Here is a 55,930-nt window from a genome sequence, read left to right as displayed (position 1 = left end):
AACGCGGGACACTAGCAGCCTGTCGGACTGGGAGAGGCGAAGCGAAAAAATAGCTGGGCGAGGCCAGATTTTGACGATTTCGCAGTGCCAATCGCGAGCTATTGGCCGAGAAAGCGGCGAAATATGGGCCGTCCCAGGTATTTTTGCAGCCGACGATCCCAAGTCCGACAGGCTGCTAGATCCGCCGGCTTATCGGCCACGCGCCGCGTCAATCGCTCAGTGAGCGTACAATAAAGCCTGACCCAACCTGTTGCCGATCCGAGCCTTGCCTGCGTATGCTGAATGTAGATCTTCATTGTCACTCGACCGTGTCCGACGGTGTCCTGGCGCCCGCCGCCGTCGCCGCCTACGCGCATAAAGCGGGCGTGAACGCGTGGGCCCTGACCGACCACGACGAAGTCGGCGGCGTTGCCGCTGCGCGCGCGGCGGCCGCTGCGCTGGGCATGCGCTTCGTGTCCGGCGTGGAAATTTCGATCACCTGGGCCAACCATACCGTCCACATCGTCGGCCTGCAGATCGACGAGAACAATCCCGGCCTGGTGCAGGGCCTGGCCGCCACCCGCAGCGGGCGCGATGCGCGCGGGCGCGAGATGGCCGCGCAACTGGCCCGCGCCGGCATTGCCGGGGCCTACGAGGGCGCGCTCAAGTTCGTCGACAATCCCGACCTGATCTCGCGCACCCACTTCGCGCGCTTCCTGGTCGAGTCGGGCGTGTGCGCGAACATTCCGGAAGTGTTCCGTAAATACCTGGTCGAAGGCAAACCCGGCTTCGTGCCGCACCGCTGGGCCACCCTGGCACAGGCGGTCGGCTGGATCCAGGGCGCCGGCGGCGTTGCCGTGATCGCCCATCCGGGCCGTTACAAGCTCGGCCTGGTCGGGCAGGGCGCGCTGTTCGATGAATTCAAGCAGCTTGGCGGCACGGCGATCGAGGTGGTCACCGGCAGCCATACGCCGGACCAGTATCCCTTGTACGCCGAAGAAGCGCGGCGGTATGGTTTCCTGGCTTCGCGCGGCACCGATTTCCATGCGCCGGGCGAGTCGCGCGTCGATTTCGCGGCCTTGCCGCCGTTGCCGCGCAGCGTCACGCCGGTCTGGCACGACTGGTTCTAGTGTCCCGGCTTAAGCGGTTCTGAAGAGCGCCGTTCTTGCCGTGGCAGCGGCGGCGCGGCTCTTGTATTTGCCACCGTCAGCCTTACTTTATTCTCCTGTTCACCAATGTCGACGCCGGGAGGCTTGCCATGAAGCGTATTTTGCTGTTCCTTGCCACTAACCTTGCCGTGATCCTGGTCCTGACCATCGTGCTCAACGTGTTGGGCATCGGGCGCGGGGTCAGTGCGTCCGGCATCAATATCGGCCAGTTGCTGGTGTTTTCGGCCGTGGTCGGCTTTACCGGCTCCATCATCTCCTTGTTGATGAGTAAAACGATGGCCAAATGGTCGACCGGCGCGCGCGTGATACAGAACCCGTCCGGCGAAGGTGAGCTGTGGCTGGTCAATACCGTGCGCAAGCTGGCCGAGCGGGCCGGCATCGGCATGCCCGAGGTCGCCGTCTACGATGGCGCGCCGAACGCCTTCGCTACCGGAGCCTTCAAGAATTCCGCGCTGGTGGCCGTGTCCACCGGCCTGCTCGAAAGCATGGACCGCGACGAAGTCGAAGCCGTGCTGGGCCACGAAATCGCCCACGTCGCCAACGGCGACATGGTCACCCTCACCCTGATCCAGGGCGTGGTCAATACCTTCGTGGTGTTCCTGGCGCGCGTGGTCGGCTTTTTTGTGGACAAGGTCGTGCTGCGCGGTAACAGCGACCGTGGTCCCGGCATCGGCTACATGGCCACCGTGTTCGTGTGCGAACTGGTGTTCGGCCTGGTGGCCTCGATGATCGTCGCCTGGTTCTCGCGCCAGCGCGAATTTCGCGCCGACGCCGGCTCGGCCAGGCTGCTGGGCAGCCCGCGTCCGATGCAGCAAGCGCTGGCCCGCCTTGGCGGCCTGGCGCCCGGCGCCTTGCCCTCGCAAATGTCGGCCTTCGGCATTTCCGCCAGCGGCAAGGGCTGGGGCGCGCTGTTTTCAACCCACCCGCCGATGGAAGAACGCATCGCCGCCCTCAACAACCTGCCCGCCGCATGAGCCAATTTTTCACCATCCATCCCGATAATCCGCAGGCGCGCCTGATCAAGCAGGCCGCCCAGATCATCCATGCCGGCGGCATCGTCGCGCTGCCGACCGACTCGTGCTACGCGCTGGTCTGCCACCTCGACGACAAGGGCGCCGTGGACAAGCTGCGCCGCATCCGCGGCATCGACGAAAAGCACCACCTGACCTTGCTGTGCCGCGACCTGTCCGAAATCGCGGTCTACGCGCGCGTCGACAACCGCCAGTTCCGCCTGCTCAAGGCGGCCACGCCGGGGCCGTACACGGTGATCCTGGAAGCGACCCGCGTGGTGCCGCGCCGCCTGTCGCACCCGTCGCGCAAGACCATCGGCCTGCGCGTGCCCGAAAACGCCATCGCCCAAGCCCTGTTGGAAGAACTGGGCCAGCCGCTGCTGGGCACCACCCTGATCCTGCCCGACCCGGACGGCGAGGGCGATGAACTGCTGACCGACGCCGACACCATCCGCGAGCGCATCGACAAGCAGGTCGACCTGATCATCGACGGCGGCGCCTGCTCGCTGGAGCCGACCACCGTGATCGACCTGACCGGCGACGATGTGGTGCTGGTGCGCCAGGGCCGCGGCGACGCCGCCGCGTTCGGACTCTGACTGTGGCTGCCGGCGCCGCCGCGCCCGGTCCGCGCGCCCGCCCTGCCGGAAGCGGGCGATGAGCAGCTCTTACCACACGCTGCTGGCGCTGCTCGTGCTCGCGATTCCGGTGCTGTTCGCCATTTCCCTGCATGAAGTGGGACATGGCTTTGTGGCCAACTACTTCGGCGACACCACCGCCGCCGACGAAGGTCGCCTGAGCATCAATCCGCTGCGCCACATCGATCCCTTCGGCACCGTGCTGTTGCCGCTGATGTTGTACTGGCTGATCCAGTTGCCGTTCGGCTACGCCAAGCCGGTTCCGGTCGAGTACGACCGCCTGCGCAATCCCAAGAAACACATGGCCTTCGTGGCGCTGGCCGGCCCGGCCGCCAATTTCGCCATGGGCGTGGCCTGGAGCATCATCGGCGTGCTGCTGGTCGCTGGCGGCGTCACCGAGCGCTTCTTTTACGACATGGTGCGCGCCGGCGTGGCGGTCAATGCCGTGATGATGGTCTTTAACCTGCTGCCGATCCCGCCGCTCGACGGCAGCCACGTGTTGGCCAGCATCTTGCCCGAGCGCGTCTTGCGCATGCTGCCGACGGTGCCGCCGGACGGCGGGCGCAGGGTGGCGAGCCTGTTGCCGCCCGGCCTGCTGGCGGCCCTGCCCAAGCGCGCGCTGCGCCTGGTTAATGACGTGGCCGTGCTCGACGTGCTCATCTTCACCGCCTTCATCCTGCTGATGCGCCTGCATGTGCTCGACAGCTTCCTGTTCAAGGCCATGACGGTGGCCAGCGCCGCCTTCGCCAAGGTCGCCGCGCCCCTTGCCTGGCTCCTCTCAATGGCACGCGGATAGCCGCCTGCTCTTGCCTGTTACTCTATAAAGGAATTTCCCATGACTGACGCACTGACTAACGCCGACGCTTCCGCGTGGATCGCCCGCTTCGCCCCGCTGGCGCGGCGCGGCGAGGCGCTTGACCTGGCCTGCGGCACGGGCCGCCATGCGCGCCTGCTGGCCGCGCTCGGCCACCCGGTCGTGGCGCTCGACCGCGATCCGGAGGCGCTGGCCGCCGCCGCCGGCCCCGGCATCACCACCCTCGAATTCGACCTGGAAGACGGCACCGTGCCCTGGCCTTTCGAGGACGGGCGCTTTGCCGTCATCGTCGTCACCAATTACCTGCACCGGCCCTTGATTCCGGCGCTGGTGCGCAGCCTGGCGCCGGGCGGCCTGCTGATTTATGAGACCTTTGCGGGCGGAAACGAAGCCTTCGGCCGTCCGAGCAAGCCGGCGTTCTTGCTGCACGAAGGCGAGCTGCTGCGCCAGGCGGCGGCCCATCACCTGCGCGTGCTGGCGTTCGAAGATGGTTTTACCAGCGTGCCGAAGGCGGCCATGGTGCAGCGCCTGTGCGCTTGCGGGGCCGATTTTGCCCGCGAAGACGCGCGTCTTGACGGGGGCGCGGCGGCGACCGAGGCGCGATTCTAGTCAACAATGAACCATTCGGGCGGGCGATCCGCTACAATCAGGACTTTATTTACCAGCATAGTTACCTACATATGATCAAGGGCAGCATAGTAGCAATCGTCACCCCGATGCATGCAGACGGCAGTCTGGACCATCCGGGCCTGCGCAAGCTGATCGACTGGCACATCGCCGAGGGCACCGATGGCATCGTCATCGTCGGCACCACGGGCGAATCGGCCACCGTCAGCGTCGAGGAACACTGCGAACTGGTCAAACTGGCCGTCGAGCACACCCGTGGCCGCATTCCGATCATTGCCGGCACCGGTGGCAATTCGACCTCGGAAGCGATCATGCTGACCGACTATGCCAAGAAAGTCGGGGCCGATGCCGCGCTGGTGGTCGTTCCCTACTACAACCGTCCGACCCAGGAAGGCATGGTTCGCCACTTCAAGGCCATCGCCGAAGCGGTCGACCTGCCGATCATCCTCTACAACGTGCCGGGCCGTACCGTGGCCGACATGAGCAACGACACCGTGGTGCGCTTGTCAAGCATCCCGAATATCGTCGGCCTGAAAGATGCCACCGGCAATATCGGGCGTGGCCTGGAACTGCTGCGCAATGTCGATAAATCGTTCGCCGTGTACTCGGGCGACGATCCGACCGCGATCGCGCTGATGTTGTGCGGCGGCGCCGGCAATATTTCGGTCACGGCCAACGTGGCCCCGCGCGCCATGCACGAGCTGTGCGCGGCCGCGATGGGCGGCGACATCGCCCGCGCCGTCGAGATCAACAACACGGTCATGCCGTTGCACCAGAAACTGTTTATCGAGCCAAATCCGGTCCCGGTCAAATGGGCCCTGGCGGAAATGGGCCTGATGCCTGCCGGCATACGCCTGCCCCTGGCGCCGCTCGGGCAAGACTGCCACGACGCGGTCCGCGGCGCGCTGCGCGACGCCGGCGTCCTACCACAGCCCTGACCCGCAAGGGTCGGATCATCCCAGACACCAGCTGCCTTTCAGCTTCTCATTCAGTAACGACATGACTATTCGCAATACATTAACAATGGCCAAGGCCCCGGCATTTTCTCCTGCAGCGACGCGTGGCCTGGTGCTGTCGGCGCTGATGGTCAGCCTGTCCGGCTGCGGCATGATCAGTTCCGTGATTCAACAGGACAAGCTCGATTACCGTGGCGCCAAGAAGGCGGCGTCGCTGGACGTGCCGCCCGACCTGACCCAGCTCGAGCGCGACAACCGCTACGCCATTCCCGAAACGCGCGGCGTGGCGTCGGCCTCGACCTACCAGCAGCCGAAGGGGGCGACGGCGGCGCCGGTGGCCGGCGGCCAGCCGATCGGTGCGAACGGCACCGACGCCGTGCGTGTCGAGCGCAGCGGCAACCAGCGCTGGCTGGTGGTCAACCAGACCCCGGAGCAACTGTGGCCGCAGCTCAAGCAGTTCTGGGCCGATTCGGGCTTTACCGTCATCAATGAGTCGGCCGTCACCGGCACCATGGAAACCGACTGGGCCGAGAACCGCTCGAAGATTCCGCAAGACTTCATCCGCCAGTCGATCGGCAAGGTCTTCGATTCGCTGTACTCGACCGGCGAGCGCGACAAGTTCCGCACCCGCCTCGAGCGCACCGCGAACGGCACCGAAATCTACATCAGCCATCGCGGCGCGGAAGAAGTGCTGGTCGGCACCCAAAAGGAGTCGACCACCTGGACCGTGCGTCCCAACGATCCGGGCCTGGAAGCGCAATTCCTGAGCCGTTTGCTGGCCAAGCTGACCGGCGTGGCCGATGTCAAGCCGGCCGAAGCGGCCGTGGCGGCGGCGACGCAAGCGCCGCAAAACGCCAAGCTGCTGGGCGATTCGGTTGAAGTGGCCGAAGGATTCGACCGCGCCTGGCGCCGGGTCGGCCTGGCGCTGGACCGGGTCGGCTTTACGGTGGAAGACCGCGACCGGGTGCAGGGCGTGTATTTCGTGCGCTATGTCGATCCGGACCTGGCCGAAAAAGATGGTTTCCTGAGCAAGCTGTTCAGCTTTGGCTCCTCGTCCGACAAGGCCAAGGAAGCGCAGCGTTTCCGCGTGGCGGTCAAGACAGAAGCGGGCGCGACGGTGAGCAAGGTGACGGTGCAGAGCAACGATGGCAAGCCGGAAACGTCGCCAACCGGCGCCAAGATCTTGAAACTGCTGAGCGACGAGTTGAAGTAATCGTGTACGCAGGAATGAAAAAGCCGGCTGAGGCCGGTTTTTTTACGTCGATGGCGCTGGTCTGCAAGGCGGATCGGAGGCGAATCGCCGCACGTCACGAATCGCCAGACGAAAAAAAACCGGCCCGCAGGCCGGTCTTTTTCAAATCGTGCTGATTAGTGCGCAGCCGATGCAGCAGCCGAAGCTGCGGTCGATGCGGCAGCCGAAGCAGCAACAGCAGCGTCAGCAGCTACCGAAGCGGCCGAAGCGGCAACTGCAGCAGCAGTAGCAGCGTCAGCAGCTGGGGTTGCTGGAGCTTCAACTACTGGTGGTGGGGTAACGGTAGCAGGCGCTTCAACAGCTGGGGTCACTGGAGTAACTGGGGTTTCTTCTTTTTTGGTGCAAGCAGCCAGGGCTACAGCCAGCAGGGAGACGATCAGCAAAGATTTTTTCATGGGTTTTCCTTAGTTAATGCACTAAATGATGACAACGTATATTGCGATGAATAATTACCGGTAATTATCGCTCGTTAGGGAATTCTCGTTAGCTTTCGTACCTGTAATGGTGCTTGACAGACAACGGAAACTTCCTAACCCGATATTATAGCTAAATTTGGTGCTTCGCAATAGCACCATGATGCTTTTATGGAAGCTTTTTGCGAAGTGGCAACATTCATATTGTGATAAAAGTCATCTTTATGATCATTTCATCGGTCAATTTGCTGCATCTCCAATTTATATTCCGATCGGCCCGTTGTGGGCCTTACAAACCCTTACAAACCAGTCGTGGTCGGATGTAACGTTGAAACGGCCTCGATCCAGATTGCCCCGAATCTTTCTTGGCTGAGCTCGGTAGCCGCCGGCGCATCGAAAGCCGCTTCCCCGCGCATGTGGACGCTGTGAAAGCGGCGCACGATGTGCATGCCGTCGGCGATGCAGAAGGAATCGGTCAAGTGATGCAGCGAGCGCGGCGTCGCCCTTACCTCGATCTTGTGGTTGAACTCGCGCAGCAGGCGCACGAAGCGCGGACAGTTGCGCTCGATATGGGCGCTGTCATGCATGGCCAGCTGCATGGCGCCGCCGCCGGCGAGAAAACGGCGCAGGGCGGCGTCGGTCTCGCTGCTTCCAAGAGGAAACACCGAAAAATCCGGATCGAACATTTTCAGCGTCAGCTGCGCGCGCCCCAGGCAGTCGCGCAGCTGCGCCTCGAATTCGGCGTGCGAGTTGAACTTATGAACGGTGGCGTCGGTCATGGCAGTGTCCTTGAGAGCGTATGCGTCAACATCAAGCGAGTTCGATCCATCCATCCTGGTACCAGGTGTACAGCGCTTCCATCACATCGTCGGAGGCGCCGTCCAGGGCCGCGCCGCCGATGGTCCGTTCGTTGGCCAGCACGTCGAGCACGGCCTTGTCGGCGCGGCCGACGGCAAACGATTCGCCGTTGATGAACACGTGCTTGCCACGATACAGCATCTGCGACTTGAGCGAGAGCGCCACGCCGCGCTTGGCGACGGCCTCGGCGAAGCGTCCCATGGTGAGCGGCTTGGCCGGTCCCGTGAAGAACACATTGTGCTTCGGCTCGGACATGTGCTCGCCGACGAAAATGGTCACGTCTTCCTCGGTGAAGCGCACCTTGTTCATTTCTTCGGTGATGGCGGCGAGCATGTTGCGCGGGATTTCGGCCGGATTTTTTGCCACTTCCAGGTCGGGATCGGCGTAGCGGCCCGGCAGGTCGATCGAGTCGGCCATGAACTGGAGAAACGCTTCACCCAGTTCCTGGTAGGACGGCGAACGGAAACCGATCGAGTACGTCATACACTCGCCCTCGGCCACGCCGTCGTGCGCGTAGTGGGGCGGCAGGTACAGCATGTCGCCCGGTTCGAGCAGGAATTCTTCCTGCGGCTTGAAGTTTTTCAGGATTTTCAGCGGCTTGCCCTCGACCAGCGACAAGTCCTTCTGCGCGCCGATGCGCCAGCGGCGCTTGCCGTGCGCTTGCAGCAGGAATACATCGTAGGAATCGAAATGCGGACCGACCCCGCCGCCATCGGTGGCGTAGCTGATCATCAGGTCGTCCAGGCGCGCGTCCGGGATGAAACGGAACTGGCGCAGCAGCGCGTCGCAGCCCTTGTCGGCCAGGTTGGCGCCCTGCACCAGCATGGTCCATTCGCGCTGCGTGCGCGGCGGCAATTCGGTCAGCGGACCGTGCTGCATGCTCCAGTCGCCGTCGACCTGGGTGATCAGGCGCGATTCGACATGGTTCAGTTTGGCAAGCGCGGCCAGCGCGTCCAGCTTGAGCAGGGGCTTGAAGCCGGGAATTGCCTGGCGGATCAAGAGCGGTTTCTTGTGCCAGTAATCGCGTAAAAACTGGGCGGGCGTGATATCGCCCAAGAGCGTTAATTTTTTCATGCGACATTATAACCAAGTCCGAAACAGGGCAAGGCGGCGGGGAGGTATAATCCGCCAGTACACACTGAAAGGAAGCACTATGAAGATTGCCAAAAACACGGTCGTAACGGTCAAGTATAAATTGTCCGACGCGCAGAACAATCTGATCGAAGACGGCAGCCAGCCGATGGTCTATCTTCACGGCGGCTATGAAAATACGCTGCCGAAAATCGAAGAAGAACTCGATGGCAAGGAAACCGGCTACGCTTGCGTCCTGCAGATCGAACCGGACGACGCGTTCGGCGATTACGACTCGGCCCTGGTCAAGGTTGAAGCGCGCGAGCGCCTGCCGGAGCCGCTCGAAGTCGGCATGCAGTTCGAAGGCATGCCCGATGGCCCGGACAGCGATGAAGAAACCATGATCTTCACCGTCACCGACATCGCCGACGACAAGGTTGTCCTCGACGGCAATCACCCGCTGGCCGGCATCGCGCTGCGCTTCGAGCTGGAAGTAACCGACGTGCGCGAAGCGCTCGACGTCGAAATCGCGCACGGCCACGTGCATGGCGCGCATGGTCATCACGACCATGACGACGAGGATGACGGCGAAGAGGGCGACCACTTCCGCAGCCACCCGGTGCATTAATTCCCCGCATGCCGGGGTGGGCTCGCGCCTGCCCCGCATGCGATTCATGCGGCGCCCGAGGTCTTCTCCGGCGCCGCATGTGTGTTTACGGCTGTGTTTTTTACGTCTGTGTTTACGGCTTCTGCAGCAGGAACATCTTCTCGCTCCCCGGCGCCACGCGCATACGCAGCACACCCGAGCCCACGCTCACATGGCCCAGGTTGGCGCGCCATGCAATGGCCGGCGCCGGTCCCACCGGTAGGGCGGTATCGACCAGCAGCACCTTGCCCGCGAATTTTTGGGCCGACGCCAGCACCTGGTGGCGCACCGCCGCATAGCCATCCTTGCGGTTCTCGCCCGGTCCCAGCATGGACAGCAAGCCTGGCTTTTCGCTGTGGATCTTCATGTCGCCTTCGGTAAACAACACCACCGCATCGAGCTTCTTGCGCTGGGCCGTGCCGAACAGGCGCTTGAGCCAGAACCGGTTGGCTACCGCGCGGTCTTCGAACTCGCTGTTGCGGCCCGCCTCGGGACGATAGTGATTGTTATCCGACGACAGGTTCATGGTCGCGTACAGCACGTTCCCGACAATCCAGTGCGCGTTCTCGGCGTAGCTGCGGAACTGCGAACTGGTCGACAGGCGCAGCAAGGGCAGCTTGCGCTTGCCGAGGGAATCGGCGTCCGGATAAAACAATTCGCGCATGCGGTTCAGGCGATCGACCGCCACCTGGCTGCCGGCGCCGTTGGTGCAGCCGCTCCAGTCGCTGGCGGCGGGCGCCACTATCATTGGCCGGCGCGCCTCGGCGAACAGGTCGCGCCGCTGCGTGTACAACTCGTCACTGCACGGCTCGCGCTCGGCCTTGACGCCGGTGGCGACGATAAAGGCCACCGCGCCATCGTCGCTGGCGGCGATGGCTTGTTCCAGTTGCGGCTCGCCGCCGCCATCGGCAAAGCGGTGGCCGATGATGGCGAACTGGTAGGGCGCCGGTCCTTTGGCGGCAGCCGTTTTGCCTTGCGCGGCGGTGGCGGCCGGCGGCGCCGCCAGCCATGCCGCGCACAGGAACGCGGCCAGTGGCGCGGCGCGCATCATGGCGTGGCGAGGCGCTTGAGCTGGTACAACTGCTCGAGCGCTTCGCGCGGGGTCAAGGCATCGGGATCGATGGCGGCCAGCGCGTCGAGCAGGGCATCGTGCAGGTCTTCCTGCGCTGCGTCGTGCGCGTGCGGCGCCTGGGCCGGCTCTTCCGGTTCCACGCACGGCAGCGCAAACAGGTCGAGCTGCGGCGTGGTGTCGAGCGCCTGCGATTCGAGCCGCGCCAGGTGCTTGCGCGCCGCCTTGATCACCGCCTGCGGCACGCCGGCCAGCTGCGCCACCTGCAAGCCGTAGCTTTGCGACGCCGGACCTGGCTGCACCGCGTGCAGGAACACGATGCTGTCCTTGTGCTCGACCGCCGACAAGTGCACGTTGGCCGCGCTCGGGTGGCTTTCGGGCAGTTGCGTCAGTTCGAAATAGTGGGTCGCGAACAGGGTGAAGCTGCGGCTCGCGTCGATCAGGTGGCGCGCGATGGCCCAGGCCAGCGCCAGGCCGTCGAAGGTCGAGGTGCCACGGCCGACTTCATCCATCAGCACCAGCGACTGCGCGGTGGCGCCGTTGAGGATCGCTGCCGATTCGGTCATCTCCACCATGAAGGTCGAGCGTCCGCCGGCCAGGTCGTCGGTGGCGCCGATGCGCGTGAAGATGCGGTCGATCGGGCCGATGGTCGCGCTGGTGGCCGGCACGTAGCTGCCGATGTAGGCCAGCAAAGTGATCAGGGCCACCTGGCGCATGAAGGTCGATTTACCGCCCATGTTCGGACCCGTGATCAAGAGCAGGCGGCGTTCGTCGTTGAATTTGCAGTCGTTGGCGATGAAGCGCTCGATCTGGTTTTCCACCACCGGGTGGCGGCCCTCGCAGATCACCAGGCATGGTTCGGCGACCAGTTGCGGCGCGCACCAGTTGTGCTTGAGCGCGTGGGTGGTGAGCGCGGTGAGCGTGTCGAGCTGCGCCAGGGCCTGCGAGATGGTTTGCAGGGTGCCGATATGCGGCGCCAGGTCGGCCAGCAACTGGTCGTACAGGAGCTTTTCGCGCACCAGCGCCTTGTCTTGCGCCGACAAGGCCTTGTCTTCGAAGACTTTGAGTTCGGGCGTGATGTAACGCTCGGCGTTTTTCAGGGTCTGGCGACGGCGGTAATCGTCCGGCACCTTGTCGGTCTGGCCGTGCGTGACTTCGATGTAGAAGCCATGCACCTTGTTGTACTCGACGCGCAGGTTGGCGATGCCGGTGCGGGCGCGCTCGCGCGTCTCCAGGTCGACCAGGAACTGGCCGGCGTTTTCGGACAGGCCGCGCAGTTCATCGAGTTCGGCGTCGAAGCCGCGCGCGAACACGCCGCCGTCGCGCACCATGGCCGCCGGTTCCGGGGCCACAGCGCGCTCCAGCAGGTCGAGGCAGATGGCGGGCGTGGCCAGCGCGGCGTGGATGGTGGCCAGCAGGCTTTCTTCGCCGGCGATAAAGGCTTGCTGCACCGAGCGGCGCAGGGTTGGCAACTGGCGCAGGCCGTCGCGCAGGCTGGCCAGGTCGCGCGGACGGGCCGAGAGCAGGGCGATGCGGGTGGTGATGCGTTCGATGTCGGGCACCTCGGCCAGGGTGGCCGAGAGGGCGCCGGCGGCGTCGCTTTGCGCCAGCGCGGCAATGGCCGCATGGCGCGCGCGCGCCACGTTCTGCTCGCGCCGCGCATGGTGCAGCCAGTGGCGCAGCAGGCGCGAACCCATCGCCGTGCGGCAGTGGTCGAGCAAGGAAAACAGGGTAGGGGACTCCTGGCCGCGGATGGTTTCGGTCAGCTCCAGGTTGCGCCGGGTGGCCGCATCGAGGCCGATGAATTCGTTCTCGGTTTCGGTCGACAGGCTGCGCACGTGCTGCAAGCCGCGACCCTGGGTCGACTGGGCGTAGCGCAGCAGCGCGCCGGCCGCGCCGAATGCCGCGCCCAGGCCATCGGCGCCAAAGCCGGTGAGGGTGGCCACGTTCAGTTGGTCGAGCAGGGCCTTGTGGCCGCCGACGACGTCGAAGTGCCAGTCCGGCACGCGCTGGGTGTGGGCGCTGCCGTCGTCGTCGAACAGTTCGGCGCCATCGCCGCGCAGGATTTCGGCGGGGGCGATGCGTTCGAGTTCCTGTTGCAGGCGCAGGCCCACGGTGCGGCTGTCGCCGGAAAACTCCATCAATTTGAGGCCGCCGCTGGCCAGCGACAACCACGCCAGGCCCGTGGTGACGACCTTGCGCTGGCTGATCATGCACACGGCCAGCAGGGGGCGTTCGGCTTTTTCGGGCAGCAGGTCGGCGTCGGTCAGGGTGCCGGGGGTGACCACGCGCATGACCTTGCGCTCGACCGGGCCTTTGCTGGTGGCCGGGTCGCCAATCTGTTCGCAGATGGCGCACGACTCGCCCAGTTTGACCAGCTTGGCCAGGTACGGGTCGAGCGAGTGGAAGGGGATGCCGCACATCTTGATCGGGTTGCCGTTGGAGGCGCCGCGCGCGGTCAGGGTGATGCCGAGGATGCGCGCGGCCTTTTCGGCGTCGTCGTGGAACAGCTCATAGAAGTCGCCCATGCGGTAGAAAACCAGCATGGTCGGGTATTCGGCCTTGATGCGTAAATACTGCTGCATCATGGGCGTGTGCTTTTCGGTCGCGCCGTTCTTGATGGCGGCGGCGTTGATTTCGGTCGGGGGTGTGGTCATGTGGTTTTTTGTCGTTGAGGCCCGGCAGGTCTGGTAAATAGTCGGCCAGGGTGCGACGCGGCGCTGCGTTGTCGTTAAGGGCGCCATTTTACCGCTTTCGTCGGGGGGGGGGGCAGGAGCAATGCGTGCCGATTCGGGACGAATGATAGCCCTAAGACTATGACTGGCGGCTTCGCGCACGGAAACTCGTCACAAGGAGCCCTCTCCGGCGTCATCAAAAGTTGGTCTTTGAAAAGGCAAGGCGCTGACCAATGTCGCAAGCGGCTTTAGTAGCTGAAATGCATGAAACTACACGTGGATGTCTGGGCGTCCGCTCCGCCGCCCAGCGCCACGTCAAACTTGTTCAGTTACATTCCTATTTTTTCTCGCCTTGTACACGAGTGACGCCAAGACCATCGATATATAAGCTAGCGAAGCCAAACTGATACGGTTTCTTATTCTTTTTCACCAGCAAACCGGAGGCCTCGAGATGTGCAACGAATGCATCGAATTTCGGAAACTCCGACATAGAAGTCCTCGTCCATACGGTTTGCAGTTCGTCTAGGGGGAACTGCGATCGTAGCGATTGATTGACTTGAATATCCTCCAAGAAAGTCTTGAGATTGGGGTACTCATTCTTCAGCGCTTCTACGCGCTCGATGGACGCCGCTTCCAATCCTGCAAGCATTGCTCGCGGGCTTAGTAGACGGTTACTTGGAACAGATCTCGAGCTATTTTTGGCTTCTAGTTCAGAGGTTCGAGCCGCTTTGAGCAATACTGTGAGTGAGCGAGGAAAAGTGTTGTCGCGAGAATCCGTCATTCGGTTGTAGACCCATCTAGCAGCAAACGCGTTCTTGGCTTTTTCCTGATTTAGCCCCCAAAGCGGTGCTAAAGCGCGCCGAAGCTGCTCCTCGCTAGCATTATCAATTTCAGATTCGGCTAACGGATAATGCTGCCGGGAGAGTACTGTAAATTGAGGGGATCCCTTGGTAGTCAAACGATAAGCCAGGCGTAGGAAGTCATCGATCTTCCATTGTAGAAGAAGGGTACGAGGCTCACCAAAATGGCTCTTATTGGTGAAAACAAGCTTGGTCCATATGTCTTCACGTAGGAATACCTTTAGTCGAATATTGTGTAAATCTTGATTGTTTGAGTCATATGCTAAACGTAGCAATCCACCAAGAGCATCGCCTTGCCACAGGCTTCCTTCTTGAATATCTTGATCAAGGTCGTCATATAGCAGCCATAACTTCTGACCGCGTGCCTCGAGCTCTGAATTGAGGTCTGCGAGCAAGTCACGGCACAAACCATTGTATGGATCTTTTACCAAATCCAACAGCGCCGTTGTGTGCTCAGACCGCCATCGAGTAGAGTTCGTCAGGGTAAACTTGCTCGAAAGGTGTACCTTTAGATCTTTGAAAGATGGATTTCGAAGCACCTTGCTTGCAAGTGAGCTGGTGACGTCAGACGTGAAGACCCGAACTATGGCGTAGGCGCGCCAAAGAGAAATCCAGTCCATATCTGTGCTGGCTAAGTTTCGTTGAATAGTGCCAAATTCGTCTGTTGTTGGTCGGAATGCAGCGCCAGAGACAGGGCCATGTCCAGGCACGATAAGAACATTCTGCAGTTTTCCTTGGGCACGTTTTTCGGCATGGTCTCGGTGTTCTACGAAAAGGTGGAACAAAGTAGATTTCCCTGTACCTTTACGGCCCCGCACGACCCATCGCGCATCATCTAAGAATTTGTCGAAGTCCGTAGTTTTCTGGAAGAAGTGGTCAAAATCTTCCGCGTCAATTGTCTTTGCGTCACGATCAGGGAAAGTGAGCGATTCAACAATTCCCCAACGATTAGATTTGCTAATTGTGACTTCAAGAATTTCTTCGGCTTCAGTTTCTTGAATAAGCCCCGCCAATCGCGAATAATTTTGCATTGCGGCTTCGACTGGGTAGGTAGAAGCCGATGCAATAGCAGGATTATAGCTAATCTCTACAGCTTGCTCGTCTACCTCTAATTCAAGTTGTGGTAACGTTCGTGCGACCACTGCCTTACCAATCTCACCTTCGGGAACTGGAGATAGAACAATGTGTGAGTTTATTCCGCTTACTTCGCGCAAGGTCTTGCGAACAAACCGGATGCCCTCGGTATTTTGCTCACTTGGATACAAGACTAAAAAGGCCTCGTCAGCTAAACGAAGTAACGATAATCCTCCCCAATCTCCAAGACCTGTTCTCGCATCAATCAAAAGCACGTCCGGTGCGAGTTGCTCCATTAGTTCACGCTCAAATAACGACCACGCATCATCTGGACGGGTTGCAACGTCTCTATATGACAAGGTGTTTAGTCGACGGACGTAATTTTCCCCAGCTTTCCCTGCCGGAATTACACTAATTTGAGCGCGAGAAATTGGATCTTCTACCAAGTAAGAAATGGCCTTCTGTTGTCCAGCATGCACATTTACCAAGCAAGTCTCTAAGCCCTCTCCAGTTTCGGGATCAAAAGGTCGAACTTGTCTTTCCCATAAGTAGTCTACTAAACCACATTCGATAGGCTCTCCATCAGGGCGGGGTAGCAGTGCATGTAAACCAGGAGCCTCAACATCCATGTCCGCAATCGCGACTCGAACACCATTTCTCGCTAGTTGAAACGCTGTGTGTACCAGTGCAGTTGTCCTACCTACGCCACCTTTGTACGAATAGAAAACTACCCGACGTGGACGGCTCTCGTCCCGCCCGCTATGAAGAACGGCGTGTCCTGATGCTGCTATTGAAATTGCATCATCCCAGGACGCGGGGGAGATTGGGGGATCAATTCCGACGGCAAGACCCATTTCGCTGGCCTCTAATGGCGTGTATAAATCCGCGATAGCTACGTCCAGTTGATAGCCATCAAAGAACTGTTCGATTATTTGAAGGCGCTCATCATGATCCTTTCCTTCAAAAGTACTGTCAATGGCTAACAGTATGGCAGTTTTATCTGCACCCACATCAAGTTCAAAGCCAGAAGGAAATCGTTCACGTAGCTTCCGGCGCAGTTCCTCAATTTTTTTCATAATAAACCTTCGTTCTTCTGAAGCCAGCCAACGACATATTTGAAACTCGTTTGCCACTCATTTAGTGTCTTTGCGCTAAGGGCGTTCGATGTATAGCGTAATGCAATAAAATCGATGGCGCTTGCACCTGTGGGATAGGTCAAATTGCCCAAGTGCTTCAAAAATAGCTTATCTGCAAGCGCTTTTTTATACAGGTTGTCCACAATTTTTAGAGCTGGAGCTAGTGCGTGGCTCGTGCGTAAAATCGGCTGACCTGTCCTTGGATCGCTTGGTCGCTGGCTTAGGCCACCCCAGGCGGTGATTTGATGGTAGGAAATTATAAGAGCCTTAATTCGGCATTCAATCGCCACACCGCCTAGGTGGACAGCCGCGACCCCTCGCGGTGGAGTCGCGCCCAACAATGCGGAAATGTCATCAATCCTGCATTTGAACGCTGCGTCGTAATTTTCCATTTTGCAGCAAGAGAAATTTTATAGATAGAGGATGATATTATCAAGAATCCGTCGGTTTCGGGTGTCTTTTGATTCGCTGCTGCATCATTGGCGTACACTCTTCGGCCGCGCTGTTCTTGATGGTAGCGCCGATTCCTGTCGGGGGGTGTGGTCATGTGGTCTTTGCCGTTAAGGCCTAGCAGGTTTTGTAAATACTCCGTCAAGGTGCGATGCGGCGCTGCGTTGTGGTGAAGGGGCCAATTTTACCGCTTTCGGGCTGAGGTGCAGGGGCAATGGGCGTCGATTCGCCACGAATGACGTCCGTAAAGCGACGATTGGCTTGTGAGAGGCGCCAAGGACAATCACTTCGGCGATAGTTTGTGCAGCAAGCTAGCCTTACCTAGCCGCTCTGGACATGGAAATGAATGATAGAGTTAGACCCGTCCGCAGACGTGTCGCAGAAATCGAAATTGACGGCGTCGGCAACCTGGCTCCAGAGTCGGTATGGTATGTAGCGCCTGTAGACGCGCCGATACAGTTCGATGTCGTCGGACCTGAATTTGTTCAGCTTGCGCGAAAAATTTTCGCCAGTAATATCAACCTTGACCGTTGCGGGATACGGCATCAAGCGGCATCTTTGGCTTCATCCAAGGAGGCGATCAAAATCGTCTTTCGACATCGGACGCGGCGGCATCGCGCGTGCCCGCTGAGCATTCTCTTCGAACGCGCGCAGGGTCTGGTCGCTGAACCAGGCCGACGCGAGCGGGGCAGGTGGTGCATCATTGAGCGCCAGTGTACCGGATTGCTTAACCGAATTGATGCGGTGTTGAAGTTTACGGGCCACGGCAGCCTCTACGTTTCAGTGTCATATTGTCGTTCCAACGCGTCGCCAGAGTCACCGGCCAAGGACGCTCCTACTTCGGCAGCAAGCAGTCGTCCCATTCTACGCGCTTCTCTGCGGGCGAACCTCAGACGGTGATCTGGAGCTAGCGATAAGCACGAGGGTGTCGCAGGTTGTGAAATTCCTAACTTTCGCCCGCTCTTCCGACCCCCCAACAAAATTCCCAATGACCCTCATTAATACAAACAATGAGGTGCTCCGGCTATCTTGTCGTATCATAGAAACCAATGAGAGCTTCTCATTCGATAGTTTTTCTTAACCCACAAAACCACGCACGAGGATATCTATGTCGCTGATCAATACGCAAGTTCCAGAGTTCAAAACCCAAGCCTTCCACAACGGCAAATTCGTCGAAGTCTCGAACGAGTCGATGAAGGGCAAGTGGTCGGTCGTGATTTTCATGCCTGCCGCGTTCACCTTCAACTGCCCGACCGAAGTCGAAGATGCGGCGCAGAACTACGCTGAATTCCAGAAAGCCAACGCCGAAGTGTATATCGTCACTACCGACACCCATTTCTCGCACAAAGTCTGGCACGAGACCTCGCCAGCCGTCGGCCAGGCCAAGTTCCCGCTGGTGGGCGATCCAACCCACAAGCTGACCCGCGCGTTCGGCGTGCACATCGAAGAAGAAGGCTTGGCGCTGCGCGGCACCTTCATCATCAATCCGGAAGGCGTCATTAAGACCCTGGAAATCCATGACAACGCCATCGCCCGCGACGTCAAGGAAACCCTGCGCAAGCTGAAAGCTGCCCAGTTCGTCGCCGCCAATCCAGGCCAGGTGTGCCCGGCCAAGTGGAATGAAGGCGCAAAAACCCTGACCCCATCGCTGGACCTGGTCGGCAAGATCTAAATAGCAATGTCATAGCACTACCCCGGGGAAGGCGCGGCGCCTTGCGCTGCCTTCCCCGCGCCGGGAACCAGCCCGACGGTTCCCGGATTTAATTCAAGGCACTTTCTTACGGATATCAACATGCTTGACGCCACCTTAAAAACTCAGCTGCAAGGCTATTTGCAAAACCTGCGCGCGCCGATTCGCCTGATCGCCACGCTCGACGACAGCGACAAAAGTGCCGAACTGCGTGAACTGCTGGCCGAGATCAGCAGCCTGTCCGATAAAGTCAGTGTCGACGAGTCGGGCGCCGACAGCCGCATCCCCTCGTTTGTGATCGCCCGCGAAGGCGAGACCCACGGCGTGCGCTTCGCCGCGATTCCGCTCGGCCATGAATTCACCTCGCTGGTGCTGGCCTTGCTGTGGACCGGCGGCCATCCGCCCAAAGTGGAACCCCACGTCATCGACGCCATCAAGGCGCTCGACGAATCGATGGATTTCGACGTCTATATGTCCCTGTCCTGCCACAATTGCCCCGACGTGGTGCAGGCGGCGACCCTGATGGCGGTGTTCAATCCGAAGATCCGCACCGTGATCATCGATGGCGGCATGTACCCCGCCGAAGTCGAGGCGCGCCAGGTCATGGCGGTCCCGATGGTCTTCAAGAATGACAGCATGTTTACGTCCGGCCATATGACCGTGGAAGAACTCGTCGCCAAGCTCGACGTGAGTTCGGCTGACCGTGAAGCGAAGAAACTCAATCAAAAGTCCGCGTACGACATGCTGATCGTCGGCGGCGGCCCGGCCGGCGCGGCGGCGGCGGTGTACGCGGCCCGCAAAGGCATCCGTGTCGGCGTGGCGGCGGAGCGCTTCGGCGGCCAGGTCAACGACACCATGGCCATCGAGAACTACATTTCGGTGCTGGCAACGGACGGCCCCACATTCGCCGCCGCCCTCGAGGCGCAGGTGCGCCACTATGAAGTCGACATCATGAACCTGCAGCGGGCCGAGCGCATCATTCCCGCCGCCACGCCGGGTGGCTTGATCGAAGTGCACATGGAAAACGGCGGCGTGCTCAAGGCGCGCAGCGTGATCGTCTCGACCGGCGCGCGCTGGCGCAACGTCAACGTACCTGGCGAAGCCGAGTACAAGAACAAGGGCGTGGCGTATTGCCCGCACTGCGACGGCCCATTATTCAAAGGCAAGCGCGTCGCCGTGATTGGCGGCGGCAACTCCGGTGTGGAAGCGGCGATCGACCTGGCCGGCATCGTCCAGCACGTCACACTGGTTGAGTTCGCCGATGCGCTGAAAGCCGACGCGGTGCTGGTCAACAAGTTGAAGAGCCTCTCCAACGTGACCATCCACGTCAACGCGCAAACGACCGAGATCACCGGTGACGGCCAAAAGGTCAATGGCCTCGGCTATAAGGACCGCGCCAGCGGCGCCGATCACTTCGTGGCGCTGGAAGGCGTGTTCGTGCAAATCGGCCTGGTGCCGAATACCGAATTCCTGAAAGGGACTTTGGAGCTGAGCAAGTACGGCGAGATCGTTGTCGATGCCAAATGCCACACCAGCCTGCCTGGCGTATTTGCCGCCGGCGACGTGACCACGGTGCCGTACAAGCAGATCGTCGTCGCTGCCGGCGAAGGATCGAAAGCGGCATTGTCCGCGTTCGATTACCTGATTCGCCAGCCAGTGGTCACTGATGTCGCCAGGGAAGAGGAAGTGGCGGAAGCTGCCTGATGCAAGTCTGCTGACCAACAAAAATGCCCGGATCATGCCGGGCATTTTTTTTGGCGAGACAGAATCGCCGCTGTGACCGCGCTCCCTGACATGGCGCAGACCCGCGCGCGGTGAGTGGCATACTCTGGGATCTGGACTGCTCGCCCAGCACCGATTCCTGTTCGCAAAGAGTCTCCGGCATGTTCATTTCCACGAACTGGTTCAGACGCATCCTGGTCGCCGCGTTGACCTTGCCGGCACTTGCCATGGCCGCAGCAAACAGCGACGTGCCGGAAGTTCAGCTCCTCATCGATGCCACGGCCGCCAGCGAGCCTGTCATGGTGGATGACTGGTTGCCGGTCGCGCCGGACCGATGCGGGCAGCAATGTTATGCCGAGCGGATCGACACGCCCAGCCCGGTGCCTGAGCCCGACACCTATGCGCTGATGCTGGTCGGCCTCGGCATGGTCGTCGCCGCCGCGCGCCGTGCGGTCAGCGTGGGCGCCAACCGCACAGTATCCTCCAGCGAACGGCATGGCGGCGCCAAACTTCCTTTCAACAACTGAGTACGCGGACTGCTTACACCCCGCAGTAGGCAGTCTTGACGGTCGTAAAGAACTCGGCCGCATACGTGCCCTGTTCACGCGATCCGTAGCTCGACCCTTTGCGCCCGCCGAACGGCACGTGGTAATCGACCCCGGCCGTCGGCACATTGACCATCACCATGCCCGCTTCGGCGTGGCGCTTGAAGTGGGTCGCATACTTGAGCGAGGTGGTGACGATGCCGCTGGCCAGGCCGAACTCGGTATCGTTGGCCAGCGCCAGCGCGTGCTCGTAGCTGTCGGCCGGAATCACCATGCCGACCGGGCCAAAGATTTCTTCGCGGCTGATGCGCATGTCGTTGCTGCAATCGGTGAACAAGGTCGGGCGCAGGAAAAAGCCCGGCGTGGCGCACTCGATCCGCTCGCCGCCGAAGGCCAGGGTGGCGCCTTCCTTGCGGCCGATGTCGATGTATGCCATATCCTGGTCGAGCTGGCTCTGGTCGACCACCGGGCCGATATCGATGCCGGCGCCGAGCGCGTCGCCGACGTTGAGGGCCGCCAGTTTTTCTTTCATGGCGGCCACAAAGGCCGGGTAGATGCCTTTTTCGACGATCAGGCGGCTCGACGCCGTGCAGCGCTGGCCGGTTGAGAAGAATGAGCCCTGCACCGCGCAGTTGACGGCGGTGGCGAGGTCGGCGTCGCCCAGCACGATCAGCGGATTCTTGCCGCCCATTTCGATCTGCACCTTGGCCATGCGGCCGATGGCCGCCAGCGCCACCTTGGCGCCGGTTGCGGCCGAGCCGGTGAAGCTGATCGCGTTGACGCGACGGTCATGCAGGAAAGCCTGGCCGACCACGCTGCCGCGACCCATCACCAGGTTGAACACGCCCGGCGGCAGGCCGGCGCGGCTGATGATTTCGGTCAAGGCCCAGACGCTGGCCGGCACCAGTTCGGCCGGCTTGATCAGCACGCAATTGCCGTAGGCCAGCGCCGGTGCGATTTTCCAGGACGGAATGGCGATCGGAAAATTCCACGGCGCGATGATGCCGACCACGCCGACCGGCTCGCGCGTGACTTCCACGTCGACGTTGGGGCGCACGGACGGCAGCTTGTCGCCGCGCAGGCGCAGGCATTCTTGGGCGAAAAACTTGAAGATGGCGCCAGCGCGGGCGACTTCGCCGATGCCTTCGGGACGGGTCTTGCCTTCTTCGCGCGAGAGCAGGGTGCCGAGCTCTTCTTTGCGAGCCAGGATTTCGCTGCCGATCTTGTCGAGCGCGTCCGCCCGCATCTGGATGTTCGACAGCGCCCAGCCCGGTGCGGCGGCAGCGGCGGCGGCGATCGCCAGCTCGGTTTGCTGCGCGTCGGCCTGTGCGTAATGCCCGATGATGTCGTTGGTGTTCGATGGGTTGATATTGGTGGACGACGAAGCGCCGTCGACCCAGGCGCCGTTGATATAGTTCTGTTTCATGGAAGCTTTCTACGTGGCTCGCAAGGGATCGCGATGCGTGTTTATCAAAAAGCAAAAGCTTACCATTGCGGGGGGAATGCTGCCGGAGGGAGGTGGCCGATGACGGGCGCTTGTGCCGATTGCGGCGGGTACGGCGAGTGCCAGCAACCGATACCGCGTCGTTTCTTCCGCCAGCGACTCGTCGTCTCCGGCATTGCCGGAACCGACTTCCCGCGCAGGCGGGAACCCAAGTTTTGTGATCCGCATGAAACTGCGGAACGGACTTGGGTTCCCGCCTGCGCGGGAACGACGGTGGTTATCGGTGTACTAATACTTGTAATGCAAGGCCAACCCCACCGTGCGGTCATAGCGGCGCGTATCGCGCACCAGGCCCGGGTCCTTGTTGAAGTAATCGTGATACGGCTGGTCCAGCAGATTATTCCCATCCAGGGTCACGGTCAGCTGTTTGTCGATCCGGTACGACAAGGAGCCATCGAGCGAGCGTAAGGGCGCCACATACAAGTCCAGTTTGTCATTGCCGCGATAGCGCTCCTCGGCCATGAACTTCGAGCGCCAGTTGTACGCCAGCCGCGCCGACCAGGCCTCCTTCTCGTACAGCCCGACCAGGTTGTACGACGTTTTCGACATCCCCAAAAAGGCCGACTCGCGCCCATCCGGATTGGTCTGCTTGCCGGTGATGTAGGTAAAATTCGCCTCCATTCCCAGCCCGCTCAGCATCCCCGGCAGGAAGTCGTAAAACTGCCGGTAACTCATCTCGAAGCCTTCCAGGTTGGCCTTGGTCAGGTTATACCGGCGCGTCACATCGTACTCGCGGCCATTGATGATTTCGCGCGCCGCCTTTTCCACCGAACGGTCGGTGAACTTGTGCCGGAAAACAGTCCCGGTCAGGGAGCCGGTCGGCGCAAAATACCACTCGAGCGCCACGTCGATATTATCCGATCTGGTCGGCCGCAGATTCGGATTGCCCGCCGCGCCGGTGCCCAGGATGCCCGACGAGTTTGGGGTCGCCGCCACGCCTTCGACCAGGCGCAGCGCCGGATTGTAATCGGCAAATGCCGGCCGCTCGACCGCACGGCCGGCGACCACGCGCGCCACCAGGGTCGGGGCCAGGTCCGCGCGCAGCGCAAAACTCGGCAGCACGTCGGTGCGGCTGGTATCGACCGACACCGGCGCGAGCACGCCGACAATCGACGAATTGCCCTTGAGCGTCTGCTCGGTGCGCACCACGCGCGCGCTTACCACGCCGCTGATCGGCACACCCATATGGAAGCCGAATTTGGCCTTCGCATACAAGGCCGACGTGCGTTCCACGTCGCTGTAGTACGACAGCGGATTGTCTTCCAGCTGCGCCGCCGAACCGGTCAGGATGGTGCGCACCACGTCGGTGTGATCGAGGATGTAGTTATGGTCGGCCACCACGTAGCGGTTCACGCCATAGTTGCCGCCGGTCGGCGCCGACAAGGTCCACAAGCCCGGGAACTGACTGGCCGGCGCGCCCTTTTGCGGACTATTGTCGTACCACATATCGCGAATGCCGCGCGAGGACGCCTTGCGCTCGGCCAGGCGCACGCCGCCGGCCAGCTCCTTCACAAAACCGAGGATGCCGTTATCGGTGGCATCGTACACCACATCGCCGCGCCAGTCGTTCGACGTGCCTTGGCGCGCGTTGGCGATGTCGGTGCCACCGCGCACGCGGAACTTGGCGTCGTCCGGGTCTTCCATGTTCGTGCCCGGGAAGTCCATGTAACCGCCGCCCGAGCGCACCGCGCCCACGAAGCCGCGCGCGGTGTAATCGAAATCGAAAATCACGCGCCGCTCCTTGAAGTAGCTGGCGGTACGCGCCACCTCGGTGGTGAAACGCAGGTTGGGCGTGGCGTCCCAGCGCGCACCCAGCGCCACCTGCTCGTTGCTCACATCGTGCTGGTAGGCCTGGGTCGAGGCAAAGCCCGGCGCGTCCTGGTTCAGGCGCGTGATGGTATCGAGATTGTTGGTGCCCGGCTTGGTTGTGATGGTGGCGCCGGCGAAGTGCGGCGGGAAACCGATCATGAAATTATTCTGGTAGCGGTGATCGATATTCGTGCGGAAGCCTTCGGCAAACACTTCCACCGTCGGACTCGGGCGCCATTGCAGCGCAAAATTGCCGGCCTCGCGTTTGCGGTCGCCGTTACCCATGAAGCGGCCGAAGTTCTCGGCGCCGGTCACGCCATTGTCGATCGGGAGCGGAAAGCCGGCGAAGGCCACTTCATCGTGATAGCGCCCGCGCTGGTACGACAGGCCGACCAGCGCGCCGATTTCGCCGATGCCGGTTTTCCAGCGGTCGCTGAACATCGCGCTCACGTCGGGATTATTGGTCTTGGCCTTGTCGCGGTTTTCCACGCGCGCGTTCAGGTTGACCTGGCGGCCCTTGAAATCGAAGGGACGGTTGGTGCGCACATCGATCACGCCGGCGGTGCCGCCTTCGGGCAGGTCGCCGCCCTGGGTCTTGTAGACATCGATCCGCTGCAGCATGGAAGCCGGCACGTCGGCCAGGTACAGGCTGCGGCCGGTATCGGAAAAGAACTCGCGCCCGTTCAGGAGCGCGACCACGCCGCCGAGGCCGCGGATGATCACCGTGCCGGCTTCGCCGCCGCCGCGCTGAACCTGCACGCCGGTGACGCGCTGCAGGATTTCGGCCACGTTCTTGTCGGGGAACTTGCCGATGTCGTCGGCGACGATGGAGTCGACCACCTGGTCGGCGTTTTTCTTGATCGTTTGCGCGCTTTGCGCCGCCTTGCGCACGCCGCTGACGGTGACCACGGCCGTATTAGCGTGGGCGGGAATGGCTTCCTGGGCGGCCACGGAGAGGTGCGTCAGCATGCCTGTGGCGAGCAGGGAAGCGACCAGCGATTTGAGCACGATCGGACGGTCCGCGCGGGAGCGGCCGCGGGCGAGGGCGGGATTGTTCATGGGTCTCCATTATCGTTATTGAGCTAGATGCTCTTGTTTGCCCGAATAATAGGGGACGCGCGTGAATTGCTCCAATCATGTTTTTGCGGCTGCCGATACCGATCTGGGTATCAGCGTGTTGCAAAACCGGCGGACGGCGAACCGGGGTCTGTCCCCGGTTTTGCAACCTGGCTGGCCTACTCGTCGTTCTGCCAGAACGGACCATTTTCCACGAACACCACCGTCGTGCGTGGCGGGATGCTGAAGGTGCCGCTGGCGCGCTCGTAGCTTGCCGTCTTCGCCAGCCGGTCATGGTCCGACTTGCGCTGCACCTTGTGCAGCGCAAGCTTGCGTCCTTTGAGTTCATCGATCGTGATGCTCCTGGCGACCTTGTCGACGTTGAAGAAGGTCGCCACGCTGCCGTACTTCGCGCCCGGATAACGCCGCCCGTCGATGCTCATCGCAATCAGGCCGGCGATCTGCCGCGGTCCCGTGTTGTGGAACCTGAGCCGCTCGCTCACCTCTTTCGCGCTGCGCAGGCGGAACAGGGTGCTGTCTTTGCGAATCTCCAGCAGGTCGAGAAAGTAGTCGCGCGCCGCCACAATCGCCGCCGCATCGGGCAAGATCTGCGCATTCGCCAGAATCGGCGACATCCATTCCCAATTGGCCTTGTTCACGCCCGCCATCGGCAAACCGACGCCGAAGTTATTCGACTGGTACGAAAAGTCGAGGCGATTGAACCAGTCGCCCGCGTTATAGCTGTCGCGGTCGAGCGACTTCGAACGCAGGATCTCCTGCCCCGCGTGGAAGAACGGCACGCCCTGCGAGAGCATGTTGATGGCCGTGCCCAGGTTCTGCACGCGCACGCGATCGGCCAGGCTGGTCGACTGCGGCAGCTTGAAGGCATTCAGGTCGAACAAGGTCTGGTTGTCGTGCGCTTCGACGTAGTTGATGGTCTCGGCCGGATTGGCCGCAAACCCCGCCTTCTGCCCGCCATAATCGATGTCCGCATTCTTGCGCAGCACCCCGGTGCGGTCGGTGAAGCTGTAGTCGCGCAGGGTGCCCGACAAACCCACCTTGATCAAGTCGCCCAGGCGCAGCAAGTCGTCCCTGGTTTGCACGCTGGTCGCATTCGGATCGGTAAAGGCGCCGTTGATGAAGCCCTGCTGGCTGATCAGCTCAAGCCCGCCATCGCAGCAGCCGCCTCCGCGCACCGCGTCGCGCAGGCGGTCGTTGAACGAGCCGACGCCGGTGCCGAACATATTGGCCTGGCGCGCCTGCACGAAGCGCGCGTCGTTGCCGACCGTGCCGAAGTTCCAGGCTTCGCCGTACAGGTAAATATCGCGCCCGGCGGCGCGGTCGACCTTCGCTTTCAGGTCGGTGATGACCGACAGCGGCGCCATGCCCATGATGTCGAAGCGGAAGCTGTCGACCTTGTAGTCGGTGGCCCAGGTGACGACGGAATCGGTCATCAGCTTGGCCATCATCGCGTTTTCGGCGGCGGTGTCGGCGCAGCAGCTGTCGTTGGTAATGGAGCCACTCGCATTGAGGCGGTAATAGTAGGTCGGCACGATCTTGTCGAGCACCGACAGGGGACTTTGCTGCGCGCCGCTGGTATGGTTATAGACCACATCCATCGTCACCCGCAACCCTTGTTCGTGCAGCGACTTGACCATCGCCCGGAATTCGCGCACGCGCACCGCGCCGTCGCTGGCGTTGGTGGCAAAGCTGCCATCGGGTGCGCTGTAATGGACCGGATCGTAGCCCCAGTTGAAGCAGTCGCTGTCGCCGGCAGCGGTGACTGCCGCCTGCTGCGTCTCGGCGTTGGCGGCGGCGTCCGGAATGGCAGGCGTGGCGCAGCCGGTTTCATTCACGCTGGCGATGTCGAAGCTGGGCAGCAGGTGAATGTGGCTCATGCCGGCGCGCGCAAGCGCGCGCAGGTGGCGCATGCCGTTCGAATTCACATCGGTGAAAGCGAGGAACTTGCCGCGATGGTTGGCCGGCACCGTCATGTCGCTGGCGCTGAAATCGCGCACCTGCAATTCGTACAACGAGATGTCGGTTGGATGGTCGAGGCGGGGAAGCGGATGCGCATCCCAGCCGGCCGGTTTGAGCGCCGCGCTGTCGAGGTTCGCGACAAAGCTGCGCTGGCCGTTGGCGTTCAGGCTCAATGAATACGGATCGGTGACCACGTTGCTGACCACCGTGTTATTGGCCCAGCGCGAAAGCACGTTGACGGTGTAGGTGTAGTAGGCGCGGTTGGTCCAGGCGACGTTGGGGGCGGTGTAGTGCCACACGCCGCTGCTGCCGTCGCGCGTCATCGGCACGCTGCTGGCGCTGGCGGCCGTGGCGTCCGGGTACACATTGAGCGCGACCGATTTGGCGGTCGGCGCCCACACGCGGAAGGTCGGCACGCCGGCGCGGTTAAAGGTCGCGCCCAGCGCGCTGTTGGCGGCGGCCGGGGCGAACAGCGCGTCGAGCAGGCCGCTCGTTTGCAGCGACGTGACCTGAACCAGCTTGCCGGTGGCATTGAATTGCGCGATGGCGAACTGGCCGCTGACCTTGGCCGGCAGGCCGGCCAGGGCGTCCCCAGGCACCGTCAACGCGGTGGACGTAGCCAGGTGCGGATACTTCGCCTGCAGCGCCGGCGACAAGGCGCCGGCAACGCGCAGCTCGATGCTGCCATCGGCGCCGCTGATGCCATCGGGCGTGGAGCCCATGCCGCCGTTGGCGGCATAAAACAGCTTGTAGCTGGCAGCAAGCGGCGCGCCGGGCCAGGCCAAGGTATCAAGCGAAAGCCAGTGCGCGCCGGCGTTGGCCAGATTGCCCAAGCTGATCGCCGGGGCGCTGGTGTAGACCTTGCAGTCGCCTTCGAGCAGCCAGAGCTCCTGGCCGCGCGCGGCGATGTCGGGCGCAAAGTCGCCGGCCTGGTCGCTCGCGCAGTTCTTGTTGCCGCTGCCGTCGGTGAGCAGGAAGTCGATGTTGGTTTTGGTGGCGTCGACCGGAATATCCACGTAGCCGCCGTAGCTGTCGCTTGCGGCCAACATGAAACGGTCCTTGATCCATTCCACGCTCGGCTTGACGGGGCCGGACCAGGAGTAGACGCCCCACTGGGCTTCGTCGCGTTGGGCGCGGCGGTAATGCATGCGCATGGTGCCGGGCGCCACGGCCGCAGTCGAGACCGAGGCGCGCTGGACCGATTCGGACCTTGTTGCCGGTGCTGGCAAGTTGCTGTCGGCGCCATCGGAACCGCCACAGGCGGCCAGCAGGCTGGTGCACAAACCGGTGATGAAAAAATGTGCGGGAATTCGTGAAGTAATACTACCTAGAGAATGCATGTGCAACTCCTGAAGAGGGGAATGTGCAGCGGCGCCCTTGTCCTTGATACGTCGTTTTTGTGACGCCGCTGGCGATCGGCATAAGGCCGATGTAATATTACTACACATCGTTTCAGGAATTGTACGAAAATCAAGGCGAGCGCCCTCCGCCGCCGGCGCGGGCGGGGACCGGTGATGCTTGCGCAAGAAAAGGGAGGTGGAGGCGGCGTAGTCGGACTACGGGCAGCTCAGCTCAGGGCAGGGCCCAGATCCAGCGCACGATGTGGAAGAAGACCGGCGCGGCGAAGCCGAGCGAATCGAGGCGGTCCATGTAGCCGCCGTGGCCGGCGATGCCGGTGCCCCAGTCCTTGGCGCCGAGCGAGCGCTTCACGCCCGACATGACCAGGCCGCCCATCACGCCGCCGATGACGATCAGCGCGGCCATGCCGGCCGCCTGCAAGGGCGTGAACGGCGTGACAAACGCCAGCAGCGCGCCGATTCCCATCGTCGCCAGGCCGCCGCCGATCAAGCCTTCCCAGGTTTTGTTGGGGCTCAGCTTGGGCACCATCTTGTGCTTGCCGAAGAGTTTGCCGAATATGTACTGCAGCACATCGCTGATCTGTACGATAAAGACGAAGAAGAACAGCAACTGGGCGTTGTGGCCCTGGAAGCTCGGGATGTCGAGCATCAGCAGCGCCGGCGCGTGGCTCACGCCGTACACGCAGAACATCACCGCGAACAGGATGCGCGCGTTGCGCGACAAAAAATCATCGGTATCCTGGCTGATCGCGCTGGCGGCCGAGATGAGGAAGAAGATATACACCGGGATCATGATCGCGAACAGCCCGTACCACTGGGTCCACAGCAGCCAGTACTGGGCCGGCAGGGCGATGAAAAAGGCGATGAACAGCGGCCAGTAATCGCTCTTCCTGGTCGGCGTGAGGGTGAGGAACTCGCGCAGCGCCATCAGCGAGGCGAAGCCGAACACCACGATCGTCACATAGCGGCCCAGCACCAGCGCCGAAAACAGCACGACGGCCATGATCCACCACGCGTTGATGCGGGCGTTCAGGTTGATGATGGTGGCGTTGCCGGGATTCCTGAGGCGCAGCACGAAGCCGACGCTCGAAGCGAGGACCAGGATTGCCAGCAAGATCTGGCCGGTAAGCATGAATAGGGGAGTCATCGTGGTCTTCTCAGAAAGTATCGGCCAGGTCGCAAACGGCCTGGTGCATGCGGGCGATGAAGGTTTCCTTGTCTTCGCCGCGGTCGTTGTAGAGCGGCGCGCCGAAGTGCGAGCGGCACAGCAGCGGTAGCGGAAACGGCGCGCCCTTGGGCAGCGCGCGGTGCAGGTTTTGCTGGTACACCGGGATCAGCGCCAGGGTAGGGCGGTCCTTGCTCAAGTGATACAGGCCGGACTTGAACTCGCCCGGCAGGGTCGTATCCCTGCGCGTTCCCTCGGGAAAGACGATCAGCGAATCTCCCTGGTCGAGCGCGCTTTTCAGCGGCAGCAGCGCGTCGGCGCCGCCTTTTTCGCGATCGACCAGCACCACATTGAGCAGCGTGTGCGCGATGTAGCGGCGCATGGCGGTCTTGTCCCAGTAATCGGCCCCGGCGACGGGCCGGGTGCGGTCGCGCATGGCCGGCGGAATGGCGGCTAGCAGGCCGGTGGTATCGAGGTGGCTGGTGTGATTGGCGAAAAACACGCAGGGATGAACGGGCGGCACATCATAAAAGGCGGCGCCGCCGACGACCAGGCGCTGCAAGCCGAGCAAGGTATCGCGCTGCAGGCGGAAAAAGGGGTTCAAGGTTTGGCTTTCTGTTCGGGCTGGCGATGCGCGGCCGGCGGTCGAGTATCTTTGATCGGTACTAAGTACCCGCCCATAAAACAACTGTGATTTTTGTTTTCCATAGCCGGCGCGCTGCGTCGCGTCGGGCGCACGGCAATCGCATCCGGCTATATTCGCCAAAAACCCACACTTATTTCTGCGCGGGTACTTAAAGCGGCCAAGTGTAAATGTTATTTAACTGTCTATCAACATTAATATTTTTACCTGTGCAACTTTTCCCACAACCGGGGTCTGACCTCTGATTCGTAATTAATTGCGCATAAGCATCAAAATCTTCACCCGGGGTCAGAGCTTTAATTAGCAATTAGTTGCACCTTATCTCACTGGTACGGTCGACATTTGCGCTGATGCTGTCGTTAGTCTGGTCGATATCGGGCAGCTACAGAGGGAGAACGTCCTTGAATGAACTCGCGGGAGTGTGCGGAAATTTTAGAGTGGAAATAGTTTCGAATTAATGCTCTGACCCCGGTTGTAGGAGGTTGGAGCTTCATTCGGCGGTTTGTCTGACCTCTGGCGGGCAATGTTTCGAATCAGAGGTCAGACCCCGGTTGGGGCTTAGCCTTGGGCGATGCGGCCGGCGATGTGGGCCAGGGCTTCGTCGACCTGGTCGATCAGGATCAGGCACAGGTCGCCTTCGCCGAGGCGCGCCAGGGCGGTGTCGATGGCGATGAATTCGCCGTCGATTTCGTCCACGTGGGTGGTGCGCACGGCGCCCGCCAGGCCCTGGCGCAGCAGGGCGACGACTTCACCGTCGGCACGCCCGCGCTGGCACTGGTCCTGGTACAGCAGCACGTCGTCGAACGCCGCACCCAAAATCTCGGTCTGCTGGCGGATGTCTTCGTCACGCCGGTCGCCTGCGCCGCTGATGACCACCGAGCGCCGCTTGGCCGGCATGCTTTCGACCGCGCCCACCAAGGCCAAAATCGCGTCGGGATTGTGGCCGTAGTCGGCGATCACGGTCGCGCCGCGGTAGCTGAAGACGTTGAAGCGCCCCGGCGCGTTGTCGCTCTCGTTGGCGAACGATTTGAGCCCGGCGCGGATGTCGTCCCAGCTGGTGCCGACCGCCCATGCCGCCGCGACCGACGCCATCACATTGTCGACCTGGAAGCCGATGCTGCCGCCACGCGTGATCGGTACGTCGGCCAGCGCGATGCGGTGTTCGACCTTGCCTTGCGCGGCAACGAGCATGCCGCCGTCCACATACACCACGCGTTGTCCCTGGGCGCGGTGGGTCGACATGACCGGGTGCCCGCAATCGGCCGTGAAGAAGGTGACGCTGCCACGGCAGTTGTTGGCCATGTTGACTACCGCCGGGTCGTTGGCGTTCAATACCGCCACGCCGCTGTCGGCGACATTTTGCACGATCACGCGTTTGAGCACCGCCAGGTCTTCGACGGTGGTGATGTAGTTCAGGCCCAGGTGGTCGCCCGCGCCGATGTTGGTGACCACGGCCACCTGGCAGCGATCGAAAGCGAGGCCTTCGCGCAGCAGGCCGCCACGGGCGGTCTCGAAAACGGCGGCGTCCACGTCAGGGTGCAGCAGCACGTTGCGCGCGCTGCGCGGACCGCTGCAGTCGCCGCTGTCGATGCGCCGGCCTTCGATGTAGACGCCGTCGGTGTTGGTCATGCCGGTGCGCAGGCCGCCGGCGGTGAGCAGGTGGGCGATCAGGCGCACCGTGGTGGTCTTGCCGTTGGTGCCGGTGACGGCGATGACCGGAATGCGGCCATCGTCGCCGTCGGCGAACATCGATGCAATGATCGCTTCGCCGACCGGGCGGCCTTTGCCGAACGAGGGCGACAGGTGCATGCGCAAGCCAGGGGCGGCGTTGACTTCGACGATGCCGCCGTTCTGTTCTTCGATCGGTTTGAGTACGCTGTCGCACACCAGGTCGACGCCGCAGATGTCCAGCCCGACCATATGGGCGGCGGCGATCGCGCGCGCGGCCACTTCCGGGTGCACGTCGTCGGTGACGTCGCTGGCGGCGCCCCCGGTCGAGAGGTTGGCGTTGTTGCGCAGGATCACGCGCTGGCCCTTGGCGGCGACCGATTCGGCCACCAGGCCTTGCTTGGACAGGCTGGCCAGGGCGATGTCGTCGAAACGGATCTTGGTCAGCGAGGTCGAATGGCCATTGCCGCGGCGCGGGTCGAGGTTGACCTGGTCGACCAGTTCGCGCACGGTGTGCTTGCCGTCGCCAACGACGATCGGCGGGTCGCGCCGCGCGGCGGCAATGAGTTTGTTGCCGATGACGAGCAGGCGGAAGTCGTGGCCGGGCAGGTAGCGTTCGACCAGGATATCGTCGCGAAATTCGGCGGCGGCGTGGTAGCCGGCCACCAGTTGTTCGCGGGTGGTGACGTTGACGGTGACGCCCTTGCCCTGGTTGCCATCCTTCGGCTTGATCACGACCGGCAGGCCGATTTCGAGCGCGGCGGCCCAGGCGTCGTCCGGGTCGGCGGCCACGCGGCCGAGCGGCACGGGCACGCCGGCCGCGTGCAGCAGTTTTTTGGTCAGTTCTTTATCCTGCGCGATCGATTCGGCAATCGCGCCGGTGCTGTCGATTTCGGCGGCCTGGATTTTGCGCTGACGGCTGCCCCAGCCGAACATGACCAGGCTGCCGTCGGTCAGGCGCCGGAACGGGATGTTGCGCGCCACGGCGGCCTGCACGATGGCGCCGGTGCTCGGTCCCAGGCGTACGTCTTCGTCGAGGTCGCGCAGTTGCAGGAGGGCGGCGCCAAGGTCGAACGGGGTGTCGGCGGCGGCGGCGGCGCACAGTTGCGCGGCCAGGTCCATGGCCAGGCGGCCGACCACTTCTTCGGAATACTCGACCACGACCTGGAAGATGCCTTCTTCGGGCGTGGCGGTGGTGCGGCTGAAGGTGACCGGGCAGCCGGCTTGCGCCTGCAGGCCGAGCGCCGCCAGTTCCAGCACCTGGGCCATGGCGATGCGGTCGTGGTGGCCGAGCGTTTGCAGCGGGCTCATTTCGGGGAAGCGCGCGCGCAGGCGTTCCTCGAAGTCGGGCAGGGCGCCGACATCCTGTTCGGCACTGGTGCAGGCGACGATCGCTTCGATCGAGGTGTGGTGGCTCCAGAGGTTGGGGCCGCGCAGGGCCCGTACGCGAGATACTTCCATAAAGCGTTTCATCCTAAGTGTTGCGCTGGTGCGTCGCTGCGCCCTCGGGCGTTGACACTGCCGGCAGCCCGGCCGTCTGGCCGGGCGCTGTGTTGTTAAAGTTTGGCTTTGGTGGGTTTGGTCGCCGCCGTGTCGAAGGTGCGCAGGCCGGCGCCGATCAGCGCGGCCGGAACATCGAGCGCCCATGCCGCCGCCACTGCCGCCAGCACCGTTTCGGGATACTGGGCGGTGCCCGGTTTGAGGGTGGACATGCGCAGCAGCACCGTTTCCTGCGCGCCTTCGCCGAGAATCACGTCCTGGCCGCGCATGAATACCGTGCGTTCGCCGGCGGCGCGGTGCGCCACGATGACTGGTAGTTCGGGGTCGACCGCGTAGAAAATCACGCGCCCGTCGCACAAGCCGGCCAGTTCCGCCACGCGCGCGTCGGCGCCGTTGAGCACTGCCGCGCCGTCCGGCAGGATCACGTCGACCTGGCTGCGGATGACGTTGGCCATGCCGTCGGCGTCATGGATGTGGAATTCGGCCAGCGCTTCCTGGCCTTCCATGTCGGTCACCACGCCCACCGTGCACTTGTCGTAGGCCAGGCCTTCGGACAGGATCATGCGCGCGTTGCTTTCGAAAACAGCCACTTCGACGGTGCGGTTGATCAGCAGGCGCTGGCCGGCGTCGAAGGTCATGGCGTTCTCGCCCGAGACCTGGCGCTGGTCGAGGAACAGGCCCTGGCCGCTGACCACGCCCGTGTGCTTGCCGGTCAGGTTGATCAGGCAGCCGATCAGGCGCGCAATCAGGCTGGTCCCCTTGGTGCCGGTCACGCCGATGATGGGAATGCGCCCGCTTTCGCCATCGGCGAACAGGTGCTCGATGATGGCCGTGCCGACCGGGCGCGCCGCGCCTTGGCCGGGTTTCAGGTGGGCCAGCAGGCCCGGGCTGGCGTTGACTTCGATGATGGCGCCGCGCTGTTCGTGGAGCGGGCGGGTAATGTCTTCGGCCACCAGGTCGATGCCGGCGATGTCCAAGCCGACGATGCGTGCGGCCAGTGCGGCGGCGTGCGCGATCGAGGGATGCACCTGGTCGGTGACGTCGATGGCGACGTTGCCGTTCGGTTGAATCAGCACCTTCTGGCCGGCCAGCGGCACCGAGTGCGCGGTCATGCCCTGGCGTTCGAGTTCGAGGATGATTTCGGCCGAGACGTCGGGCTTGACCGGGTTCAGTGGCGCGTCTTCGCCTTCGCCGCGGCGCGGGTCGGTGTTGATCTGGCTGTTGACCAGCGCGATGATGTCGCCCACGCCGTCGCCGGTGACCCAGAGCGACTCGCCCTTGGCCGCAGCGACCATGCGCGTGCCCACCACCAGCAGGCGGTGTTCGTCGCCGGGGATGAAGCGCTCGACGATGACGCTGGCGCTGTCGCCTTTGCGTGCGGCCAGGTGGTAGGCTTTTTCGACGTCGGCCTGGGTCATCAGGTTGAGCGAGACGCCGCGTCCGTGGTTGCCGTCGTAGGGTTTGAGCACGACCGGCAGGCCGATCTCCTGCGCTTCTTCCCACGCTTGCTCCGCACTGCGTACCAGGCTGCCCTCGGGCACCGGCACTCCGCACGATTGCAGCAGCATCTTGGTCAGGTCCTTGTCGCTGGCGATGCTCTCGGCAATCGCGCTGGTGCGGTCGGTTTCGGCGGTCCAGATGCGGCGCTGGGCGGCGCCGTGGCCAAGCTGCACCAGGTTGCCGTCGGTGAGGCGGATGAACGGAATCTTGCGCTCGGTGGCCGCTTCGACAATGTGCGCCGTGCTGGGACCGAGGCAATGGTGGTCGACGATGTCCTTGAGCTTGGCGACGGCGGCGTCCAGATCGAAAGGCGTGTCGTCGATGGCGGCCATCAACAGCGCGCGTCCGGTGTCGAGCGCGGCCAGGCCGACTTCTTCCTGGCGCGTGCGGAAGGCCATCTTGTAGACGCCGCGCTGGCCGGTGGAGCGGGTCTTGCCGAAACCGGTGCGCATGCCCGCCAGGTTTTGCAATTCAAGAACGACATGTTCGAGGATGTGGCCGGACCAGGTGCCTTCGCGCAGGCGCTCCAAAAAGCCGCCGCGCTCGCCCACGCCGCAACGGTGTTCGATCAGGCCCGGCAGCAACGCGGTCAGGCGCTCGTACAGGCCGGGCAGCAGGTTCGACGGAAACTCTTCCAGCGCGCCAATATCCAGCCACGCCTCGATCACCGGGCGATAGGTCCAGATGTTGGGTCCGCGCAGGTGGCTTACCCGCAGAACACTGATTTCTTTCTTCTTTGTCATGTCGTTATTTCTTGATAACAGGCTTGGCGTTGTTCACGCCCTAAGACCTCGTGAGGCTTTTCGAAGCGCATCATGTTGTATACTTGCTAGAGACGAAGCTTACCGTGCTGAACCGATTTCTGCCAGTCTGGATTCCCGAACGCGTCGCGCGGGCCTGCTCCGCAGCATGCCGGTCCGGCATTCCAGGGAGCCCTGCTGCCGGCGCCCACGTTGAACAATTTCCGCCCGTAAATTCGTGGCCCAGAGCCGGAACCGCACTACGATGACTATAGATCCATCTGTTTCTCCTATGACGACGGCCACCGGGCCGCTTTCCCTGCCTGAACACTGGCAGGCTGACGTCGCTAAAAAACTTGCACCAGGGGAAAACGTTTTAAGTGGCGTCGAGGTTGACCTCGATGCCAAATTGCATTTCAAAAAAGGCTTGGTGCTGGTCACCAGCCGCCGTTTGCTGGCGCGCGCGCCGGGTGAAAGCGCGTGGCGCGAGTGGGCTTTCCGTCCCGGATTGTCGCTCACGCACCACGATCACGCCGGTGTCGGCCATCTGCAATTGTTCGACGAACAAGGTTTACTGGACTCCTGGCGCTTCACCTTGGGGCAGAACCTGCACGCGATCCGCGTGCTCGACCATTTCAGCGAGCAGCGCGACAGTTTCCTGAGCGGCTTGCCGGTGCAGTCGGCCGAGCAGAATGTGTGCCCGAGCTGTAAGGCGCCTTTGGCCCCGGGGCAGGATGAATGCCCGATCTGCACCAAGGTGCTGTACACGCCGCCCTCGACCTGGACCCTGTTGCGCCTGTGGCGCTTTGCCAGGCCGTACAGCGGGCAACTCTCGCTCGGCTTTTTCCTGATGCTGGCCAGTACCGCGGCGCATATGATACCGCCGTATCTGACCATGCCGCTGATGGATAATGTGTTGATACCGTTCCAGAACGGGCAGCCGGTCGACCAGCAACTGGTGTGGATGTACATGGCCGGCCTGTTCGGCTCGGCCGTGCTGGCCTGGCTGCTGGGCTGGGGCAAGACCTACGTGCTGGCGCTGGTGTCGGAACGGATGGGCGCCGACCTGCGCTCGGCCACCTATGAGCACTTGATGAAGCTGTCGCTGGAGTATTTCGGCGGCAAGCGCACGGGCGATTTAATGTCGCGCATCGGCAGCGGCAGCGACCGCATCTGCGTGTTTTTCTCCTTGCACCTGCTCGATTTTGCCTCCGATGTGCTGATGATTATCATGACCGGGGTGATCCTGTGTTCGATCAATCCGATGCTCGCTGTGATTACCCTGGTGCCGCTACCGTTTATCGCGTGGATGATCCACATCGTGCGCGACCGCCTGCGCACCGGCTTCGAGAAAATCGACCGGGTCTGGGGCGAAGTGACCAATGTGCTGGCCGATACCATTCCCGGCGTGCGCGTGGTCAAAGCGTTCGCCCAGGAACAGCGCGAAGCGACGCGTTTTCGCGATGCCAACAAACATAACCTGGCCGTCAATGACAAGTTGAACCGGGTCTGGTCGCTGTTTTCGCCGACGGTGTCGTTCCTGACCGAACTCGGTTTGCTGGTGGTGTGGGTATTCGGCATCTGGCTGGTATCGAACAAGAACATCACGGTCGGCGTGCTGACCTTGTTCATTACCTACAGCAGCCGGTTTTATGGCCGCCTCGATTCGATGAGCCGCATTGTGTCGGTTACGCAGAAATCGGCATCGGCCGCGAAGCGCATTTTCGATATTCTCGATCATGTATCGAGCGTTCCGGAGCCGGCCAATCCGGTCAAGCTCGATAAAATCGAAGGCCGCATCGATTTGCGCGAAGTCGGTTTCCGTTACGGCAACCGCGCGGTCAATCGCGGCATTTCGCTCAATATCAAGGCGGGCGAATTCGTGGGCCTGGTGGGGCATAGCGGATCGGGCAAGAGCACCCTGGTCAATCTGATCTGCCGTTTTTATGACGTGTCGGAAGGGGCGATTCTGCTCGATGGCGTCGATATCCGCTCGTTCGCGGTGTCCGATTACCGCAAGAATATCGGGCTGGTGTTGCAGGAGCCGTTTTTGTTCTTCGGCACCATCGCCGAAAATATCGCCTACGGCAAGCCGCATGCGACGCGCGAGGAAATCATCGCGTCGGCGCGCGCGGCGCATGCGCACGAATTCATTTTGCGCCTGCCGCAGGGCTACGATTCGATGGTGGGCGAGCGCGGGCAGGGCTTGTCGGGCGGCGAACGCCAGCGCATTTCGATTGCGCGCGCCTTGCTGATCGATCCGCGCATCCTGATCATGGATGAAGCGACTTCCTCGGTCGATTCGGAAACCGAGAAAGAAATCCAGAAAGCGCTCGATAACCTGGTGCAGGGCCGCACCACGATCGCCATCGCGCACCGTTTATCGACCTTGCACCGGGCCGACCGGCTGGTGGTGCTGGACCGCGGCGTGGTGATGGAAGAGGGTAGCCACGACGAATTGATGGCGCGTGAAGGCGCGTATTTCCGCTTGTACGAAGCGCAGGCGCGCAACGTCGATACGGACATGGATGACAAGGATTGATGATGGCAAGCGCAGCAAGTTCGGTATTCACATTAAGCCGCGACAGTTTCGGTAAATTGACCTTGACGGCGGAAGACGGCGAAGTGCATGTGGGCGTCTCGCCGGTGCGGGCCTTTCCGATCCAGGCGCCGGACCAGGGTATTTCGATGGTGCTCACCAATGGCAAGGAAGTCGGCTGGATCGACAGTTTGGCGGCACTGCCAGCGGCAATTCGCGAATTGGTGCAAGATGAACTCGATGGGCGCGAATTCATGCCGGTGATTCACCATATTGTCAGTGTCAGCAGTTTTGCCACGCCCTGCACATGGGAAGTCAAGACCGACCGGGGCGATACCGCGTTTACGCTCAAGGGCGAAGAAGATATCCGCCGGATTGGCGACGCGTCGCTGCTGGTGGCCGATAATCACGGCATCCAGTTTTTGATCCGGGATATGTTCACCATCGACAAGCACAGCCGGAAGATTCTCGACCGGTTTTTATGATGGCGTTTTGACGGAGATTGCATGCACTATTTGTTATGTTACGACCTGGCCCCGGATTATCTTGAAACGCGCGGCAAGTACCGCAACGAGCACCTGAAACTGGCGTGGGAAGCGCAGGAACGCGGTGAACTGATCATGGGCGGCGCGTTTTCCGAGCCGGCCGATATGTCGGTGCTGTTCTTCCAGGGCGACTCGCCGGCGGTGGTGGAAGCGTTCGCCAAGGCCGATCCGTATCTGCTGCACGGCGTGGTGACCGGGTATAAGGTCAGGCAGTGGAATACTGTCGTCGGCAAGGATGCATTCACACCGTTGCGGCCCGAATAGCGCCTCGTCGTTCCCGCGAAGGCGGGAACCCAAGTTTGCGCTACCGGCATAGGCGGCTCAATAACTTGGGTTCCCGCCTGCGCGGGAACGACGGTGCGTATGTCGTCCGACATTAACTCAACCTGCCAATTCATGCGCGCCTTCCACGCTTCCGTTTTCCTCTTCCTCGCCGTCTGCCACGCCACCGTCCTCGCCGCCGACCCGCCCCGCCGCCCCAAAATCGGGCTGGTGTTATCCGGCGGCGGCGCGCGCGGGGTGGCCCATATTGGCGTGCTCAAAGTCCTCGAGGAAATGCGCATCCCGGTCGACTACGTGGTCGGCACCAGCATGGGCTCGATCGTTGCCGGGGCCTACGCCATGGGCAACCGCCCGGACGAGCTGGAAAAACGCATCGCTGCCGTGGAATGGAACAATGTCCTCACCGACAGCCCGCCGCGCCTGGACCGTTCCACCTATGCCAAGGCGACCGAGCGCAAGAACATCGTCAGCGGCGAGATCGGCTTTTCCGACGCCGAAATGCGCCTGCCGCGCGGCCTGAACTACGGCCAGCAGATCGAATTCTTCTTCAACACCCTGGCTGCGAAAACCGGCGACGTCACCCACTTCGACGAGCTCGACATTCCTTTCCGCGCGATTGCCACCGATATCGAAAACGGCAAGATGGTCGTGCTCGAACGCGGCGGCATCGCGCGCGCGATGCGGGCCAGCATGTCGGTGCCCGGCGTGTTCGCCCCGGTCGAGATCGACGACCGAGCGTTGCTCGATGGTGGGCTGGTGCGCAACCTGCCGGTCGACGTGGTGCGCGCCATGGGGGCCGACATTGTGATTGCCGTCAACCTCGGCACGCCGCTGCTCAAGCGCGACAAGATCGTCTCGGCCTTCGGCGTTGGCCAGCAGATGCTCAATATCCTCACCGAGCAGAACGTCGAAGCCTCGCTGCGCGAACTGACGCCGAAAGACGTGCTGATCCTGCCGCAATTGGGCGACTTCAGCGCGGCCGACTTCGAAAACTCCGCCAGGACCATCGACATGGGCGAGGCCGCCGCGCGCGTGGTGGCCGACCGGCTGGCGCCGCTGGCCTTGTCCGACGCCGATTTCAAGGCTCATCTGGCGGCGCGCGCGGCGCGCCATCCGGCGGTGGTCAAGGTCAATTCGGTGCGCATCGATACCAAGCAGTTGAAACACGTCAGCGAGGGGTATATTCACCGCAAATTTTCGATCAAAGCGGGCCAGGCGTTCAGCACGGCGGAATTGCACGCTAATATGAACAGCCTGTATTCGACGGGCGACTTCGAAAACGTCACGCACCGTTTTGAATATGGACCGGAAGGGCGCACCCTGGTGATCGAACCGGTCGAAAAGGAATGGGGGCCGAATTACCTGCAAGCCGGAGTGCGCCTGTCGACCGACCTGGCTGGCGAAAGCGACTTTACGATCTTGCTGGCGCATCGCGGCAAATGGCTGACGCGCTCGGGGCTGGAATGGCGCAATACCGTTTCGCTCGGCCAGGTCAACTCCTTTACCTCGCAGCTGTATCAGCCACTTGGTGGTGAAAGCCGCTGGTACGTGGCGCCGTCCGTGCGTTTTTCGCAGAACAAGGATAACCTGATCATCAACGACAAGGCGGTGGCGACTTACAGCGCCAAGCAGGCGTCCATCGGCATCGACCTGGTCAATCACGTCGATGACGACAGCACCTTCAAGGTGGGGCTGGAACGCGGCACCGAACGTTCGGACCCGAGCATCGGCGTGTCGCAGCTGAGCACCGAGAAAAGCCAGATTGGCGTCATCAAGCTTGAATACGTTCAGGACCGATTGGATGATTGGGTATTCCCATCGACGGGCAATTACAGCTTTGTGAATGCGCGCATTGCCCCGACGTCGGTCGGCGCCACGGTCGAATACAAGCGGCTCGAAATGGGGCACGAAATGGCCTGGAACCGGGGCCCGCACCGGTTCAGCGTGGCCGGGCGCGCGGGCCATCTGTGGGGCGACGATTTACCGCTGATGGAATTGTTTTCGCTGGGTGGGTTTTTGAATTTGTCCGGTTACCAGGCGCGCCAGTTCCTCGGCGGCGATTATCTGTTCGGGCGCGGCGTGTACACGCGCAAAATGACCTTGCTGGGCATGCGCGCTGTGTATCTGGGCGGTTCGGTCGAATTGGGGAAAATGACGCGGCGTTTGAACGGCGACCAGATGGAACGGGCGCAGTTTGCCGGTTCCATGTTCGGCGCGGTCAATACCGCGCTGGGACCGTTCACTGTGGCGGTCGGGGTTGGCGAACGCGGCAACCAGACGTTTTATCTGTTCTTCGGCAAGCCGTGAACACGTTCCGCATCGCGCTCGACGAGGTGGTTGGCAGGCAGTTGACGCGCGATGGCATCGTGTTTGAAGATATCGCGATAGTCCGCGTATTCATCGACGGGAAAGACCTCCTGGAAGCGGTGGATTTCGACGGCGCCCTGATCTGTTTTGATGAGTTAAAGCGCAGCATGTCTGGGCTTGGGAATTACCTGATCTTTACCTGTGCCTGCGGTATTGCCGACGATGGCGGCTGGGAAGGCGTCGCTGTGGATATGACCGACTCCACCGTCAGCTGGACAATGCAAGCTGGATCGCGCGCACTGAATTACTGTTTCGATCGCACCGGCTACGTGGCGGAAATTGCGGCGCTCGGGAAGAAACTCGCTTCCAGTGCGTTGCCACTCGAACCGGGACAGGTGGTGTTTCCTGACGATTTCTTTCCCCGCAAGGATTCATGCTCGATTGACGGCCAAAAGCGAACGCAGACGAAAGACGATACGTCGCCATTAATACCATAAAGGGTGGGAAGGATGGGCCTTGAGAATCCAAGCGTGGTTGACGCTGTCGGCACTGAAACTGTATCGGGCAGCGTTGTCCTGTCGATCCTCGACTCGTGGGACTGGACTGATGAACGTGACCATTTGCTGGTGTTGCAAAGCAAGTTGAACGCGTACTTCGGTTTTGTCGAGAGTGGCCAAATGTACGAGGCGTATCCCGCCGCACAAGGCAAGTCGCTGCGGATTGACATCATCAGCCGTTATCCGTTGCCGACAGCCGCCGTACAGTTTCTGACCGATGCGAAGGTCATGGCGGAGGGACTGGCTGTTTCCTTGCGTTGGAATGCATTCCCTGCCGGCGCAGCGGCCTAAGAGCCTATTCTTGTAGGGAGCGTAGCTGGATGCCGGTCCAGCGGGAGCGCGGACAAGGCGGGAGGAGGACGCATGGCTAGCCATGCTACGACGAGCAACGCCGTCCCCGCGTCCGAGGGGCCGGCAGCAAGCGGCGCCTTGCCTACAAGAATAGGCTCTAAGCAAGTGCGCATAAATTCTTGTCATTTCCAGCTTTCATAAGCGGCGCCTTGCTGTGCTGCCCACCGCTAGCAGTGCTCGCACTGCGTCGCGGCGTGTGCCTCGCATCCGGCTATGTTCGCCAAAAACTCACGCTTATGTCTGCGCTGGTATTGAGGGAAAAGCTGTTGTGATTAGCCGGGCCCCATCCGTTCAAGTGCGCTCGCTGCGTCGAGCAGGCCGCTCAGAATCTTGTCGGCGACCTTTTCCGAAAATCCAGCGGGAAGGTCGGCGCGGACCTTTTCCACGATCGCAGGCGTGCGGGCGATGAAGTCTTGCAGCAGTGGCTCGGCGCTGTCACCGTAGCCGACTTTCTTCGCAGTGCTATTGAAGTGTCGTCGCGTTATGCTGCGCGCCAGGTAGTGCCGGTTTTTCCCGAGCAGGGCCATTGCCATCTTGATGTCCTGGTCTGCCCACTGGTTAGGCCCAGCGCCGATAACGGGATAAGCTGACATCACATCGTAGATGGGCGTCAGCTTGAAACGGCCTTCGCCGGCGAGCAGCTGGATGCTGAAGTTCTTGGCGTGGCCATCCGGTGCGCGCAGCATCCAAAAAAGCAGTTGCGAGGCCATGAGCGTGCGCATGTCTGTGACGGCCTGCTGCGATTGCTGCAGGAGGGTGAACATCTGCTGCAAGCCTGGGCCGCCTTCATTTTCATATTTCACCAGCGGTGAGCTTCCGGTTGCCTGGCAGAAGTCCTCCTGGACAAGCCGGAACAGCTGCTTGCCGTTGGCCGACAGCGCACGGTCGAAACGCTCGACGACCAGCACCCGTTGCGAGCCGAACGTCGCAATCTCGGCGTTCGCCGTGGGCAGTCCGTACTCCTTGAACAGGCGCAGGCATAACCACTCGTTATCGACCGACGTGGAGAAGTCGGCCTTGCGGCCGCCTACCATCCCGATTGGGAGTTTGAAGATGTGCGTCGTCGGCGTAGCGCCACGCGGCTTCAACCATTTACCATCCCACCACAAGAAGGCGTCCTTCTCTTGCGCACCGGCCAGCGAAATCCGGAAGTCCTCGTCGGGGTCCTGTGGAGCGCCGTACTGGTTTGGGCTAACCACTTCAAGCAGGTGCCGCTCAATGGCTTCCTCGTCTACGGCGATGCCGTCAACCTGGGCAAGTCCTTCCGGTTCGATGCCTTCGGGCAGGAGCTGCAATGCGCCCACGCAGTCCCGGCCAATGGCCGCGAGAAGGTCGAAAGCGTCGACAGAGCCTGTCTTGAACCGGGCCGCAACACGTTTGCGGATGATGTCGCTGTCCGGCAGCAAGCCTTCGAAGTAGTGCGAGACCCTGGCTCCCTTGAGCGGCTCGTTATGTATATTGAACGGCATCGACAGCGAGATTGGGCGCCCACGCGTGGAGCGGCGCCAGGCGATGTCGTACTGTAGCTCGGAGTGACCATTGGCGTTGACCGTCCAACGGCCAACGTAATCGCCATTGGCCCAGAGGTGCAGTGTTTGGCTGTGCGAGCGGCGGCCCATGCTTACCACTCCGCCGAACTGCTTGCAGCAGAAGTATCTCGCTCGCCCAATCGAAGCTCCAGCTCGAGTGCTGAGCACCAACTGAGCAGCTGCTTGATGCTGATTTCGTCAGGATGTTTCTCAAGGTAGGAGATGCGATTCTGGCTCAGGCCGACACGATTCGCTACCGCGGTTTGCGTGAGCTTATGCCGTTTGCGCGTCGATACGAGCAGCAGGCCGAGCTGTGGCGCGGTGAGGAGGAGATGGCACGCGGGTGAGGAAGACATTATGAAAATATCGGCTATTCAGACAGATGAATTTTATCCGAATGGCAGCTAAAGTCAATATAGCCGAATGGCGGCTAAACCAGATATAGCCGAATATCGGATAAATTTGCGAAGAAGATGCTCGCCGTGTCGGCGGTAAGCTGACGCCACCACACCTATCGCTCAGATCCCTTGGCGCACGTCGGCGACCCGGAGCATGCTCTTTATCGCTCTTTAAGAGAGCACGAGGAAAGACCGGTTCGGGTAACGATGGCGCTGTCCCTCCAGGTAAGGGACGCTGCACATGTGCTTATCGGCGCAGGCGCGCTTCTCCGAAAATGTACGGCAGCAGGCGCGCGATATTGCGGGCGTCGTCGATGCCGCGATGGTGGGCGCCTTCGAACTTCATGCCGGCCAGGCGGATGGCTTCTCCCAGCCCCGGTTTCTTGGATAATTTCTGGCGCTCCGCCATCAGGCGCTTGAGGTTCGCGTGCGAGGCGCTGATCGGATAGGGCAGCTTGTGGAATGCGCAGTCCTGATGCAGCTGTTTCAGGTCGTAGTCGCCCCAGGAGCAGAAAACGAAGTCGCTGTATTGGTAGAGCCAGGTCTTGAAGTGGCCGATCGCTTCTTCAAACAGGGGTGCGCTATCGACGTCCTTTTGCTCAATCGAGGTGAGCGTGGTGCAGAATGGTGTCAGTTGCGGATGGCGCACCGGACGAATGAAAGTCTGGAATTCATCGACCACGGCCAGGCTGGCGCCGTCGACCATGACGGCGCCGATTTCGATGATTTCCATATGGTCGCGTGGCACCGTCGCTTTGTCGCAGCAGGTGGCTTCAAAGTCGATGACGAGATAACGGGATGCTTGCATTCAGTTGAGTTTCCTTAAGTAGATAAAACGCTACTATAACGACATCTCCGGAGCCGGCCAGAAAACGCCTCTTTCACAGCCGCTCTCGTCATGCGCTTTCTCTACTTTGCCGACGCAATCGAGCGATCCACCCGGGCCTCTAACAGCGGCAGCGGCAAGGTGCCGTCGCCGATCACCACTTCGTGAAACTTGGGCAGGCTGAATTTGTCGCCCATCGCCGTGCGCGCCCGCTCGCGCAATTCCAGGATCTTCAGCGCGCCGATTTTGTAGCTCAATGCCTGCGCCGGCCACACCATGTAACGCTCGATCTGGTTCTTGGCGCGCGCTTCGCTGTAGCCGAGTGTCTTGCTGGCATACGCGATGGCCTGCTCCCGGGTCCAGCCTTTGGCGTGCATGCCGGTATCGACCACCAGCCTGACGGCGCGCAGCAATTCATCGTTCAGGTGCCCGAAATACGCTTCCGGATCGTCATACAGACCGAATTCGTGCCCCAGGGTTTCCGCATACAGCGCCCAACCTTCGGTAAACGCCCCGATATTCGGATTTTCGGTATTGAATTTGCGGAAATCCGGTACGTCGAGTTCCTTCAGCAGTCCCGCGTGAAAATGGTGGCCGGGCTGGCCTTCGTGCAGGTACAAAGTGACCATGCCGGTGCGGCTGTAGTCTTTGGGATCGTTCACAACCGCCCAGAACACGCCCGGATGCGAGCCGTCGGCCGCCGCCGGCGTGTAATGGTCGGACGCCGTGGCGCGCGTCAGTTCGGGCTCCAGCTGTAACTGGAGCGGCGCTTTGGGCAGCAGCGAAAACAGTGCCGGCAGCTTGGTCTTGATCTTGCTGTCGATCTGGCGATAGGCGTCGAGCACCTCGGCCTCGGTCTTGAAGGACTTGAATTTGTCCTGCGCTTCCACCCATTGCGGCAGCCCCGCCGGCGCGCCGCTGTAACCGAGCCTGGGACCGAGCAGCGCCCATTGCTGTTCGATGCGCGCCACTTCCTTCAATCCCAATTGGTGAATCTGTTCGGGATTCATCGACAGCGTGGTGCGGTCCTTGATCTGCGCCTGGTACCACGCGGCGCCGTCCGGCAGCGCGCTCCAGCCGTCGCTGGCGCGGCTGGCGGGCAGGTATTCCTTTTCCAGGTACAGCGCCAGCCGCTCGAGGGCAGGGGACAGGCCGGTGGCGACTGTCTTGCGATAAGCGGCGGTGAGCCGGTCTTTCTCGGCCTGCGAGAACGCCGCCGGCAGGTTCTTGATCGGCGTGTAAAAGATATTCGCTTCCGGCGTGGCGCTGCGCAGTTGCTGGAACTGGGGCAGCATCGCCACCGTGATCGCTTTCGGTTGCACGATGCCGCGCTTGACGCCTTCGCGCATGTTGGCAATCGCCTGGTCGATCCAGGCCGGCAGCTGGTTCAGGCGGCTCAGGTAATCCTGGTATTGGGCCACCGTATTCAAAGGTTGCGAGCCGGTGCCGCTGGCGTAATTGGCCAGGGTGCCGGGCACGTTATCGAAGTGGTTCAGCGGGAGCAGGTGCTCGGGGAATTTTTCCAGGCTCAGGCCGCTATCGAGTTCGAAGGCCAGCAAGTCGTCATTGAGCTGGTCCGCTTCGCTCAGGCGGGCGCGCGGAATGGCTTTCAATTGCGTCTGCAGGCGCCGGTACAGCGCAAACTGGCGTGCGCGGCTTTTTGGCGAAATGCTCATTCCCAGTTCGCTGTTATAGCGGCTGTCGCCATTGGCGGTGATCAGCAGCGGATCGAAATGCGCGCGCGCCTGATAGAAGGCGTCGGCCAGTTTGTGAAGCCGGGTCGCTGCGGCGGCGCTGGCGGCCGGTGCGGTGCTGGTGGCCGGCGCGGCGCTGGCGCCGCACACCGGCAGGGTTAATACGGCCAGCAATGCCGTGGTTCCGAGCAGCGGGCGGGAGAGGCTGAAACGCATGACGATTCCTTGTACATTGAGTGAAGAGAATCCAGGCAGGATAGCGCAAATGGCCGGGGCTGGGCAGCTGCGCGACGCTGTATGATAGGCGGCGCTTTGCGCCGCTCATCCCCTCTATGGAAACGCCATGTCCGATTATTCGACCGTTTTGCCGCATATTGTCGTCGTCACCACCGGCTCGGCCGGCGATCTGTTTCCATTCCTGCGGCTCGGGATCGGGCTGCGCGAGCGCGGCCACAAGGTCACCGTCCTCGCGCCCCAGATGCACGAGCCGCTGGTGCGCCGCGCCGGACTGGAATGCCATCGGCTGCCGGCCGATCCGGCGGTCCTGGACGATCCCGACCTGTGGCATCCGCGGCGCGGTTTCGGCGTGGTATGGCGCGCCATTCGGGACGGCATGGAAGCGATGCGCGCGTTTGTCGCGGCCCTGCCGCCGGACCAGCCGTGCACCTTGCTGGTCCATCCGCTGGCCGTGGCGCATGCCGACCTGCGCCGCGCGGAACGGCCGGATATCCGGATCGTGGCCGCCTACCTGGCGCCATCGAACCTGCGCACGGTGCACGACTTGCCGGTGCTGGGACCGTTCCCGATACCGGGCTGGCTGCCTTTGATGCTGCGGCGCTGGCTGTGGAACATGGTCGAGGCCACGGCCATCAACCCGGTCGTCGTGCCCGAACTGAACGCGATACGACGCGCGCAGGGTCGCGCGCCCATGTCCAGCTACATGGACGAGATGTACAGTGCGCCCGATCTGTCGGTGACCTTGTTTCCGGAATGGTTCGGCGCGCGCCAGCCGGACTGGCCGTCGCCGCTGCTGTGCGGCGATTTTCCGCTGTACGATCCGCACCCGGACGCATCGATTGCGCCTGGCCTCGTGCAATTCATGCGCGCCGGCAGCGCCCCGATCATCGTCACCCACGGTACCGCCAACATGCATGCGGCCGCGTTCTTTGCCAGCGCTTTGGCGGCGGCGGAGCGGCTCGGCCGGCGCATCGTGTTCCTGACGGCGCACCGGGCGCATGTGCCGGCCACCTTGCCGCCAACGGCGTTCTGGCAGGATTACTGCCCGCTGGCGGCCTTGCTGCCGGACGCGGCGGCGCTGGTGCACCACGGCGGCATCGGCACCACGGCCGTCGCCTTGCGCGCCGGCACGCCGCAGCTGGTCGTGCCGATGGCCTACGACCAGTTCGACAACGGCGAACGCGTCAGGGCGATGCACGCCGGCCTGACGCTCAAAGCGAGCCGCGTCAGCGTCCGCACGCTGGCCGACGCCCTTCAGAGCCTGCTGCAATCGCCCGAGATCCATATCGGCTGCTCAGCAGTCAAAGAGCGCCTGGCGGCCGGGGGAGGGCTGGACGCGGTGATCGATGCCATATCGAAAACGGTATCGAAAACCGGAAAAATATGATTGGATTGATTCTTTGGCTTTCCTTACTATCCGGTTCAAGGGCTAAAAATACCCAAGAATCATATAACTAGAACGCCAAGGAGACGTATGACATCGCACGCACCAGGCCCCGTCGCGGCCATTTCCCGTACCCCCTTGACCTTGAAGCTGATCGTGGCGGCCCTGGCCGGCGCCGGCATGCTGAGCGGCGCCTCGGTATGGGCGCAGGATGCCACTGCGCTTGATGCCACCAGCGTGGTCACCGTCTCCGGCGTGCGCAAGGCAGCCCAGAGCGCCCAGGCCATCAAGCGCAATTCGGACGAAGTGATCGATTCCATCGTGGCCGAGGAAGCCGGCAAGTTCCCGGACAAGAATGTCGCCGAAATGCTTGGTCGCATCACCGGTGTGCAGATCCGCCGCGAAAACGGCGAAGCGCGCGAGGTCGTCATTCGCGGCTTGCCGGGCCTTGTGACCCTGCTCAACGGCCGCGAAATGTTCACCGCCGGCAAAGAGGGCCGCAGCCTGTACCTGGCCGACATTCCGGCCGCCATGCTGCAACGGGTGGACGTGTACAAGACCCAGGGCGCCGAGATGGTCGAGGGCGGCACCGCCGGCGTGATCGATGTGCGCACCGCGCGTCCGTTCGACGCCAAGGGCTTCGCGTCGAGCCTCACGGCGCGCGTGGAAAACCGCGACAAGTCGAAAACCAACGATCCCAACCTGTCGGGCATGATCTCGAACCGCTGGAAAACCGGCTACGGCGAGATCGGCGCGCTGGCCGGCCTGTCCTACCAGGATGGCAATTACCACGACGAAATCACCTGGAATTCGCCGCCGAAGGACCGCGCGGCCGACATCGGCGCCGGCATCTCCGCGCCGGACGAGCTGGGCCATGTGCTGTACCAGGGCCAGCGCAAGCGCGTGGCCGGCAACGTTGCGCTGCAGTGGCGCCCGAACGCGGCCCTCGAATTCTTCGCCGAAGGCATCTCGACCGAAATCCATCACGCTGCCGAACGCCAGTTCTATGTCGGCGCGCTTGGCCTGAACAAGAATTCCGCCTTCACCCTGATTCCCGGCACCAAGCAGGTGCAGACGGTGACATCGACCAACAGCAATCCGTTCGCGCTCGGCTCGACCCAGGCGCCGCACGATTACTCGCTGGGCAGCCAGGGCGCCCTCGGTGCGCGCTGGAACGTGTCGCCGACGTGGCGCGTGACGACCGAGCTGGCGCGCACACTGAGCCGTGTGCGCCAGGAGTTTCCTATCGTCGATCTGGTGGCGGCGCCGCCTACCATCACCGGCAACACCTACGTAAATGGGGGAGCGCAGTTTTCCTATCCCGGTTACGACATGAGCAACCCGAACAATTACCGGGTCGCCACCTTCTTCGACAATCACAACCATGCCGAAAGCCGCGCGACCGACTGGCGCGCCGACGCCACCTGGACCCCGGAAGAAGACGGCTTCATCAAGGATGTGTCGACCGGCGTGCGGGTCGCCAAACGCAATGCGGCCTATGTGCACGAACTGGACGGCTTCCGTCCGGCGCCGGGCAATATTGCTTTGAACTCGGTGCCGGGCCTGGCCTGCAATTCAATGCCGATGGCGGGCGACTACGGCATGGCTTCGTGGGTCACGCCGTGCGCGGGCTTCATGCACGACCATATCGGCGACTTGCGCACGCTGTTCGGCGATGGCAGCAAGTCGGCGCAAGACAAGCTGTCCCAGTTCAACAACCAGGAAACCACCTACGCCATCTACACCAAGGCCAAGTATGGTTTTACGGCCGGGACCATCCCGGTCGACGGCACGGTCGGGGTGCGCGTGGTGCAGACCAAGGGTGTGCTGAGCGGCTACTCGCAATCCAATGGCGTGATCCTGCCGGTATCGAGTACGCCATCGTCGACCGACGTGTTGCCGAACGCCACCCTCAAGGCCATGATCTTGCCGGACGTGCAGGCGCGCCTGACCGCCGGCAAGTCGATGCAGCGGGCCAACTTCGACCAGTTCAATCCGGGCGTGTCCTACAACGTGCCGAGCACCACCGTGCAAGCGGTGGGCACGGGCGGCAATCCCGACCTGAAACCGATCGAAGGAAAGAACTTCGATGCCGCGGCGGAATGGTATTTCGCACCGACCGGCTCGCTCACGGCCACCGTGTTCCGCCACGACTTCAAGAACTACATCCTCACCAGTTCGACCAAGGAAACCTATAACGGCATCGTGTACGACGTGAACCGTCCGCGCAATATGTCCAAGGGCACCTTGCAGGGCGGAATTGTCTTACCAGCAGTTCTACGACAAGCTGCCGGGCTGGCTGGGCGGCTTCGGCCTGCAAGCGAACGTGACCTACATGAAGGGCGACCTGACCGACACCGGCGGCGTGCTCAAACCGTTCGTCGGCATGTCCAAGCTGTCGTACAACGTGGTCGGCCTGTACGAGCGCGATGGCTGGTCCGGCCGCGTGGCCTACAACTGGCGCGACAAGTATGTCGACACCTTCAACTACCGTGGCCTCGGTTTCGACTTGATCGTCGACCCGATCAAGACCATGGATGCCTCGCTCTCCTACAAGATCAGCGAAGCGATGAGCGTGACCGTGGACGTGGAGAACCTGCTTGACCGTAAGTACCACGATTACCATGGCGTCGCCAGCAACCCGCGCGACATTCGCCGCTACGACCGCGTGGTGGGTCTGTCGCTGCGCTACAAAATGTAGGTGCCGCGTAAGCGATCGTCCCGGAAGCGTTGCGTGGAAATTGAACGCAGCGCTTTCTGTCCTTGTATGGTTGAGAAAGTTTGCATGAAACCGCTCGATAAGAATTCCCAGAAATTATCCACCCTCGAAAAAGTGGGCTTCGGCACCGGCGACATGGCGCTCAACGTCGTGATCTCGTCGATGATGCTGCTCATCACCTTCTTCTACACCGATATCTACGGCCTGCGCACCGAGCACCTGGCGCTGCTGTTCGTGGTGGTCAAAGTCATCGGCGGCGCGGCCGACCTGGCCATGGGGCAGGTGACCGACCGCTTTACGTCGCGCTTCGGGCGCTATCGGCCGTGGCTGCTGTGGCTGTGCGTACCGTACGGCGTGAGCGTGTTTTTCGTGTTCACCACGCCCAGCTGGGGCTATGACGCCAAGCTGGTGTGGGCGTACTCCACCTACATCCTGATGACCCTGATGACGGCCGGGGTCGGCATTCCCTACATTTCGCTGATCAGCGGACTGACCAGCGATCCGCAGGAACGCCTCTCGGCCAACGGCTACCGGCTGTTCTTCGCCAAGGTCGGCGCCTTCATGGTGACCATCATCGTGCCCAAGCTGGCGGACAAATGGGGTGCGGGGAACCTGGCCGTCGGCTACCAGTCGGCCATGGCGCTGATGGCGGTGATGGGCGTCGGCCTGTTCCTGTTCTGCGTGTTCACTACCAAGGAAAGGGTGATCCACGTGGTCGAGCGGCAGCCTTTGATGGAACAGTTCAAGCTGCTGATGCGCAACGACCAATGGCTGATCCTGTGCGGCGTGTGCCTGACCGGCACGGTCGGCTACGTGGTGCGGGGCTCGGTCGCCATCTATTACGCCATGTACTACCTTGGCGGCGACACCGATACCGTGGCGGCGTTCTTATCGACCGGCGTGGCGGCCGCGATCCTGTCGATGGTCGCCTCGACCTGGATCACCAAGTCCTATTGCAAGGTCAAGCTGTTCCGCTACACCCAGATCGGGGTGGCCCTGATCAGCGTGCTGATGTACGTGTTCGTGAAGCCGGGCGACATGGTGCTCGCGTTTATCCTGTACTTCCTGCTCTCGTTCGTGGTCGACCTGCATGCGCCGGTGTTCTGGTCGGCGATTGCCGAAACCATCGACTACGGCCAGGTCAAGACCGGCAAGCGCGTCTCCGGCTTTGCCTTCGGCGGCATTTCGGTATGCCAGAAGGCCGGCATGGCGGTGGCCGGCGGCATGGTCGGGCTGCTGCTGACCTATTTCCAGTACGTGCCGAACCAGGCGCAAAGTCCGCTGGCGCTGAGCGGCATCGCCTTGATGCTCACCGTCATCCCCGGCTTCTTCCACTTCCTGATGGGCGTGCTGATGTTCAAGTACCGCATCACCGACAGCTACTACGACGAGGTCAAGACCGACCTGCGCAGCGCCGGCTTCGCCACCACTTCATTTACCAGACCCGCTTAAGCAAACCCAATGACCATGCAGACACTGTCCCCCCTGATCGCGCAACGCGCCGATCCGTTCATTTACAAGCACAGCGACGGCTATTACTATTTCACGGCCTCGGTGCCGGAATACGACCGCATCGAAGTGCGCCGCGCGCGCACCATTGCGGAACTGCCAGGCGCGCCTGCGGTCAATGTATGGTGCAAGCCGGATGCCGGACCGTACAGCGAACTGCTGTGGGCGCCGGAGATCCACTTCAACCAGGGCGCGTGGTACGTCTACTTTGCCGCCGCCCCGAGCCGCGAGATCAAACACAAGCTGTTCCAGCACCGCATGTACGCCGTGCGCAACACCAATCCCAACCCGCTCGAAGGCGAGTGGGAATTCATGGGGCAAGTCGACACCGGCATCGACACATTCTGTCTCGACGCCACCACCTTCACCCATGACGGCGTGCTGTACTACCTGTGGGCGCAGAAGGACGAGGCGATCGAAGGCAACTCCAACCTGTACATCGCGCCGATGGCCACGCCATGGCAACTGGGCGGGCCGCCGGTGATGCTCAGCAAACCCGAATTCGACTGGGAAATCCGTGGCTTCCGGGTCAACGAAGGCCCCTCCGTCATCAAGCGCAACGGCAAGATTTTCATCAGCTACTCGGCCAGCGCCACCGACGAGAACTACGCGATGGGCCTGCTGTGGGCCGACGAGAACGCCGACCTGCTCAATCCGGCATCGTGGACCAAGCTGGCCGAGCCGGTGCTGCAAACCTGCTATGAGCACGGTATCTACGGTCCGGGCCACAACAGTTTTACCTATGGCGAGGATGGCGACACCGTGATGCTGGTGTACCATGCCCGTACCTACACCGAGATTGTCGGCGACCCCCTGTGGAACCCCGACCGCCATACTTTCGTCAAGCCATTACGATGGGACGAGCAGGGCATGCCCGTGTTCGGACGCCCGTCAATCGCCTGAGACACCTTAACGAGGAAGCACCGTGCAAGCGAGCATCACGCAATCGGCATTCGGCCACCTGCCCGACGGCAGGGCGGCCACCTTGTTCACACTGACCAATCCCAACGGGCTGCTGCTGAAGATCACCGATTTCGGCGGCATCATCACCGAAATCCACACGCCCGACCGCCACGGCGCGCTGGCCGACATCACGCTCGGCTTCGACACGCTGGCGCCGTATGTGAAAGAGTCGCCGTACTTCGGCGCCCTGATCGGGCGCTACGGCAACCGCCTGCGCGACGGCCGTTTCACGCTCGACGGCCAGGTGGTGCAACTGCCCGCCAATGATGGCGCGCACCACCTGCACGGCGGCGAGCAGGGCTACCACCGCGTGCTGTGGCGCGCGATTCCTTTCCAGGAAGGCGATTCGGTCGGCCTGACCTTGATCTACCGCAGCCGTGACGGCGAGCAGGGCTATCCCGGCACGCTCGACGTGACCGTGGTATACGAACTGACGGCCGGCGACGAGCTGGTGGTGACGTTCGACGCGGTGACCGACAAGGCGACACCGGTTAACCTGACCCAGCACGCGTACTTCAACCTGGCGGGCCAGGGCGACATCCTCGGCCATCTGCTGCGGATCGACGCCGACGCCTACACGCCGATCGACAGCACCCTGATTCCGACCGGGGAACTGGCGCCGGTGGCCGGCACCGCGTTCGACTTCCGCACGCCGCATCCGATTGGCGAGCGCATCGGTATTGAAGATGAACAACTGCGCCACGGCAGCGGCTACGATCACAATTTCGTGCTCAACAAGCCGGCCCCCAGGGCGATGACCCTGGCCGCGCGTGCGCACGAGCCGGTCTCGGGCCGGGTGCTCGAACTGTTCACCGAGGAACCGGGCGTGCAATTTTACAGCGGCAATTTCCTCGACGGCAGCTTGACGGGCAAGGGCCAGGCCTATGGCTATCGCAGCGGCTTTTGCCTCGAACCCCAGCACTTTCCCGATTCGCCCAACCAAAGCGCATTTCCGAATACCATCTTGCGCCCCGGTGAAGAATATGCGACCGTATCCCGATACAAATTTTCGGTGGAGAAATGATGCTTGAGTTAATGGTCGACGCGAAAAATGCGCTGGGCGAATGCGTGCTGTGGTGCGAACGCAGCGGCAGGGTGTTCTGGACCGATATCCTCGGCTCCACCTTGTGGGCGCATCATCCTGCCACGGGTGTCACGCGCAGCTGGGCGATGCCGGAGCGGCTGGCCTCGTTCGCGCTGACCGACCACGACGAGCGCTTGCTGGTCGGGCTGGCGACGCGGCTGGCTTTTTTCGAGCTCGGGAGCGGGGAGGTGACGCCGGTCTGCGAGGTCGAGGCCGGGTTGACCACGCGCCTCAATGACGGGCGGTGCGATCGCCAGGGGCGTTTTGTGTTCGGCACCTTCAACGAAGTCGAGCCGCGCCTGCCGATCGGCGGCTTTTACCGGCTCAACCGCGATTTGCGCCTGGAGCGCCTGCCGTTGCCGCATGCGGCGATTGCCAACAGCATCTGTTTCAGTCCCGATGGCGCCACCATGTACTACTGCGATTCGCCGGAGCGGGTGATCCGTTGCTGCGACTACGACGTGGTCAGCGGCGCGCTGTCGAACTTGCGCGTGTTTGCGCAGGTCGAAGGCGAGGGCGAGCCGGACGGGTCGTGCGTCGATGCGCGCGGGTATCTGTGGAACGCCCAGTGGGGCGCGGGCAAGCTGGTGCGCTATGCACCGGACGGCGCCATCGACCGCACTGTGGCGCTGCCGGCCAGCCAGCCGAGCTGCGTGGCCTTCGGCGGAGCGCTGCTCGACCAGTTGTACGCCACCAGCGCGCGGGTGGGCTTGGCCAATCCGGGGGATGCCGATGGCGGGCTGTTCACGGGGACGGTGCCGGGTGTGCGCGGCTTGCCCGAGAGCCGGTTTGTCTGTTGATCGTTGGCTCCCGGTGGGCCTGACCGGGGCGCTTCCTTACTTGCGTGGAGCGGACTGCTACTCCTTGTCTTCTTGCAAGGAAAGCCTTATCGGCATGTTTTTAGCCGCGGATCATAGATATACTGCCGTACAACTTCTGCGGTAATCTGGGCGCTCGCCCGGTGAACTGGGTTGATCAGGACGTTGTATTCTTCTGGGACGATAACGGAAGGGACGAGCAGTAAGGCAGTCGATACGCTTTGCAACCATTTGTCGCCAAGATCGATGCTTGTAGCGCCTGGTGGTTCTGCCAGCCATGTGGGTGGCAGGTCGGCTGCGGTAACGGTTTCCCGCTTCCGCCATAGGGCACTGGGAATGGTGATTTTCACGAGGAATTCGTTTCGCCTTGTTGTCGTGTCAATGCGCGTAAGTGTCTCCAGCGTAGCCAACGAAATGGACGTGGCAGCATATACGACAGGCGTGCCTTTACTATTCCATCTTCCGCCGGTCGATTTCGCTCCGCCACCGCCTAGCCTGAATGTTTCATGAACTGCCAGTGCGTTGCTGGCTGGACGATACGAAACCTCGTCGGCAGTGTTTTCGATGGTCGCGGGTAATGGATGCCCTACCCGATTGAACGGGGCATCGAATGG

43 protein-coding genes and 1 pseudogene are annotated in these 55,930 nt (G+C 62.0%); 24 read left to right on the top strand and 20 right to left on the bottom strand.

All coding sequences use genetic code 11. The annotated features are described in order from the left end of the window. Positions 1-275 precede the first annotated feature (275 nt). From F2P46_RS30545 to bamC, 7 genes are all read left to right on the top strand, one after another. Complete coding sequence (locus F2P46_RS30545; RefSeq protein ID WP_166897465.1) at positions 276-1,109, top strand: 3',5'-nucleoside bisphosphate phosphatase; 834 nt, start codon at positions 276-278, stop codon at positions 1,107-1,109. Between the two features lie 128 nt (positions 1,110-1,237). Continuing rightward, a complete protein-coding gene (gene htpX / locus F2P46_RS30540; protein ID WP_166897463.1) occupies positions 1,238-2,122 on the top strand; it encodes a protease HtpX in 885 nt (294 codons plus the stop codon). After that, a complete protein-coding gene (locus F2P46_RS30535) occupies positions 2,119-2,754 on the top strand; it encodes an L-threonylcarbamoyladenylate synthase (protein ID WP_166897460.1) in 636 nt (211 codons plus the stop codon). The genes htpX and F2P46_RS30535 overlap by 4 nt, the downstream gene beginning before the upstream one ends. 58 nt (positions 2,755-2,812) lie before the next feature. Then, positions 2,813-3,589 carry a site-2 protease family protein gene (locus F2P46_RS30530; protein WP_166897458.1) on the top strand — a complete coding sequence of 259 codons (777 nt, stop codon included), beginning with the start codon at positions 2,813-2,815 and terminating at the stop codon, positions 3,587-3,589. A 39-nt stretch (positions 3,590-3,628) separates the two neighbouring features. Beyond that, positions 3,629-4,216 carry a bifunctional 2-polyprenyl-6-hydroxyphenol methylase/3-demethylubiquinol 3-O-methyltransferase UbiG gene (locus tag F2P46_RS30525; protein ID WP_166897455.1) on the top strand — a complete coding sequence of 196 codons (588 nt, stop codon included), beginning with the start codon at positions 3,629-3,631 and terminating at the stop codon, positions 4,214-4,216. Positions 4,217-4,287: 71 nt separating this feature from the next. Further along, positions 4,288-5,172 (top strand): 4-hydroxy-tetrahydrodipicolinate synthase, encoded by an 885-nt coding sequence (gene dapA / locus F2P46_RS30520; protein WP_166897452.1) that lies wholly within the window; start codon positions 4,288-4,290, stop codon positions 5,170-5,172. A gap of 61 nt (positions 5,173-5,233) precedes the next feature. Continuing rightward, on the top strand, positions 5,234-6,403 hold the full coding sequence (gene bamC, locus F2P46_RS30515) for an outer membrane protein assembly factor BamC (protein WP_229509521.1): 1,170 nt from the start codon (positions 5,234-5,236) through the stop codon (positions 6,401-6,403). Between the two features lie 155 nt (positions 6,404-6,558). On the opposite strand, the gene F2P46_RS30510 is transcribed toward bamC, so the two are convergent. From F2P46_RS30510 to F2P46_RS30500, 3 genes are all read right to left on the bottom strand, one after another. Next, on the bottom strand, positions 6,559-6,837 hold the full coding sequence (locus F2P46_RS30510; RefSeq protein WP_166897449.1) for a hypothetical protein: 279 nt from the start codon (positions 6,835-6,837) through the stop codon (positions 6,559-6,561). A gap of 317 nt (positions 6,838-7,154) precedes the next feature. Then, the gene (locus F2P46_RS30505) at positions 7,155-7,634 is read right to left on the bottom strand and encodes a hypothetical protein (RefSeq protein WP_166897446.1); all 480 of its coding nucleotides are present in this window, start codon (positions 7,632-7,634) and stop codon (positions 7,155-7,157) included. Positions 7,635-7,665: 31 nt separating this feature from the next. After that, complete coding sequence (locus F2P46_RS30500) at positions 7,666-8,787, bottom strand: cupin domain-containing protein (RefSeq protein ID WP_166897444.1); 1,122 nt, start codon at positions 8,785-8,787, stop codon at positions 7,666-7,668. A gap of 79 nt (positions 8,788-8,866) precedes the next feature. On the opposite strand from F2P46_RS30500, the gene F2P46_RS30495 reads away from it, so the two are divergent. Next, on the top strand, positions 8,867-9,412 hold the full coding sequence (locus F2P46_RS30495; RefSeq protein WP_166897441.1) for a peptidylprolyl isomerase: 546 nt from the start codon (positions 8,867-8,869) through the stop codon (positions 9,410-9,412). A gap of 112 nt (positions 9,413-9,524) precedes the next feature. Here F2P46_RS30495 and F2P46_RS30490 read toward each other — a convergent pair whose 3' ends face one another. The 5 genes from F2P46_RS30490 to F2P46_RS30470 form a co-directional block, all read right to left on the bottom strand. After that, complete coding sequence (locus F2P46_RS30490; RefSeq protein ID WP_166897438.1) at positions 9,525-10,481, bottom strand: hypothetical protein; 957 nt, start codon at positions 10,479-10,481, stop codon at positions 9,525-9,527. Further along, entirely contained in the window at positions 10,478-13,156 is a 2,679-nt protein-coding gene (gene mutS, locus F2P46_RS30485; RefSeq protein WP_166897435.1) for a DNA mismatch repair protein MutS, read from the bottom strand. The genes F2P46_RS30490 and mutS overlap by 4 nt, the downstream gene beginning before the upstream one ends. A gap of 355 nt (positions 13,157-13,511) precedes the next feature. Beyond that, entirely contained in the window at positions 13,512-16,184 is a 2,673-nt protein-coding gene (locus F2P46_RS30480; RefSeq protein WP_166897433.1) for a P-loop NTPase, read from the bottom strand. Beyond that, a complete protein-coding gene (locus tag F2P46_RS30475) occupies positions 16,181-16,636 on the bottom strand; it encodes a hypothetical protein (RefSeq protein WP_166897430.1) in 456 nt (151 codons plus the stop codon). Before F2P46_RS30475 ends, F2P46_RS30480 begins: the two co-directional genes overlap by 4 nt. 622 nt (positions 16,637-17,258) lie before the next feature. After that, positions 17,259-17,459 (bottom strand): hypothetical protein, encoded by a 201-nt coding sequence (locus tag F2P46_RS30470; RefSeq protein ID WP_166897428.1) that lies wholly within the window; start codon positions 17,457-17,459, stop codon positions 17,259-17,261. A 343-nt stretch (positions 17,460-17,802) separates the two neighbouring features. Here F2P46_RS30470 and ahpC point away from each other — a divergent pair, with 343 nt between their 5' ends. From ahpC to F2P46_RS30455, 3 genes are all read left to right on the top strand, one after another. Continuing rightward, positions 17,803-18,366 (top strand): alkyl hydroperoxide reductase subunit C, encoded by a 564-nt coding sequence (gene ahpC / locus F2P46_RS30465; protein WP_166897425.1) that lies wholly within the window; start codon positions 17,803-17,805, stop codon positions 18,364-18,366. Positions 18,367-18,486: 120 nt separating this feature from the next. Next, positions 18,487-20,088, top strand: a complete 1,602-nt coding sequence (ahpF, locus tag F2P46_RS30460; protein ID WP_166897424.1) for an alkyl hydroperoxide reductase subunit F — start codon at positions 18,487-18,489, stop codon at positions 20,086-20,088. Between the two features lie 179 nt (positions 20,089-20,267). Beyond that, positions 20,268-20,633: a PEP-CTERM sorting domain-containing protein gene (locus F2P46_RS30455; protein WP_166897421.1), complete on the top strand. Its 366-nt coding sequence runs from the start codon at positions 20,268-20,270 to the stop codon at positions 20,631-20,633. Positions 20,634-20,646: 13 nt separating this feature from the next. Here F2P46_RS30455 and F2P46_RS30450 read toward each other — a convergent pair whose 3' ends face one another. From F2P46_RS30450 to cphA (F2P46_RS30420), 7 genes are all read right to left on the bottom strand, one after another. Beyond that, positions 20,647-22,077, bottom strand: coding sequence for an aldehyde dehydrogenase family protein (locus F2P46_RS30450; RefSeq protein ID WP_166897419.1), 1,431 nt, complete (start codon positions 22,075-22,077; stop codon positions 20,647-20,649). A gap of 306 nt (positions 22,078-22,383) precedes the next feature. Further along, entirely contained in the window at positions 22,384-25,023 is a 2,640-nt protein-coding gene (locus F2P46_RS30445; RefSeq protein ID WP_166897416.1) for a TonB-dependent receptor, read from the bottom strand. A 176-nt stretch (positions 25,024-25,199) separates the two neighbouring features. Continuing rightward, entirely contained in the window at positions 25,200-28,340 is a 3,141-nt protein-coding gene (locus F2P46_RS30440) for an alpha-1,6-glucosidase domain-containing protein (protein WP_166897413.1), read from the bottom strand. A 232-nt stretch (positions 28,341-28,572) separates the two neighbouring features. After that, positions 28,573-29,505 (bottom strand): phosphatidate cytidylyltransferase, encoded by a 933-nt coding sequence (locus tag F2P46_RS30435; protein ID WP_166897410.1) that lies wholly within the window; start codon positions 29,503-29,505, stop codon positions 28,573-28,575. 10 nt (positions 29,506-29,515) lie between these two features. Beyond that, positions 29,516-30,127, bottom strand: a complete 612-nt coding sequence (locus F2P46_RS30430; protein WP_166897407.1) for a 1-acyl-sn-glycerol-3-phosphate acyltransferase — start codon at positions 30,125-30,127, stop codon at positions 29,516-29,518. Positions 30,128-30,724: 597 nt separating this feature from the next. Continuing rightward, complete coding sequence (gene cphA / locus F2P46_RS30425; protein ID WP_166897405.1) at positions 30,725-33,295, bottom strand: cyanophycin synthetase; 2,571 nt, start codon at positions 33,293-33,295, stop codon at positions 30,725-30,727. Between the two features lie 95 nt (positions 33,296-33,390). After that, positions 33,391-35,577 carry a cyanophycin synthetase gene (cphA, locus tag F2P46_RS30420; protein ID WP_166897402.1) on the bottom strand — a complete coding sequence of 729 codons (2,187 nt, stop codon included), beginning with the start codon at positions 35,575-35,577 and terminating at the stop codon, positions 33,391-33,393. Positions 35,578-35,866: 289 nt separating this feature from the next. On the opposite strand from cphA (F2P46_RS30420), the gene F2P46_RS30415 reads away from it, so the two are divergent. The 6 genes from F2P46_RS30415 (at position 35,867) to F2P46_RS30390 (ending at position 42,095) form a co-directional block, all read left to right on the top strand. After that, positions 35,867-38,116 (top strand): ABC transporter ATP-binding protein, encoded by a 2,250-nt coding sequence (locus F2P46_RS30415; RefSeq protein WP_166897399.1) that lies wholly within the window; start codon positions 35,867-35,869, stop codon positions 38,114-38,116. Then, the gene (locus F2P46_RS30410) at positions 38,116-38,598 is read left to right on the top strand and encodes a DUF1854 domain-containing protein (RefSeq protein ID WP_166897396.1); all 483 of its coding nucleotides are present in this window, start codon (positions 38,116-38,118) and stop codon (positions 38,596-38,598) included. The genes F2P46_RS30415 and F2P46_RS30410 overlap by 1 nt, the downstream gene beginning before the upstream one ends. 21 nt (positions 38,599-38,619) lie before the next feature. Further along, a complete protein-coding gene (locus F2P46_RS30405) occupies positions 38,620-38,922 on the top strand; it encodes a YciI-like protein (RefSeq protein WP_166897393.1) in 303 nt (100 codons plus the stop codon). Between the two features lie 132 nt (positions 38,923-39,054). Further along, on the top strand, positions 39,055-41,247 hold the full coding sequence (locus F2P46_RS30400; RefSeq protein ID WP_166897390.1) for a patatin-like phospholipase family protein: 2,193 nt from the start codon (positions 39,055-39,057) through the stop codon (positions 41,245-41,247). After that, positions 41,244-41,744 carry a hypothetical protein gene (locus tag F2P46_RS30395; RefSeq protein WP_166897388.1) on the top strand — a complete coding sequence of 167 codons (501 nt, stop codon included), beginning with the start codon at positions 41,244-41,246 and terminating at the stop codon, positions 41,742-41,744. The genes F2P46_RS30400 and F2P46_RS30395 overlap by 4 nt, the downstream gene beginning before the upstream one ends. Before the next feature lie 12 nt (positions 41,745-41,756). After that, positions 41,757-42,095: a DUF6572 domain-containing protein gene (locus F2P46_RS30390; protein ID WP_306667724.1), complete on the top strand. Its 339-nt coding sequence runs from the start codon at positions 41,757-41,759 to the stop codon at positions 42,093-42,095. 332 nt (positions 42,096-42,427) lie between these two features. Here F2P46_RS30390 and F2P46_RS30385 read toward each other — a convergent pair whose 3' ends face one another. The 4 genes from F2P46_RS30385 to F2P46_RS30370 form a co-directional block, all read right to left on the bottom strand. Beyond that, positions 42,428-43,774, bottom strand: coding sequence for a type II toxin-antitoxin system HipA family toxin (locus F2P46_RS30385; protein WP_166897381.1), 1,347 nt, complete (start codon positions 43,772-43,774; stop codon positions 42,428-42,430). 2 nt (positions 43,775-43,776) lie between these two features. Beyond that, entirely contained in the window at positions 43,777-44,040 is a 264-nt protein-coding gene (locus F2P46_RS30380) for a helix-turn-helix domain-containing protein (RefSeq protein ID WP_166897378.1), read from the bottom strand. 289 nt (positions 44,041-44,329) lie between these two features. Further along, positions 44,330-44,890 (bottom strand): 3'-5' exonuclease, encoded by a 561-nt coding sequence (locus F2P46_RS30375; protein WP_166897375.1) that lies wholly within the window; start codon positions 44,888-44,890, stop codon positions 44,330-44,332. 101 nt (positions 44,891-44,991) lie between these two features. Further along, the gene (locus F2P46_RS30370) at positions 44,992-46,818 is read right to left on the bottom strand and encodes a DUF885 family protein (RefSeq protein WP_166897372.1); all 1,827 of its coding nucleotides are present in this window, start codon (positions 46,816-46,818) and stop codon (positions 44,992-44,994) included. A gap of 127 nt (positions 46,819-46,945) precedes the next feature. On the opposite strand from F2P46_RS30370, the gene F2P46_RS30365 reads away from it, so the two are divergent. The 7 genes and pseudogenes from F2P46_RS30365 (at position 46,946) to F2P46_RS30340 (ending at position 55,298) form a co-directional block, all read left to right on the top strand. After that, positions 46,946-48,226 (top strand): glycosyltransferase, encoded by a 1,281-nt coding sequence (locus F2P46_RS30365; RefSeq protein WP_166897369.1) that lies wholly within the window; start codon positions 46,946-46,948, stop codon positions 48,224-48,226. Between the two features lie 87 nt (positions 48,227-48,313). Beyond that, positions 48,314-50,419 (top strand): annotated as a pseudogene (locus F2P46_RS30360) (TonB-dependent receptor); the annotation flags it as partial. Between the two features lie 64 nt (positions 50,420-50,483). Continuing rightward, positions 50,484-50,924 (top strand): TonB-dependent receptor, encoded by a 441-nt coding sequence (locus tag F2P46_RS38340; protein WP_267875898.1) that lies wholly within the window; start codon positions 50,484-50,486, stop codon positions 50,922-50,924. An 84-nt stretch (positions 50,925-51,008) separates the two neighbouring features. Continuing rightward, positions 51,009-52,394, top strand: coding sequence for an MFS transporter (locus tag F2P46_RS30355; RefSeq protein ID WP_166897366.1), 1,386 nt, complete (start codon positions 51,009-51,011; stop codon positions 52,392-52,394). Positions 52,395-52,403: 9 nt separating this feature from the next. Continuing rightward, on the top strand, positions 52,404-53,354 hold the full coding sequence (locus F2P46_RS30350; protein WP_208296835.1) for a family 43 glycosylhydrolase: 951 nt from the start codon (positions 52,404-52,406) through the stop codon (positions 53,352-53,354). Between the two features lie 22 nt (positions 53,355-53,376). Then, positions 53,377-54,438 (top strand): aldose epimerase family protein, encoded by a 1,062-nt coding sequence (locus tag F2P46_RS30345; protein ID WP_166897365.1) that lies wholly within the window; start codon positions 53,377-53,379, stop codon positions 54,436-54,438. Continuing rightward, positions 54,435-55,298, top strand: coding sequence for an SMP-30/gluconolactonase/LRE family protein (locus tag F2P46_RS30340; protein WP_166897362.1), 864 nt, complete (start codon positions 54,435-54,437; stop codon positions 55,296-55,298). Before F2P46_RS30345 ends, F2P46_RS30340 begins: the two co-directional genes overlap by 4 nt. An 86-nt stretch (positions 55,299-55,384) precedes the next feature. Here F2P46_RS30340 and F2P46_RS30335 read toward each other — a convergent pair. Beyond that, positions 55,385-55,930 (bottom strand): RES family NAD+ phosphorylase (locus tag F2P46_RS30335; RefSeq protein ID WP_306667723.1); only part of this gene is annotated, 546 nt, incomplete at its 5' end.

The sequence above is a fragment of the Massilia sp. CCM 8734 genome, from assembly GCF_011682155.1.
Classification (GTDB): Bacteria; Pseudomonadota; Gammaproteobacteria; order Burkholderiales; family Burkholderiaceae_D; genus Telluria_A; species Telluria_A rubra.
This window is presented reverse-complemented; position numbering and strand designations above follow the sequence as displayed.

Coding starts and splice junctions, on each gene's coding strand:
- F2P46_RS30370 (WP_166897372.1), bottom strand. CDS start 46,818: ATGCGTTTCAGCCTCTCCCGCCCGCTGCTCGGAACCACGGCATTGCTG.
- F2P46_RS30480 (WP_166897433.1), bottom strand. CDS start 16,184: ATGAAAAAAATTGAGGAACTGCGCCGGAAGCTACGTGAACGATTTCCT.
- F2P46_RS30500 (WP_166897444.1), bottom strand. CDS start 8,787: ATGAAAAAATTAACGCTCTTGGGCGATATCACGCCCGCCCAGTTTTTA.
- F2P46_RS30545 (WP_166897465.1), top strand. CDS start 276: ATGCTGAATGTAGATCTTCATTGTCACTCGACCGTGTCCGACGGTGTC.
- F2P46_RS30475 (WP_166897430.1), bottom strand. CDS start 16,636: ATGGAAAATTACGACGCAGCGTTCAAATGCAGGATTGATGACATTTCC.
- F2P46_RS30385 (WP_166897381.1), bottom strand. CDS start 43,774: ATGGGCCGCCGCTCGCACAGCCAAACACTGCACCTCTGGGCCAATGGC.
- cphA (WP_166897405.1), bottom strand. CDS start 33,295: ATGGAAGTATCTCGCGTACGGGCCCTGCGCGGCCCCAACCTCTGGAGC.
- F2P46_RS30525 (WP_166897455.1), top strand. CDS start 3,629: ATGACTGACGCACTGACTAACGCCGACGCTTCCGCGTGGATCGCCCGC.
- F2P46_RS30350 (WP_208296835.1), top strand. CDS start 52,404: ATGACCATGCAGACACTGTCCCCCCTGATCGCGCAACGCGCCGATCCG.
- ahpF (WP_166897424.1), top strand. CDS start 18,487: ATGCTTGACGCCACCTTAAAAACTCAGCTGCAAGGCTATTTGCAAAAC.
- F2P46_RS30380 (WP_166897378.1), bottom strand. CDS start 44,040: ATGTCTTCCTCACCCGCGTGCCATCTCCTCCTCACCGCGCCACAGCTC.
- dapA (WP_166897452.1), top strand. CDS start 4,288: ATGATCAAGGGCAGCATAGTAGCAATCGTCACCCCGATGCATGCAGAC.
- F2P46_RS30410 (WP_166897396.1), top strand. CDS start 38,116: ATGATGGCAAGCGCAGCAAGTTCGGTATTCACATTAAGCCGCGACAGT.
- F2P46_RS30435 (WP_166897410.1), bottom strand. CDS start 29,505: ATGACTCCCCTATTCATGCTTACCGGCCAGATCTTGCTGGCAATCCTG.
- F2P46_RS30495 (WP_166897441.1), top strand. CDS start 8,867: ATGAAGATTGCCAAAAACACGGTCGTAACGGTCAAGTATAAATTGTCC.
- F2P46_RS30490 (WP_166897438.1), bottom strand. CDS start 10,481: ATGATGCGCGCCGCGCCACTGGCCGCGTTCCTGTGCGCGGCATGGCTG.
- F2P46_RS30530 (WP_166897458.1), top strand. CDS start 2,813: ATGAGCAGCTCTTACCACACGCTGCTGGCGCTGCTCGTGCTCGCGATT.
- bamC (WP_229509521.1), top strand. CDS start 5,234: ATGACTATTCGCAATACATTAACAATGGCCAAGGCCCCGGCATTTTCT.
- ahpC (WP_166897425.1), top strand. CDS start 17,803: ATGTCGCTGATCAATACGCAAGTTCCAGAGTTCAAAACCCAAGCCTTC.
- cphA (WP_166897402.1), bottom strand. CDS start 35,577: ATGACAAAGAAGAAAGAAATCAGTGTTCTGCGGGTAAGCCACCTGCGC.
- F2P46_RS30415 (WP_166897399.1), top strand. CDS start 35,867: ATGACGACGGCCACCGGGCCGCTTTCCCTGCCTGAACACTGGCAGGCT.
- mutS (WP_166897435.1), bottom strand. CDS start 13,156: ATGACCACACCCCCGACCGAAATCAACGCCGCCGCCATCAAGAACGGC.
- F2P46_RS30340 (WP_166897362.1), top strand. CDS start 54,435: ATGATGCTTGAGTTAATGGTCGACGCGAAAAATGCGCTGGGCGAATGC.
- F2P46_RS30400 (WP_166897390.1), top strand. CDS start 39,055: ATGCGCGCCTTCCACGCTTCCGTTTTCCTCTTCCTCGCCGTCTGCCAC.
- F2P46_RS30375 (WP_166897375.1), bottom strand. CDS start 44,890: ATGCAAGCATCCCGTTATCTCGTCATCGACTTTGAAGCCACCTGCTGC.
- F2P46_RS30405 (WP_166897393.1), top strand. CDS start 38,620: ATGCACTATTTGTTATGTTACGACCTGGCCCCGGATTATCTTGAAACG.
- F2P46_RS30505 (WP_166897446.1), bottom strand. CDS start 7,634: ATGACCGACGCCACCGTTCATAAGTTCAACTCGCACGCCGAATTCGAG.
- F2P46_RS30450 (WP_166897419.1), bottom strand. CDS start 22,077: ATGAAACAGAACTATATCAACGGCGCCTGGGTCGACGGCGCTTCGTCG.
- F2P46_RS30510 (WP_166897449.1), bottom strand. CDS start 6,837: ATGAAAAAATCTTTGCTGATCGTCTCCCTGCTGGCTGTAGCCCTGGCT.
- F2P46_RS30365 (WP_166897369.1), top strand. CDS start 46,946: ATGTCCGATTATTCGACCGTTTTGCCGCATATTGTCGTCGTCACCACC.
- F2P46_RS30455 (WP_166897421.1), top strand. CDS start 20,268: ATGTTCATTTCCACGAACTGGTTCAGACGCATCCTGGTCGCCGCGTTG.
- F2P46_RS30390 (WP_306667724.1), top strand. CDS start 41,757: ATGGGCCTTGAGAATCCAAGCGTGGTTGACGCTGTCGGCACTGAAACT.
- F2P46_RS30440 (WP_166897413.1), bottom strand. CDS start 28,340: ATGCATTCTCTAGGTAGTATTACTTCACGAATTCCCGCACATTTTTTC.
- F2P46_RS30445 (WP_166897416.1), bottom strand. CDS start 25,023: ATGAACAATCCCGCCCTCGCCCGCGGCCGCTCCCGCGCGGACCGTCCG.
- F2P46_RS30355 (WP_166897366.1), top strand. CDS start 51,009: ATGAAACCGCTCGATAAGAATTCCCAGAAATTATCCACCCTCGAAAAA.
- htpX (WP_166897463.1), top strand. CDS start 1,238: ATGAAGCGTATTTTGCTGTTCCTTGCCACTAACCTTGCCGTGATCCTG.
- F2P46_RS30535 (WP_166897460.1), top strand. CDS start 2,119: ATGAGCCAATTTTTCACCATCCATCCCGATAATCCGCAGGCGCGCCTG.